The sequence below is a fragment of the Gudongella ferriphila genome (assembly GCF_046224405.1).
GTDB lineage: Bacteria > Bacillota > Clostridia > Tissierellales > Tissierellaceae > Gudongella.
Genome location: NZ_JBJXRK010000003.1, coordinates 57,672 through 115,342, shown reverse-complemented (window position 1 = coordinate 115,342; position 57,671 = coordinate 57,672). Strand labels below are relative to the sequence as shown.

Genomic DNA, 57,671 nt, shown 5'->3' with positions numbered 1-57,671 from the left:
ACACGGAATGTAAATTGTCCTTGGTCAAACCAGCATAAATTGACAACATTCCAGCACCATTGTAGGATGTTAGCGAGGATTCGATTGTATATACCAGTCCTCTATTCTCCCTTATTTCCTGGAACAGTCTGGAACTGATTGTTCCTCCCAGTATGTTGTTTACAATCATCATTGGGAAAATATCATCCGAATATGTGGATGGACCTTGAAATCCCATGGCAATATTAAGCTGTTCAATATCTTTATACAAGCCCATAATTGAACGCCCAGCATCAAAATCATAGGAAGGAATATTCTCATCTCCCTTGCTGTTTCTGTTAAAGGTACCAAGCTCTTTGTTGAGCAGTTCAATGACCTGCTCCTCAGAGAAGCTTCCGACAACTGAAACTACCATGTCCTCCGGTACATATTTTTTGATGAAATATGAATAGATTATATCTCTATTGAAGGTATTGACTGAGTCAGTTGTACCAAGTATTGGATAGGCAAGGCTAATATCCCGATAGGTTTGTTCTGTCAGCATTTCAAAAACCAAATCTTCGGGAAAATCTTTGTACATGTTAATTTCTTCTATTATAACTCCCTTTTCCTTTTGAATCTCATTTTCATTGAAAGTGGAGTTTGTTATCATATCTCCAAGTACATCTATGGCAATTGGTAGGTGTTCGTCTATGACCTTTCCATAAAAACAGGTATGTTCCTTACTTGTAAATGCATTTACCTGACCTCCGATGTCATCCATTGCCTCCGCTATCTCCCTAGCTGTTCTCCTTTTTGTACCCTTGAACAGCATATGCTCGATAAAATGGGATACTCCATTGTTTTCCTTGTCTTCGAAAAAAGATCCACTGTTTACAATAATCCCAATGGTTGCTGATTTCAAATAGGGAATTTGATGCATTATAACTTTTATTCCATTTTCTAACTTCTTTACTGTATACATTAATTCCTCCAAATGTCGATCTCAAATTCTATTTTATCAATTATTAACACATTTGTTAACAAAAATAAACATGAACCGATTTAAGGTTCATGTTCTGGTTCTATTTATCTTTGTTTTCAGTATCTTCTTCAGTTTTTGGTTCTTCCTTAAGAAGCACTTTTCTAGAAAGGTTAATCCTACCTTGTTTGTCAATCTCCATGACTTTAACCATTATCTCATCTCCGACAGAAACAACATCTTCTACCTTATTGACTCTTTCCTTTGCAAGTTGAGATATGTGAACAAGTCCTTCTTTGCCGGGTAGTACCTCTACAAAGGCTCCAAAATTCATTATCTTGGTAACCTTGCCTTTATAAATCTCTCCTGCTTCAACTTCCTTAATTATGGTTTCTATCATTTCGATAGCTCTTCTGCTTCCTTCTCCATCATTTGATACAATGGACACTTTTCCAGTATCATCAATATCAATCTTGACTCCAGTTTCATCGATAATTTTGTTTATTACCTTTCCACCTGGCCCAATAATCATTCTGATTTTGTCAGGATGCACCTGCAATGTCTGTATTCTTGGTGCATATGGTGACATTTCCTCTCTAGGTTGTGCTATTGTTTCTGCCATTCTTTCAAGGATATACAGTCGGGCAACTCTTGCTTTTTCAAGTGCTACTCTCATGATCTCCTCACTAATGCCAGAAATCTTGATGTCCATCTGGATAGCAGTGATTCCTTCACTAGTTCCTGCTACTTTGAAGTCCATATCTCCAAGGTGATCCTCTAGACCCTGAATGTCTGTCAATATTGCAACATTATCATTCTCCTTGATTAATCCCATGGCTATTCCAGCTACTGGAGCCTTTATCGGAACCCCTGCATCTAGAAGTGCCAGTGTGCTGCCGCAAACACTTGCCTGAGAAGTCGACCCATTGGAGCTGAGAACTTCAGAAACCAATCTCAAAGTGTAAGGGAACTCATCTTCCGAAGGAATGACAGGTTCAAGTGCTCTTTCTGCCAGCACCCCATGTCCGATTTCACGCCTTCCAGGTCCTCTCATAGGTCTGGTTTCACCAACTGAATAAGCTGGGAAGTTGTAATGATGCATGTATCTTTTGGATTCGTCATCACCAAGACCATCGATTATTTGAACATCACTTGAAGCACCCAATGTCGCAATTGTTAGAACCTGGGTCTGACCTCTATTAAACAAACCAGAACCGTGTACTCTAGGTAGAAGACCTACCTCTGAACTAATATCTCTTATTTCATCAAGCTCTCTATTATCAGGTCTTCTTGATTCTTCTGTTATTAGCTTTCTAACATTGCTTTTAATTATATTACCAATCACTTCTCTTATGTGCTTTTCACCTTCAGGGAAAGCCTCCAAAACCTCCTGGAGTATTTCATCCTTTGCCAATGATAATTTTTCTTCTCTCTCTACTTTATCTTCAGTATTAAGAGCTTGAGCAAGTTTTTCCTTGCCAACTTCTTCTACTTTTAATCGTATTTCATCATCTGGTAGGAATACCTGATACTCAACCTTCTCCTTACCTACTTCAGCTACGATACCGTCGATAAACTCACATAGCCTCTTTATCTCAGCATGACCTGTAAGTATTGCGTTAAGCATGGTTTCCTCTGATACAAACTTGGCGCCTGCTTCCACCATCATAATTGCATCCTTTGTTCCCGATACAACCAAATCCAATTCGGAAATCTCTCTTTGCTTGCTATCTGGGTTTATGATGATCTCTCCATCCACCAACCCTACGTTTACAGATGCTGTAGGCCCGTCGAATGGGATGTCTGATATTGACAATGCAATCGATGAACCAATCATAGCAGCAATTTCTGGGCTACTGTCCTGGTCTACTGACAGCACAGTTGCAACTACCTGCACCTCATTTCTGAAGCCATCAGGGAACAAGGGTCTTATTGGCCTATCAATCAATCTTGATGTCAAAATCGCCTTTTCACTAGGTCTACCTTCTCTTTTGATGAATCCACCTGGTATTTTTCCAACTGAATACAACTTCTCTTCATAATCACAGCTAAGCGGGAAGAAATCTAATCCTTCTTTTGGTTTCTTGGATTGAGTTGCTGTTACCACTGTCACGGTGTCTCCGTATTGTACCAAACAAGCTCCGCTAGCCTGTTCAGCCACTTTTCCAGTGGTTATAGTCAATTCTCTTCCTGCCAAGGTGTAGTGGAATCTTCTTTCCATAAATTACCTCCTTGTAAGTTCTTAATTTGTGTGTCGAAATATATAGTCTAATAAACTAATAGAGCGGGAAGTCCCGCTCTAATTAACCTCTGATGCCAAGCTTTTCAATTAAAGAACGATATCTTTCAATATCCTTATTCTGTAAATATCTTAGTAGATTTCTTCTCTGTCCAACCATTTTCAGCAGACCTCTTCTTGAGTGATGGTCTTTCTTGTGTGATTGCAAGTGTTCGTTTACAGAATTGATTCTGTGAGTAAGCAGTGCAACCTGTACTTCTGGTGATCCAGTATCACCTTCGTGCATTTTATACTCTTCCATAATCTTGTCTTTTTCTTCTCTTGTTAACATTTTTGCACCTCCAAATATTTTTTTGTACACCATCAGCTATGCAGGCGCCGAGGAACGACAAGCATTGCCAAAGGTAATCCTTAACATTTAAAGTTTAACATACTTTGCTATAAATGTAAATCGGATTTTTGTTTGATATACCTGATATCCTCATGCATTCTACTCTTGAGATCCTCCACTGAGTCAAATTTCTTTTCAGGTCTTATATATTCAAGGAAGAATATCTCGATTTCCTTTCCATAGATTTCATCATCAAAGCCAATAATGTGGTTTTCTATTTTAAGGTCTACCTCATCAAATGTTGGATTAACTCCAATATTCGTTGCACTGGGATAGGTTTTTCCATCTATAACGGTATATGTCATATATATACCTTTTTTCGGTATTACATACTTGTCCATTGGTCTTATGTTAGCAGTTGGGACACCGAGTTTTTTCCCCAAACCTTTGCCGTGAATAACCTCCCCAATTACACTAAAGGGTCTACCCAACAATCTATTGGCTTCGACAATTTCCCCATCTGTCAAATGATCTCTTACTCGAGTACTGCTTACCAGTATATCATCATGGTATACCGGTTGAATGATCTCAGTCTTTATTCCTAGTTCCTTGCTAAGTGAAATCAAAAGATCTACATCTCCCTGAGCCTTATATCCAAATTTATAGTCAGGTCCAACAGTGATTGCTCTACAGTTAAGCTTTCCATACAATATAGATCTCACAAACTCCTGTGGACTAAGTTTCATTATTTCATCATCAAACTTCATTGTGTAAAGCGTCTTAACTCCCAGCTTCTCTAGGAATCTATTTTTTTGAACATTACTATTGATTAGTCTGGGTCCATTTTTGAATACAAATGATTTTGTGTGGTTCTCAAATATCATCATTGATGGATGAAGATTAGACCTATTTGCGGTTTCTATCATTGATTTTATGAGCTTTTGATGACCTATGTGGACACCGTCAAAATTCCCCAATGCGAGAGATGTCTCGAACCTGGTTTCATCTGTATTGTTAATCCTTATAATTTCCATTTTCTCACCTGATCAATACTTTTTCCATTTTTAGTGTTTTTCTGTCATTTTCTTCAATGATATTTCCAATACCTATAAATTCATTTGAAACATATATTCTATGCAGCTTGTTTGTATCCACTTCTAATTTTTTGTTTAACTCAACCCTTACTCCATTGGTCAAGGGTTTGTAGTATCTATCATCTAGATTAACGCTATCCATAAAAAGTATGGCATTATCCATAGGCTGAATTATATTTACAAGAGCATCCTTATCCATTTCGTTAAGAGTATCCATGCCGTAGGAATCTTCTATCTTGAAATCTCCCACTCCAACCCTTAAAAGGTAGGACATGTGTCCATATGTTCCTAGGAGTTCTCCTATGTCATTGCATATTGTCCTAATGTAGGTCCCCTTTGAACACCTTGTATAGAAGGTTATCTTCCTGTTATCCTGATTGTGTAGAATCCTAATATCCTTGATATTTATTTTTCTTGGTTCTCTCTCCACTTCGATACCATTTCTGGCAAGGTCATATAATTTCCTACCCCCTATTTTCTTTGCAGAATACATAGGTGGGACCTGGTATATCTCTCCTCTGAACGATTCGAATACCTGTTTGATTTGAGTCTCACTCACAATTTCATCTGAAGAATTTATCACAGTACCTGTTCTATCCTGGGTATCGGATGAAGTCCCCAAAGTAAGCTCTGCAATATATTCCTTATCAACCCCAAGTAGATACTCAGATACTTTTGTCCCCTTACCCACACAAATTGGGAGAACACCTGTAGCCATTGGATCCAGGGTCCCAGTATGTCCTACCTTTTTTGTGCCAAGTAGTCTTCTGAAATATGCAACTGCGTCGTGAGAAGTCATACCAGCTGGTTTGAAAAAGTTAATTATTCCATTCATCAACTCACCCTGCTTATCTATAGATACTTGTTTATCTCTTCTATCAACCTTTTTTCAACATTGTCGATGGTATCCTCAACCGTGGCACCTGATGCCCTGCTGTGTCCTCCACCGTTGAAGCTGCTGCATACCTTATTGGCATCAACACTATTCTTTGTTCTCAAGCTTATTTTAACAACATTTTCATCAATTTCCTTCAAAAGACATGCTGCCTCCACTGAATCTGTATCCCTTATGAACTCAACGATGCCTTCTGTGTCATCCATAGATGTTCCAGTTTCATCAAGCATCTTCCCTGTGATTTTTACAAGACCGATCCTGTTGTCATTGTACAGCTCCATTTTTGATATTGCCTCTATGAATAGCTTTGTTCTTTTTAAGCTTCTTCTTTGATATAGCTTGGTATTTAATCCATAGGCATCAATACCGTAATCATACAGCTTTGCAACAGTTTCATGGGTTCTGCCATTAACACCCTGATAGGTAAATCTACCTGTATCGGTACTCATGGCTATATAGATCAAGGAAGCAATATCGATATTAATTGGCATTTCCATTTGGAGCAGCAATGCGAATAAAATCTCCCCGGTAGATGATAACTCTGGCATAACTATGTTAATATCCCCATACTCAGTATTGCTTATGTGATGGTCTATATTTACTACCTTCTTGGATTTATCAAGAAGAATTTTATTTTCACCCAGTCTATCCGGATCACTACTGTCTAAAACCATCAAAAGGTCTATCATTTGGATTTCATCATCCACAGCTTCCAACTTTTCGATTCCCGGTAGAAATCTGTAGTCTTCAGGTATTATGTCTGCCTTTACAAACAAAATACTTTTACCCGCTTTTTCAAGGGATAGCCCTGCAGCCAAGAGGGAGCCCAGGTTGTCTCCATCTGGATTCATGTGGGAGACAACGGCTATTGTTTCACTGGTCTCTATATCAGCTTTAAGGGCATCAAGATCACTCTTTCTTAGCATCAGAGTCCTCCTTTGAGTCTCTGTTAACTTCTTCAATAAGCTTCGACATATAGAGTGCCTGCTCTATGCTTTCATCCAGCATAAATATCGGCTCTGGAACATGTCTCAGATTGATTCTGTTTCCGATTTCCTTTCTAACAAAACCCTTGGCACTTTGAAGCCCTTCTATGGTGCTTTCCTTGTCCTCTTCACTTCCCAAAACAGATATATATATCTTGGCGAATCTAAGATCCTTGGTTACACTAACTTTATTTACACTGGGCATACCGCTTATTCTAGGATCCTTGATCTCATTTTGAATAAGATCGGAAACGACCTTTTTAACTTCCTCGGAAATTCGGTTTATTCTTTTTTCATTCATTTGTCACACCTCTAATCTTTTTTGACTTCCTTCAGGACATATGCCTCAAGATTGTCTCCCTCTTTAATGTCATTGAAGTTCTCAAGTCCCAAACCAGCCTCAAAACCAGTTAAAACCTCTTTGGCATCATCTTTGAATCTCTTCAGCGATGACACTGAACCATCAAAAATGACAACATCGTCCCTTAGCAGTCTGATATTCGCATTCCTGGTAATCTTGCCACTTACAACATATATTCCAGCGATGGTATTTCCATTGGGCAGCCTGAAGGTTGCTCTAACCTGAGCACGTCCAAGTATTTCCTCAACTATCTTTGGTGCATGCATCCCCTTTACAGCAGCTTGAATATCCTCTATGGCTTCATATATTATTCTGTAGGTTCTAATGTCAACATCTTCTTTTTTAGCAACTTCTATAGCATTAAGGTTTGGTCTGACATTAAACCCAATAACAATTGCATTTGAAGCTGATGCCAGCATAATATCACTTTCGGTAATTCCACCGACTCCACCGTGTATTAGATTGACCCTTACCTCTTCAGTGTCCAGCTTGTTCAGTGATTGGCTAAGTGCTTCTATTGATCCTCTAACGTCACCCTTGACGATTATATTAAGATCCTTGACCTCTCCAAGCTTAATTTTTTCAAACAAATCATCTAGTGAAACCTTTGATGATTGCTTCATCTGAGCCTCTCTTAACTGATTTTTTCTTGCATCTGCCAAGTTTCTTGCTGCTTTTTCATTTTCAACTGCAAACAGTAGGTCTCCTGCATTTGGAACTTCTGACAGTCCCAAAATCATAACTGGTATTGACGGAGTTGCCTTCTTAACATTCTTGCCCTTTTCATCCAGCATTGCTCTAATACGTCCACTAGCCAAACCTGAAACTACCATATCGCCAACATGTAACGTTCCCTTTTGAACAAGTACCGTTGCCAAAGGTCCTTTCCCCTTGTCTAGCTGTGCTTCAATAATTGTTCCTACAGCCCTTCTCTCAGGATTAGCTTTTAATTCCTGCATGTCGGCCACCAATAGTATCATTTCAAGCAAATCCTCTATTCCCGTCCTTTGGATTGCTGAAACTGGCACAATAATTGTATCTCCACCCCAATCCTCTGGGACCAGTCCATTGTCAGCAAGCTCCTGCTTCACTCTGTCAGGGTTTGCATCTGGTTTGTCAATTTTGTTGATTGCTACAATTATTGGAACGCCGGCTGCCTTCGCGTGAGCTATTGCTTCCACGGTCTGTGGCATTACTCCATCATCAGCTGCTACCACTAGGATCGCAACGTCTGTTACACTTGCACCTCTTGCTCTCATTGATGTAAATGCTTCATGTCCCGGTGTATCCAAAAATACTATTTTCTTGTTGTTTACATTGACTGCATATGCACCAATATGCTGAGTAATTCCACCAGCCTCTTTATCAGTTACATTTGTGTGCCTGATTGCATCCAATAATGATGTCTTACCATGGTCTACGTGTCCCATAACAGTTACAACTGGAGGTCTTGGCAGCATGTCCTCTGGTTCATCATCATAATCCAGTAAATCTTCCTCTGTTTGCTCAACTTCAGGCTCAAGAGCCTTTACTTCCACATTAAAATCATCTGCTACAATTGATGCAATTTCGCTGTCTATGGCTTGATTCTGATTAACCATAACGCCTAGACCAATTAGCTTTGTTATGATCTGCGAAGCATTAACCCCTATCATTTCAGCTAGGTCTTTTACAATTACTTCTGATTCAATTTCAATAGTCTTCTTTTCGATATTTTTTTCCTCTTTTTCTATTGGAGTCTCTTCAATTTTTTGTTGCTTTTTCTTTGGTTTTTTTACTTTAGGCTTTTCATCTTCATCTAAAAAATCAGCTTCATCTTCAATGTCAGTTTTATCTTCTGGCTTTTCCTCTGTCAATAGCTCCTTGATAAGCTGTGCTTCTTCATCTTCAATTGAACTCATATGACTGTTGATTTTTAATTCAAGTCCTTCAATTTTCTCCATCAAAGCTTTACTGGACATATTGAGTTCTTTTGCTAGTTCATAAATTCTTACTTTTGTCATACCTTGCACCTCCTGTTTGTTTAAGGTGATCCTTTATTTCTCTATGACGTTCTTTAATCTGGAGTATATCTCTTCAGTTATTTCTGTCTGTAAGGCTCTCTGAAACTTCTTATTTCTGTAAGCCTCCTCAAAGCATTCAATGGTAGGGCATATATATGCACCTCTTCCATTTGCCTTTCCCGTTAGATCAACACTTACCTCGTTTTCCTTATTCTTTACTACTCGTACCAATTCTTTCTTAGGCTTCATTTCATTACATGCAATGCACTTTCTCAGTGGAATTTTTCTTGCACTCATGGTATTCCTCCAATCTACTTTTCATCTGAGGATTCATCTGAAGCTTCACTTGTAACTGGATCAAGTCCTTCATCTGATGAGTTCTCATCTGAAGTTTGCTCAGAATAATTTGCACTACCATCCTCGAATGGTTCCACTTCATTTTCTTCATTGTTAGCGGCCACTTCATCCTTTATAGCTTGCTTTTCAATGAATTCCTTGTATTGTGTTTCTGATTTTATATCTATTTTCCAATTAGTAAGTTTTGCTGCCAATCTTGCATTTTGACCTTCTTTTCCTATGGCAAGGGACAATTGGTAATCAGGTACTATAACAATCGCTGATTTTTCCTTCTCGTTTGGAACAACCTTTACAACTTTTGAAGGACTCAAGCTATTTGCAATAAATTCCGCAGGCTCCTTGCTCCAGATTACTATGTCAATTTTCTCGCCATTCAATTCATCAACAATTGCCTTTACTCTGGCTCCCTTAAACCCTACACATGAACCTAATGCATCTACATCGGGATTCTTGGAAAATACCGCTATCTTGGTTCTTGACCCCGCCTCTCTTGAAACTGAGTAGATTTCAACGATCCCTTCAGCTATTTCTGGAACTTCCAGTTCAAATAACCTTTTAACTAGTCCAGTGTTAGCCCTAGAGAGAACTATTTGAGGTCCTTTGGTTGTCTTTTTAACCTCCAGTATCAGAAGCTTCTTCCTGTCTCCCTGATTATAATCCTCACCTGAAATCTGCTCAGACGGTGGCAATATTCCTTCTGTTTTGCCCAGATCGATGTACACATTGTTCTTGGCAATACGCTGAATCTGGCCAGTAATGATTTCGTTCTCTCGGTTGATGAACTCATCGAAAATTACATCTCTTTCAGCATCCTTTATCCTTTGGATTACGACCTGCTTTGCTGTTTGAGCTGCAATTCTACCAAAGTTTTTCGGTGTGATTTCAAGTTTAACCACATCTCCAACCTCGTAATTAGGATTAATTTCTTTCGCCTCCTCAAGAGGCATTTGTAGAAATTCATCTTCAATTGCATCATTTTCAACAACATCCTTAGTTGCGAAAACTTCAACTTTTCCAGTATCTCGGTCCATTTCCACAATTACATTCTGTGAAGAACCGAAATTTTTCTTATAACTGGATATCAGAGCTGACTCCAATGCGTCAAAAATGATATCCTTAGAAATGCCCTTCTCTCTTTCAATTTCCTCAAGAGCATTGATGAAATCAACATTCATCCGTATATTCCTCCTTAAAATTTAATGGTCAACCGAATCAAAGAAATTGTATCCCTCGGTATTTCAACCATTTTATCAACGGTCTCCAGCTCAACTGAATCTCCGTTATATGACTTTAAAATTCCTTCGAATTTCTTTACCCCGTCAACTGCCTTGTAGAGGCTGACTTCAACTTCCTTTTCCAGATTTCTCTCAAAGTCCCTGTCTGTTTTCAGGGGTCTGTCAAGTCCAGGGGATGATACCTCGAGATAATAAGCCTTCTGAAGCAAGTCCTTATCATCGAGTCTTTCGCTTAGCTTTTCGCTAACAATCTGACAATCATCAAGATTCACTCCACCAGGTTTATGGATATAGACCCGAAGGTAATAGTCTCCGCTTTCCTTTAAGTATTCCACATCAACCAGCTCATAGCCTAGCTCTGAAGTGACGTCTTCGCACAAATTTTCAATGCTTGTCATAAAACCTTTTTTACTCATCATACACCTCCATCTCAGACTCCCTGACACAAACGAAGAGTGGGAAAAACCCACTCTTGCCGGAAATCACTCTAATTGTCTTATTTATTATAACATATTGAGTTTATTAAATCAAATGCTAAATAAGCTAATTTGGTTGCTCTCAGGCAGAGAATCCAAACATCCATGACCTTTTAGAGCATCTATTACTGGTCTTGTTGCTTTTCCCCTTTTTACAAGATCCTCTATTGACATAAATGTCTTTATTTCCCTCTCCTCAGCAATTTTTCTTGCTGCATTCTCACCTACTCCATCCAGGGCCTTAAGAGGAGGCAAAATACCATTTTCATTTATGAGGAATTTATCGCTATCTGATTCATAAAGATCCACCCTGTCAAATCCATATCCTCTGGTGTACATTTCAAGTACAACTTCAAGTACGGTTATCTGATTCTTTTCTTTGGTGGTAGCCCCCATACCTTTTTGTTCCAGCTCATTAAGCTTTTGTCTGACTGCAGATTCACCCTTGAGTATCAAATCTGCATCAAAGTCAGAGGACTTGGTGGTAAAGTAGGTTGCATAAAAGGCTTGTGGATGGTGAACCTTGAAATATGCTATCCTGAAGCTCATTGTCACGTATGCTGCAGCGTGTGCCTTTGGGAACATGTACTTAATCTTATTGCAGGATTCGATATACCATTCAGGTAACCCAAGCTTTCTCATTGCTTCTTCCTCTTCGGGTTTTAGTCCTTTTCCCTTCCTTACCTTTTCCATGATAAAGAAGGATTGTTTTTTATCCATTCCAGCATTGATCAGCGACAGCATTATATCCTCACGTGTAGATATAACCTTAGCCAATGGGGCTATCTTATTCTTCACAAGCTCCTGAGCGTTATTGATCCATACATCAGTACCATGAGATAGTCCACTGATCCTGACCAGCTCTGAAAACGTAGTGGGTTTGGTTTCAATTAGCATCTGCCTTACAAATTTTGTCCCAAACTCAGGAATTCCCAATGTTCCAACCGGACAATTAATTGCATCCGGATCCACTCCGATTGACCTTGTGCTTGTAAACAGCTCCATTGTATCCTTGTCATCAAGGGGAATTGTTGTAGGGTCAATGCCTGTAATGTCCTCCAGCATTCTGATTATACTCGGAACATCATGACCAAGAATATCCAGTTTCAAAATTCTGCCGCTTATGGCGTGATAGTCAAAATGTGTGGTTATTACTCCAGACTTCTTGTCATCGGCAGGATATTGTATAGGTGAAAAGTCATGAATGTCCTTGTAATCCGGTACAATCATTACCCCCCCTGGATGCTGTCCTGAGGTTCTTTTTATCCCTGTGCAGCCTTTAAGCAATCTATTTATTTCAGCTTGACTAACAGTAATTTCCCTCTCCTCAAAATATTTTTTAACAAAACCATAGGCTGTCTTGTCGGCGATTGTGCCTATAGTTCCGGCTCTAAATACTTTTCCTTCCCCAAACAGCTCCTCTGTGTATTTGTGAGCTCTTGGCTGGTATTCTCCTGCGAAGTTAAGGTCAATATCTGGCTCCTTGTCGCCCTCAAAGCCCAAAAATACCTCGAAGGGTATGTCGTGCCCTTCCTTAATGTAGTTCTCGTTGCATTTTGGACATTGCTTATCCGGCAAATCATAGCCTGAAGCAATTGAGCCATCTGTGAAAAACTCGCTATTTTTACAGGCTGGACATACATAGTGAGGCGGAAGTGGATTTACCTCGGTTATTCCACTCATGGTAGCAGCAAAGGAAGACCCTACAGAACCCCTTGAACCTACCAGGTAACCATCCTCTATTGATTTCCACACCAGTTTTTGAGCAATTATATACATAACTGCATAACCATTCTTTATAATGGAATCCAGTTCTCTTTCCAGCCTCTTCTTTACCAGGTCAGGAAGCGGACTACCATAGGTTTCTACAGCCTGGTTTATGGTTATTTCCCTTAGTTCCTGATCAGAGCCTTCAATTTGTGGTGGGAAAGTGCCATCAGGAATTGGAATGCACCTATCAATTATGGAGTTAATCTTATTGGGATTTGTAACTACAACTTCCTTCGCAATATCCTCACCCATATAATCGAACTCCTTTAGCATCTGTTCAGTGGTTCTGAAGTATAGTGGGGGTTGATAGTCTGCATCCTGGAATTTTTGCCCGGACATAAGGATTCTTCTGTAAACTTCATCATCAGGGTCAAGAAAATGAACATCACCAGTCGCAACAACGGGTTTGTTTAAGCTTTTTCCCAATCTGTAAATCCTCATGTTAATGGATTTAAGTTCTTCCTTATTCTTCACAATCCCTTCTCTAACCATATAGTCATTGTTCCCCAGAGGCTGGATTTCAAGGTAATCATAAAACTTTGCAATATCTCTTATTTCCTGCTCGGGTTTATTCCTTATGATAGCTCTAAATAATTCCCCCGCTTCACAGGCGCTTCCTATTATCAAATCACTTCTGTTGCTTTCAATAAGTGATTTTGGCATTCTTGGTTTTCTATGGAAATAGTTTAGATGTGATTCAGAAATCAACCTGTAAAGGTCTTTAAGTCCAGATTGATTCTTTGCTAGGAGTATAACATGGTGCATATCTCCCTTTGTAGAATCGGCATTGCCTGTAAGTCCATTTAAGTCATCCAGGTTTTTGAGATCTCTACCACTTAGCAATTCCAGAACCTTCAAGAGTATGTTTCCTGTTGCCAAAGCATCATCGACGGCTCTGTGATGATTTTTTAGCTCAACCTTTAAATGCTTTGCAATAAGGTTAAGTTTGTGGCTCTTCATTGTTGGAAACATAGCTCTGGAAAGTTCAAGCGTGTCCAAAACAGGGTTCTTAAGATTGACACCAATGCTATCATACGCTTCCCGGATAAATCCCATATCAAATGATGCGTTGTGGGCAACCAAAACACTGTCTTCAATAAAGTCCAGAAATTCAGGCAGCACCTTTTCGATGGTAGGCTTATTCTTTACCATGTCATCAGTTATGCCTGTAAGTTTTGTTATAAGCTCAGGTATAGGCATATCGGGATTGATCAAGTGACTAAAGCTATCGACTATTTCACCATTTTGTATTTTTACAGCTCCGATTTCAGTAATTCTATCGTTCTTTGGAGATAGACCTGTTGTCTCCAAGTCAAATACTACAAAATCATCAATTGCCCTGCCCTCTACATTTCCAGTCACTATCTGCTTTTTATCATTTATCATATATGCTTCTACACCATAGATTATTTTAATTCCCTCACTCATCTCCATTGCATCAGGAAATGCTTGAACAACACCGTGGTCAGTAATGGCTATTGCCTCATGCCCCCACTCTTTGGCTCTTTTTATTAAATCCTTGGTATGTGACACACCATCCATGGAGCTCATTTGAGTATGCAAATGAAGCTCTACCCTCTTCTCATTGGCATTGTCCATTACTATTTCTTGTTCTTTTACCTGGATGGATTTAAGCATTATGGTCATTTCTTTAGCATAGGTGTCATATACAACATCACCACTTAAGACTACATAGACTCCCTCTCTGATATTTGAAATAAATTCTTCGGATTGATCTCCACTCAAGAAAACCTTGGACGAAATTGAATTTGTACCATCTGATAGATAGAAGATCACAAGCGTTCGATTATCCTTGATGGATTTCGTCTCAACCTGAAATATTTTCCCTTCAATTATGGCACTTCCCGTCTGCATATCTATATCGATTATACTGATTGGATCTCCCTTTATTTTCTTGCCAAAGGAATAGTCTTTTGTTCTTGATTTTTTATCTGATTTTTCTGTAGGTTTTTTTATCATCATTTCCTTCAGAATTTTTCGTTCTTCCATTTCAGTATTATAAAAGAACTCTTCATTTTGCTGGATGTCCATGTAATCCACATTCAATGGCTTACCTGAAGCCTTTTCAGTAATTTCGGTCAATTCATCCAGTAGCCCATTTCTCGTCACCGATCTATATGGTAGTTCACCTGGCAAGACCAGGTTTATGATTTCTCCCTCATTCAAAACAACATCCTCTAACCAAGATGAGCTAGAGGGTATTTGATTGCCTATTTTTCTCTTAATCAATTTCAGGAGCTGATCCTGGTCCAATGATGTTTTAATCTCAGTATACTCCACTTCAACCGATAATCCATGGAATTTATCATTGACCACTGATTTGATGGAGTTTTTATCCCTAGAGGTCACCCAATGTTTGTCCTCAATGACAATTGACAATTTCATAGACTTGTTATCAAGAACTACTGATCTGATTTCCAGATCTTCAATAAATGATGCAATCAGAGTTTCATCAGAGAACAATGATTTTATAGTTTTATTTTCTGCCATACCTTAACTCTCCTTAATCAACTCTCGATCTCCTCGATTTCCTTCATCAGTTCCTCAAGTAGCTTATCTTCAGGTACCTTCCTGACAATTACACCCTTTTTGAAAATAAGACCTTCTCCATTCCCACCAGCGATTCCTATATCAGCCTCTCTAGCCTCCCCAGGCCCATTTACTGCACAGCCCATCACTGCAACCTTAATAGGTTTTTTAATGTGCTCCAATCTTCTTTCAGCTTCCTGGGCAATTGTAATAAGGTCAATATGGGTACGGCTGCAGGTTGGACAAGATATGAATTCTATACCCTCATGCCTTAATCCGAGAGATTTTAGAATCTCCTTTCCGACCTTAACCTCGTCAACTGGATCACCTGTTAAGGACACTCTAATGGTGTCTCCTATTCCCATGGCCAGAAGTGCACCTATCCCAACTGATGACTTTATTGTGCCTCTCCAGGGCGTACCTGCTTCAGTTACACCGAGATGCAATGGATAATCACATTTTTCTGAGATCAAAGCATAGGAACCAATGGTCAGAGGTGCTGAGCTGGCTTTCAAGGATATTTTGATATCATGAAAATCCATATCTTCCAGTAGTCTGACTTGCTCCAATGCACTCTCAACCATTGAGTTTTCATTGACTCCATTGAATTTTTCAAGATACTCCCGTTTTATCGAGCCTGAGTTGACCCCAATTCTGATTGAAATATTTTCAGATTTACATGCATTCACAACTTCCTTGACACTTTGATGATTTCCGATGTTCCCTGGATTGATTCTTAATCCATCCACACCCTGTCTTATGGATTCAATGGCAAGTCTATAATCAAACTGAATGTCAGCGATTATTGGTATATCTATATGCTTTCTGATTTCCTTTATTGCCCTTGCATCTTCAAATGAGGAAACAGCTGACCTTACGATATCACAACCAGCCTCCTGAAGTTCCTGTATCTGTTTCAAGGTTTTCTTAACATCGGATGTAGGTGTGTTGGTCATAGATTGTACACTAATAGGTGCATCTCCACCTATATATACATCCCCAACCTTTATTTTTCTTGTTTTTTTTCTAGTAATCATATTATCCACCTTATATATTCATTTACTTTCATGTATATTTACCATCCTCAATACCTATTAGAAAAGGTCTATTCTAATAAGATCCTTATAGGTGACTATTAGCATAAGTGATATAAGGAATATAAATCCAATAAAATGAATAAATCCTTCCTTATCAGCGTCAATTGGTTTTCCACGTAATAGCTCTATCAGCAGAAAGACTATTTTGCTTCCATCAAGAGCAGGGATTGGCAGCAGATTGAAAAAGCCCAGGTTTATGCTGATAAACCCCAGGATGTAAAGAACACTTGTAAAGCCCATGCTTGCAGCATTCCCAATTTCGTTTATGACACCAACCGGCCCTGCCAAATCATTTGTTGAAACATTCCCTTGAAACAGCATTCCCAAGAACTGAAACATAAGTTTTAGAAAATACCATGTTTCTTGAAATCCTGATTTGATTGCCGTAAAAAACCCGGTTTCATATGTCGGGACTATACCAATCACAACTCTACCGTCATCAAGAGTGGGTTTGACATCAAGGTTTAACAGTTCCCCGTCTCTTTCCACCTGAACCAATATGAAGGCCTCTGGTTGCTGTTTGTTTATTGTGGTTACGATGTCATCCCAATTGTTTATTGTTGTGCCTTCAATCTGAATGATCCTGTCTCCTTGAAGTATTCCATATTCCTGTGCCGGACTGCCTTCAATAACCTCATCAATTGTTGTTGAAGGGGTACCCACATTGAAAGCAACCAATGACAAGACAACTATTGCTAGAGCAAAATTCATTATTGCACCAGCTGAAATTACAGCAATTCTTGACCAAACAGATACATTATTGAAGCTTCTAGGATCGTTTGAGGATTCATCTTCACCCTCCATCTTTACATAACCACCGATGGGTAAAGCCCTCAATGTATATTGCGTTTCGCCTTTCCTCTTCTGAATAAGCTTAGGACCCATTCCTATAGCAAATTCATTGACCTTTATTCCAACTATCTTCGCTACTGTAAAATGGCCGGCCTCATGAACTAGGACAACCAGTAAAAACACAAATATTGCAGCTAAAGCTGTTATCATTTATTTCACCTCTGTTTTTCTACATAAAAAAGTAATACGCATAATAATAAACTATTGGTGCTGTAAATATTATACTGTCAAACCTATCCATCATACCGCCATGTCCTGGCATAATCTTTCCATAATCCTTTATACCTGCTGCCCTCTTTATTCTGGATGCAGTAAGGTCACCTAACTGTGAAATTATAGACCCTGCTAGTGCAAGTATTGCTACACTCCACAGGGGCGTAATTTCAGCAAAGATGGAATATATTATGGTTACGATAATACTTCCAATTATCCCGCCTACTGCCCCTTCAACTGATTTTTTTGGACTGATTTCAGGACACAATTTTTTCTTTCCAAACTTACTACCAACAATATATGCAAAGGTATCTGTACCAAAAGCTATCAAGAAAACCAACCAGAGATAAATACTTCCATCTAGGTATAAAATATGGAAGAGTAGGAAAGGGATGTACATTACTCCAGTTATAGTTATCGCTGAGTCCTTTATGTCCTTTTCCTTAATTATAACGGTTGCGGCCAAGGATGCAATCAGTATTATTGAAAATATAAAATCAAAGGAAATAAAGCCAAAGTAGTTCCTTAGAAACAATAACACTGTGCCTGAATATCCAATCATTTCAAATGGATTGACTCCCATTTTCCTAACTGCATTATAGAATTCTCTTAATGCTATTAAAGATAAAATCAAGATTGATAAGCTTAAATAGGTTCCTCCCAGGAGGAGAACCCCTACCAACAATACAAGCCCAAAAATTCCTGATATTAATCTCACTCCCAGGTCTCCCACTTAAATACCCCCAAATCTCCTATTTCTTTTCTGATAATCAACAATGGCTCTATATAGATGATTCGCGTTGAAGTCTGGCCACAACACATCAGAAAACCAGAACTCAGAATATGCTGCCTGATAAATTAAGAAATTACTTAATCTTAGCTCTCCACTGGGTCTGATTATTAGGTCAGGGTCTGGTTGACCCTTTGTGTACAGGTACTCAGATATTGTTTTCTCATCTATTCCATCTATATTAATATTACCCTTATTTACATCAGTTAAAATATCTATGACTGCCTTGGTTATCTCTTGTCTCCCACCATAATTAAGAGCAATATTAAGTGTCATTCCCGAGTTGTCTGACGTAAGCTCTACTGCACGATGAACCTCTCTTAAAGGTACTTCAGGCAACTTGGATATGTCACCCAATATCTTGATCTTTACATTGTTTTCATGCAGTCTTTGTAGTTCTTTTCTCACAAATACAACCAATAGGTTCATCAGTGCCTCTACTTCAATGCTTGGTCTTTTCCAATTCTCTGTAGAAAAAGCGTAGAGGGTTAGGTTGTTAATCTCAATTTCATTGCAGGCTTCAACTATTTGAACTACCTTTTTCATTCCCTCTTGATGACCTAAATGCCTAGGTAGCCCCCTCTGTTTTGCCCATCTACCATTTCCATCCATTATAATCCCAATGTGAACCGGTAAATTTTCAGTATCAATTTCACTTAAGATTTTGCTGATATTTTCAGTCATGTCTTCCTCCATCAACAAAAACCCCTTCTTCCAGAAGGGGTTCAATTATATTTCCATCAATTCTTCTTCTTTTTTTGCAGTTATCTCGTCTATCATAGCTATATGCTTGTCTGTGATTTCCTGCATGTGTTCCTCTGCCTGTTTTCTATCGTCCTCAGTCAATTCCTTGTCCTTCTCCATTTTCTTTATCTTGTCAATGGCATCTCTTCTGGTATTTCTGATAGCTACTTTGGCATTTTCGCTATTTTTCTTTACTACCTTTATGAGGTCTTTTCTTCTCTCTTCAGTTAGCTGTGGAATTATAAGTCTTATTAATTTCCCATCGTTTGAAGGGTTTAATCCCAAGTCAGATTTTATGATTTCCTTCTCAATCACAGGTATAAGGTTTGCATCCCAAGGCTGTATTACAAGCAATCTAGGTTCAGGAGCAGATACACTACCAACTTGCTTCAAAGGTGTCATCTGACCGTAGTAATCAACGCTAATTCTGTCAAGCAGTGCAGGGTTTGCTCGACCAGCTCTTATGGCTGCAAGCTCCTCCTTATAGACGGATATGGTTTTGTCCATCTTCGATGCTGCTTCCTTGTGTACATCTAATTCCATAACTACTCCTCCTTTACGTGGGTTCCAATTTTTTTACCAAGTACAACATTTACAATGTTATCTGGATCATCAATTCCAAATACGATCAATGGAATTCTGTTATCCATACATAAAGATGTTGCTGTGGAGTCCATTATTCCAAGACCTAATTTTAGTATATCAATATATTTTAAAGTGTCAAACTTTTTTGCCTCACAGTTAAACTTTGGATCTGAGTCATAAACACCATCTACGCCTTTTTTTGCAAGAAGGATGACTTCAGCTTCAATCTCGGCTGCCCTTAATGCAGCTGTGGTATCAGTTGAAAAATATGGATTGCCTGTCCCGGCGCCAAAAATAACAACCCTACCCTTTTCCAGATGTCTGATAGCTCTTCTTCTAATATAGGGCTCTGCAACCTGCCTCATTTCAATGGCAGACTGAACTCGAGTTACAACATCCATGTTTTCCAATGAATCCTGCAAGGCCAGAGCATTCATCATTGTTCCCAGCATACCCATATAATCAGAGGTTGCCCTGTCCATATCCTCTGTGGAGCGTCCTCTCCAGAAGTTACCACCACCTACTACAATTGCAACTTCAACGCCAAAATCGTTTAATTTTTTTATCTGTTCAGCTATGCTACTGACTGTTTCCACATCAATACCAGTGCCCTTGCCACCTGCAAGTGCTTCACCGCTTAGCTTCAATATGACCCTTTTAAATATGGATTCCATGGCTACACTCCTCAGAAAAGTATAAATACTAAACACTATCTCCTGAATTCTGATTCTGGAGATATTCCTACCCGAACTTGTTAAAAGGAGAACAACCAGTGTTCTCCTTTATTAACTACATGTTCATTTGCTTTGCAACTTCCTCAGCAAAGTTTTCTTCTTTCTTTTCAAGACCTTCTCCAACTTCATATCTAACGAATCTTCTAATAACTATGTTTTCACCAATTTTTGAAATTTTGGATGCAAGCAAATCCTTCACCTTGATGCTTGGGTCCTTTATAAATCCTTGATCAAGAAGACAGATTTGCTCGAAGAATTTTTCCATTCTACCTTCAACTATCTTCTCAGCAACGTGAGCTGGTTTGCCTTCGTTAACAACCTTGTTCATTTGTATTTCTCGCTCATGTGCAATTTCTTCCTCTGAAAGTTCTTCTCTTGATACAACCTTTGGATTAGCTGCAGCTACCTGCATAGCCATGTCCTTAACAAATTCCTTGAACTCATCATTTTTTGCAACAAAGTCAGTTTCAGAGTTGACTTCAATAAGAACTCCAATTCTTCCACCGTGGATGTATGCTTCAACAAGTCCTTCCGATGCAACCCTTCCGGATTTTTTCGAAGCAGAAGCAAGACCTTTTTCCCTAAGGTAGTCTATTGCCTTTTCAATATCACCATCTGTTTTTTCAAGAGCTTTTTTGCAATCCAGCATTCCGGCTGCTGTTTTTTCTCTTAGTTCTTTTACTAAAGAAGCACTAATAGCCATAATATACCTCCTATATCATTAAAATGGTAAGGAATACAGAAATGTCTGCAATCCTTACCTTCTTCTTACTCTTCTGTAGCTTCTGCTTTTTCCTCAGAATCGTTCTGCTCTCCCTGCTTTGCTTCGATAACAGCATTGGCCATTGTCTCAGTCAACAGTTTTACAGCTCTTATTGCATCATCATTACCAGGAATGATGAAATCAATCTCATCTGGATCGCAGTTTGTGTCTACTATACCTATAACAGGAATTCCAAGAATATGAGCTTCCTGTACCGCAATTTTCTCTTTTCTTGGGTCTACAACAAAAAGGACATCTGGTATCCTGGTCATTGTTTTTATACCGCCTAGGAATTTCTCAAGTCTTTCAGCCTCATGTCTCAACTTGATAACTTCTTTTTTTGGAAGGACTTCAAATGTACCATCCTCTTCCATTTTTTCAAGCTGATGCAATCTGTCGATTCTCTTTCTGATTGTCTTGTAGTTTGTTAGCATACCACCCAACCATCTCTGGTTAACATAGTGCATGCCACATCTTTTCGCCTCATTCTCGATTGCTTCCTGAGCCTGTTTCTTCGTTCCTACAAAAAGAGCTTCCCCGCCATTTTCAACAACTTCCTTCATTACGTTGTATGCGTCGTCAATTTTCTTGACAGTCTTTTGTAGGTCAATAATGTATATCCCGTTTCTTTCCGTAAAGATATACTGTGCCATCTTTGGATTCCATCTTCTAGTTTGGTGACCAAAGTGCACACCTGCTTCCAATAAACTTTTCATTGATACTACTGACATACTTTCACCTCCATGTTATTTTCCTCCATCTGCATCCTCTATCTCGGGACTCATATGAGCACAACCCTAAATATCAGCAGATGTGTGTAATCACCATAGTATTATACCACAGTACATTTGTCATTACAACGGCTTTTTAATCTTTTTGTTCCTTATCCATAAATATGACACCCCATATTGGAGTGTCATTAATTTATTTCTTTTTCAGTTCATCAACAAGCTTTTCGTTGAGAATCTTAATGTGAGTCCCCTTCATTCCAAGAGATCTTGACTCGATTACACCTGCGCTCTCGAATTTTCTTAAGGCGTTAACGATAACCGACCTGGTTATACCTACCCTGTCTGCAATCTTACTCGCTACAAGCAAGCCTTCCATACCATCCAATTCGTTGAATATATGCTCCATTGCTTCCTTCTCTGAATATGAGAGGGTACCTATTGCCATTTGTACAATGGATTTCTTTCTTGCATCCTCTTCAATTTCTTCAGTTGTTGCTCTAAGGATTTCCATTCCCACTACAGTTGCACTGTATTCGCAAAGGATCAGATCTTCAACAGTGAATTCTTTTCCAAATCTTGCAACTACAAGGGTACCCAATCTATTACCACCTGAATTAATTGGAACGACGGTGGATATCTTGTCCGGATAATTGCATTCAGAAACATTGTCAAAAACACAGTCTGTAACTTCCTTGATGTTTTCACTTGTTTCTATAACCTTTAACAGTTCTTCGTTGTATTTCTTTGGGAATCTTCTTTCTTTTACTACCTCAGAATTGATTATGTCACACTCAAATCCATCTGATAATGCGTAGCCCAGTACTCTTCCCTTCCTGCTTGCAATGTACACATTTGCCTCAAGGATATCAGAAAGTATTTTACTGAGATCAGTGAATGAAACAGGCTGCGAACCGTAGCTTTGCAATGTCTTATTAAGTCTTCTGGTTTTTTTTAACAAACTCTCCATTTTTTCCTCCTACTAAATTATTTATTCTTAGAACAATTCAGAATATTCGCCATTTATATATAAGATACTACATCCGAGGAAAAATGTACAGTTGTTTTTTTAATTTTTTTAAATATTTTTACTATAACCACAACTTGAATCTACACATTTAACCGTTGTTCTACTCTTCAATCGTTTTATAACCATTGGCCCTTTACATTCAGGACACTTTTCCTTCACCGGCTCATCCCAGGAAACAAAATCGCAGTCCGGGTAATTGTTACAGCCATAGAACACTCTTCCCTTTTTGGATCTTTTTCTTACAACGTCTCCGCCACATTTTGGGCAGGGAACATCTATCTTGTCAACGATAGGCTTTGTATTCCTACATTCGGGGTATCCTGGACATGCAAGGAATTTACCGAAACGTCCATGTTTAACCACCATGTTTCTTCCACACTTTTCACATACCACATCGCTGACTTCATCTTCAATTTCAATTTTATCTATTTCCTCTTCAGCAATTTTGAGTTCCTTTTGGAAATCCTCATAGAATTCCCTTACAACCTCTTTCCAATATATGCTTCCTGAAGCAATGTCATCAAGTTCATTTTCAAGATTAGCCGTGAATTTTTCATTAACAACATGTGTGAAGTACTCTGTAAGGAGTTCATTCACAAGCAATCCCAACTCAGTAGGGTAAAAGGATTTCTTTTCCAGAACAACATATCCTCTTGAGAGTATAGTTGATATGGTTGGAGAATAGGTGCTAGGTCTTCCAATTCCCATTTCCTCCATCAGTTTTATTAGTGAGGCTTCAGTAAACCTTGCCGGTGGTTGAGTAAAGTTCTGCTTAGGTTCCAGCTTATCCAGTTCCAGTATATCTCCCTTTTTCATAGATGGAAGCGTCATGTCTGATGTTTCCTCATCCGTTGTGGAATATATCTTTAAAAACCCTGGAAATGTAAGTTGTGAACCATTTGAACGGAATACATACTTTCCATTCATGATTTTTACATTTAAAGTATTATAAAGGGCTTCTTTCATTTGAGAACCCATAAACCTACTCCAGATCATCTTGTATAGTTTGTATTGGTCCTTATTCAGATAATCCTTAATGTCTTCTGGTGAATGGTCAATGTATGTCGGCCTAATTCCTTCATGGGCATCCTGGGTTTCCTTCTTGGACTTATTGCTATAGCTCCTTCCACCGTTGCTGTAGTCTTTGCCAAATTTACTTTCAATGTATGACCTGGCGAAGGACATTGCCTCGTTTGAGACTCGGGTGGAGTCAGTTCTCATATATGTTATCAGTCCTGTTATCCCGCCTTTTTTCAGATCAATACCTTCATACAGCTGCTGAGCGACCATCATGGTTTTCTTGGTGGAAAAGCCGAGTTTCTTTGATGCATCCTGCTGCATTGTGCTGGTTGTATAGGGTGGATAGGGATTTCTTTTTCTCTTGCCCTTCTTGACCTCATTTACTATAAAGTCATTATTCTTAAGTTCCTTGAGGATGACATCTGATTCAGACTTATTGTTAATCTGTAGTTTTTCATCTTTTCCATTCTTTTCAATGCCATGAAAGTTTGATTCAAACTGTTGCTCATCCTTATTCACAAGAGCTTTTATAGTCCAGTATTCAACAGGAATGAACTCATCTATCTCAGATTCTCTATCACAGATTAGCTTTACAGCAACTGATTGCACTCTTCCTGCACTTAGGCCCTTCTTTATCTTTTTCCATAGCAATGGGCTTATTTTGTAACCCACCAGCCTGTCCAGAATTCTTCTGGCCTGCTGAGCATCCACAAGACTCTTATCCAAATTTCTTGGACTCTTGATGGCCTGCTTAATTCTTTCCTTTGTGATTTCATTAAATTCTACCCTGTATTTATCATTTTCATCTAGACCAAGAATGTATGCGAGATGCCAGGATATGGCCTCTCCCTCTCGATCAGGGTCTGTTGCCAAGAAGACCTTTTCAGCCTTCTTGGCCTCTTTTTTTAATTCCTTTATAAGAGGACCCTTACCTCTTATATTTATATAATCAGGTTCGAAGTCCTTCTCAATTTCAACTCCAAGACGGCTCTTTGGAAGATCTCTCACATGCCCAACAGAAGCAACTACCTTGTAATTTCTCCCTAAGATTTTACTTATTGTTTTCGCCTTTGCCGGGGACTCAACTATTACCAAATATTTCGACAATGATTACACCTCCGAAGCAAACCGGACATTATACGATTGCAAATATCCTACTGCTCATTTCCTTTATTATACCTTTCAACTCCAAAATAGTAAGAGTACTTATAACTGTCTGTATATCCAAGCCTGACTTTAGCACTATTATATCGCTGTGTACCGGTCCTTCCTTTAGGAAGGCTAGTACCCGTCTTTCAGTGTCGCTTAAATCAGCTTCATTTAACCTATCCATATCATTTGATCTTTTAAGTAGTTGCAGTTCCCTTACCTCTTCCAGTATATCATCCATGTCAAGTAGCGGTTTTGCACCATCACGAATGAGCATATTGGTTCCTTGGCTGTAAATACTGTTTATATTCCCTGGTATGGCAAAGACATCCTTTCCCTGAGCAAGCGCATGGTGCGCAGTAATCAATGATCCTGACCTCTGTTGTGCCTCCACCACTATGACTCCCAAACTTAATCCTGATATTATCCTGTTTCTCATGGGAAAGTGAAAATTGTAAGGTTGGGCACCTGGAGGAAATTCGCTTATCAATGCACCGTTATCTACGGCTTCCTTATATAATCCCCAATTTGATTTAGGGTATACTTTGTCCAGTCCGTTTCCTAGGATTCCAATAGTCCTTCCTCCATTCTCAACTGCAGTCCTGTGGGCGATTGAATCAATGCCAGCCGCCATTCCACTAATAATGGTCACTCCCATATTTGCAAGTTCTCTAGCAAATCTTTCCGCTGCCCACTTCCCATAATTTGTGGCTTTTCTGGAGCCCACGATTCCCATTGCAATATGGTCTTGCGGAATCATACTGCCCTTCCTATATATTACAAATGGTTTATCCGGAATCTTTAGAAGGTCTTGGGGGTAATCCTTGTCAAAGATTGTGATTACATCCATTTCCAGACCATTAAGCTTTTCGTAGTATCTATCCATACTTGATTTGAAATCAGATTTTGTAATTTTTTCCAGAGCACCACTGCTAAAGATTCCCAACTTCTCCAAATCACTGTGGCCAAGCTCATGAATTTCCCTTAAATCCCCCAGATAAGATTTCAACTTGTCAATTGAATCATTATAAATTCCAAGACTATTAAGCCATATAACTGTATTCCTTTCCTGGCTCATACATTACCCCCAATATTTTTTATCTAGGCTTCTATATTGGATTGCCTCCAAAAGATGCTTATCGTCAATATTGTCTGCTCCATCAAGATCAGCCAAGGTCCTTGCGACCTTTAGGATCTTGTTGTAGGTTCTTCCACTGAATCTTAGCTTATCGAAAGCACTTTTCATTATTTTCTCGCTGGAAGGTGTAAGCTTGCAGAATTTTTTTATTTCCTTATTTCCCATTTGTGAATTTGTGTATATATTCAATCCTGAAAATCTTTCCAGTTGAACATCCCTTGCCTCTGAAACTGATTTTCTCATCTCATCTGAAGATCTTGACTGAATGTCCGTATTAAGTTCTTCATATTTAACAGGTAAAACCTCTATATGAAGGTCAATTCTATCAAGCAACGGATGACTGATCTTTCCAAGATATCTGTCAATATGGTTTTGATTACAAGTACACTCATGTAGTGGGTCTCCAAAATATCCACATGGACATGGATTCATGCTTGCAACAAACATAAAATCTGACGGATATGAAAGAGACGCATTGGCTCTTGATATATGAACAAATCCATCTTCTAGTGGTTGTCTTAGAACCTCCAAAACACTTTTCTGAAACTCAGGTAACTCGTCAAAAAACAAGACACCATTGTGAGCCAAGGATACCTCTCCAGGCTTTGGGATTCTTCCCCCACCTATTATGGAAACACCAGATGATGAATGGTGTGGAGCTCTGAATGGTCGTTCCTTGATTAGCCTGCTCTTGCCCAACAAACCTGAAATACTGTATATCTTCGTAACTTCAATGGATTCCTCAAATGAGAGGTGGGGTAGAATTCCAGGTATTCTTCTTGCCGCCATGGTCTTCCCAGATCCAGGTGGCCCTATGATTAGAAGATTATGCGCTCCTGCAGCAGATACCTCCATTGCCCGTTTCAATCCATCCTGCCCTTTTATATCTGAAAAGTCATATAGTGACTCCTCAAAACTCTCTTTCCCTTCTGTGCTTGCTATGTATGGACTTATTTGTATATTTCCATTTAGGTGTTCTATTAAATCGACAAGATTCTTTACAGGAATAACTTCCACATCCTCAATTATTCCACATTCCTCCCTATTGTCAAAGGGTATGATGCATCTTCTAACTCCAAGATCTCTTAAGGAAATTATCATTGCCAAGGCTCCATCTATGGGATTCACTGTTCCATCCAATGATAGCTCCCCTAGAAATGCCATCTTCTCAGGATTGAATTCCTCGATTAAACCGTCTGCAATCAGGATCCCTGCAGCAATTGCCATGTCCATCTGAGAACCATCCTTCTTTAGGTTGGCTGGTGCCAGATTCACAGTGATCCTACTTAAAGGAAACTCAAAGCCACTATTTCTTATTGCAGTTCTGACCCTCTCCTTGGACTCCTTTATGGCTGCATCAGGAAGACCAACTATCGTAAACATTGGCATACCTCTTGAAAGGTCTACCTCAACCTCGACAATATGTCCATCCAGTCCTTGCAATACGCAAGTCTTGACTTTAGAATACATAAAACCTCTCCCTTGCAATTTTATGTTTCCCTGAAATTCCCATTTCTTTTCAGGAATGAATAAATCCAGTTTTACAATGAAAAAGCGTTTTCAAAATGGTTTATAGTTTTCTTCTCCATGGGATATACTTCAATAACATCAAACCTTACCTGAACATCATACAGCTTGTTTTTCTGCAGGTACATCAGACAAGTATTTGCTATTTTCTTTTGTTTTCTGGAGTTAACGGATTCGTAGGCGTACCCATAATCAGTTCCCATTCTGGTTTTGACCTCAATAAAGGCAAGTATATCCTTATCATATGCAATAATATCAACTTCACCGATTTTGTTGCGGTAATTTGTTTCAAGAACGCTATAGCCCTTGTTGTTGAGATAGTCAAGAGCTAACTGTTCTCCTAATCTTCCTGTTTTTATGTGTGATTTCATATTTATCCTCTCAGAATGTTCTTTAAAAATGTCATTCTATGTCTGTTGGTTGGACCAAGTTCAACCAGTGCATCCCTGTGGTTCTTGGTTCCATAGCCCTTGTTCTTGGCGAGATCATAGCCTGGGTGTACCATATCCCATTCCTGACACATCCTATCCCTATACACCTTAGCAAGTATGGATGCAGCTGAAATTCCATGAACCAGATTATCTCCATCAATAACCGCTTTCTGAGGAATGTTTGTATCAACATCCTCTGCATCCACAAGGACATAGGAGGGAGTGATTCTATTCCCATCTCGATCCCTTAAATTATTCAATGCAAGCTTCATAGCCAATCTTGTAGCCTGCCTAATATTGATTTTGTCTATCACTTCGGGACCAACCACTCCAAAACCATAAGCGACGGACTCACTTTTTATAATTTCAAAAAGGTTCTCTCTCTTCTTCTCACTTAGCTTCTTGGAATCCTTTACTCCATCGATGGTAAACCCAGCTGGAAGTATTACAGCACCTGCAACTACATCACCGTAGAGACAACCTCTGCCCACTTCATCGATGCATGCAACTAGCTTGTGCCCTTCAAAAAAAAGTTTCTGCTCAATCTCGAACAAATCATTCACCTCTCTTAGGGTACTCAAGAGTAATTTTACCCATCATTCCCCTTCTAAACTCATCGAGAATAATTCTACTTACCTTTTCATAATCAAAGTTGCCACCCTTTAACAGACAGCCTCTTTTGGTAGCGATTGCCTCCATCACCGATAGAGGTTCATTTTCACTGCCCATCTCAATCCTGTATCTTTCAACAAGTGCCTGTGGCTTGACGATCATTAGCTTTTCAATGAGCTTTAGCGCCAAGGTTTCTGTATCAAGTATTTCATCCTTGATTGCTCCAGTAAAGGCAAGATTTATTCCCACCTGCTCCTCTTCGAACTTTGGCCAAAGGATTCCTGGTGTATCCAGAAGTTCTATCCCACCTTTGGTCTTAATCCACTGATTTGTTTTTGTTATGCCAGGTCTATTTCCTGTTTTTGCACTCTTTCTACCTGCCAAGCTGTTTATAAGGGTTGACTTTCCAACATTGGGTATCCCAAGGATCATAGCTCTAATTGGCTGATTTATGATTCCTCTCTTAGCATTGTTTACCCTCTTTTCATCCATTACTCTTCTGGCTTCTACAACCAGATCATCCACTCCCTTGCCTGACAAAGAGTTTATAAGAATGGAAGAGATACCTAAGCTCCTGTAGTGCTCCTGCCACTGTCTATTTCCATTTGTATCGGCCAGGTCTGATTTGTTCAGAAGTACTATCCTTGGCTTGTTTCCAACAACGGAATCAATAACTGGATTTTGGCTACTGTAAGGTATTCTTGCATCTAGAAGCTCAAAGACAATATCAATCATTTTAAGGTTCTTCTGTATTGATTCTCTTGTTTTTTTCATGTGCCCTGGATACCAGTTAATGTTCATGCTCATTCTAACACCCACTTAAATAAAAATTGGGACTGAAACAGTCCCATTAATAAAATCTTTTCTCTTTAACTTTAGCAGACTTACCTTGTCTCTCTCTTAGGTAGTACAACTTAGCTCTTCTTACCTTACCTTTTCTGGTAACAACCAGTTTTTCAATTCTTGGTGAGTGGATTGGGAAAGTTCTTTCTACTCCTACTCCATATGAAAGTCTTCTAACAGTAAAAGTTTCTCTTGCTCCTCCACCTTGAACCTTTATTACAGTACCTTCGAAAATCTGAATTCTTTCTCTTGTACCTTCAACTACTCTGTAGTGAACCTGTACTGTGTCTCCAACGTTAAACTCAGGGAGATCATTTCTCAATTGTTCATCTTCAAGCATTTTAATTATATCCATTTTGCATCCTCCCTTCTACCTAGACGTTCATGCCCTGCAAGCAGAGGACCGTCCTTACTTATACCCTAGGTATTATAGCATACCGGTACATTCAATTCAACTATCTTTTCCCAATTAGCTTCAACAATGAATCCATTAGATCCAGCTGTTCCTCGGGGTTTTTCATTCTCATCAGCATGTCAGGCCTTTTCATGAAAGTAGTGCGAAGTGCACTTACCTGTCTCCACATGTTAATTTTAGAGTGATCTCCACTCAAAAGGACATCTGGTACCTTATTACCCATAAACACTCTTGGCCTTGTGTATTGAGGATACTCCAGTAGTCCCTCGTAATGAGATTCTATCTCGTATGATTCCTCAGATGATAAAACACCTGGCATTAGTCTGCTGATTGTATCAATCAACACCATGGCAGGCAGCTCTCCACCAGTTAAAACATAATCTCCAATTGAAATCTCATCATCAACATAATTCTCTATGATTCTATTGTCTACACCTTCATAATGCCCGGCCAGAAGAATGAGATGATCTTCGCCGGACAGTTCCTTTACCAATGATTGTGTTAGGATCCTACCTTGAGGTGAAAGGTATATTACCCGTGAATTATCTTTTTTGCAATTTTGTATGGCAGAGTAGATTGGTTCAGGCTTCATAACCATTCCCTTGCCTCCACCATAGGGATAATCATCCACCCTCTTATGCTTGTCTGTGGAAAAGTCCCTGATATTTACAGCATTAATTACTATTGCTTCGGAATCAATTGCTCTTCCTACTATGCTATAGTCTCTTAACATGTTAAATATTTCAGGAAAAAGGGTCAACACATCGATTTTCATTCAATCATTCCTTCGATAGGATCAATAATTATTTTTTTGTCTAAAACATCCACAGAAGCTATAAAAGCTTCAACAGCTGGAATTAGGTATTCCTTGCCGTTTTCTGCAGTTACTACATAAACGTCATTTGCCGAGTTCTGGATTACATCTGTTAGACTACCTATAAAAGACTCTGATAAATCATAGACTCTACAGCCAATAAGATCTGAAATGAAGTAGTGGTTTTCAGGCAATTTGATTTTGTCTTCTTCGTCCACATATATATACTCATCCTTAAAGGCCAAAACCTTGTTAATATCATCATGATCTTGAAACCTCAGCAATATCATTCCCTTGTGAAGCTTCACACCACTTATCTGTAGCTTTGTCTTCTCTTCACCTAAATAAGCCTTTTTCAGTTCAAAAAACCTGTCGGTTGAGTCCGTCAGTGGGAACACCTTAAGGTCTCCCTTAATTCCATGTGTTCCCGTAATTTTCCCAATTATTGTGTACTCCATCCTTACACCCGCCAATATTTAAATTATTGAATGATTTCAACAACCACTCTCTTGTTATCCTTGATAGCAGCCGCTTTTACCACTGTTCTAATGGCCTTTGCTATTCTTCCCTGCTTACCAATGATTTTTCCCATATCATCAGGTGCAACTTTCAATTCTATGATAATTGATTGGGATCCTTCCACTTCGTTCACACTGACTTCGTCAGGATTATCTACAAGTGCCTTTGCAATAAATTCTACTAATTCACCCATCATCTGCACCTCCGAAATTATTCAGCAGTTTCTTCTTCAGCAGTTACTTCTTCAGCAGTTTCGTACAAACCACTGTTCTTAAATAGTCTTTCAACTGTTTCAGTTGGTTTTGCACCATTCTTAAGCCACTTAGCAGCCTTCTCATTGTCTATCTTTACTGTTTTTGGTTCAGTAAGAGGATTGTAGTATCCCAGCTCCTCAATGAATCTACCATCTCTTGGTGCTCTTGAGTCAGCTACAACAATTCTATAGAAAGGAGTCTTTTTTGCACCCATTCTTCTTAGTCTTATTTTTACAGCCATTAATTTCACCTCCCATTGCAAGTTAGTATCTATTTAGAAAAAGGGGAAACCCATCTTCCCTTTTTTCTTCGATGGTTTGCTCATGTCAGAAAACTTCTTCATCATTTTTTTTGTTTCCTTAAACTGTTTTAAAAGTTTATTGACATCTTGTACATTTGTACCGCTTCCTGTTGCAATTCTCTTTCTTCTGCTACTATCAATAATATCTGGATTGTCTCTTTCTTTTTTTGTCATTGACTTGATTATTGCCTCTATCCTTGCAAGTTCTCTGTTGTCAACATTCAAACCCTTCAAAGCTTTTGAGTTCATACCAGGTATCATTCCTAGAATCTCATCCAAGGGACCCATATTTTTCATCTGCTCAAGCTGATCTAGAAAATCATCAAATGTGAACTGTGCAGTTCTCATTTTCTTTTCCAATTCCATAGCTTTCTTTTCGTCGATGTTTGATTGGGCTTTCTCAATTAGACTTAGCACATCACCCATTCCAAGAATTCTTGATGACATCCTGTCAGGATGAAATGGCTCCAATTGGTCCAGCTTTTCACCCATACCCACAAATTTTATGGGTTTGTCTGTAACAGCCCTAATGGATAGAGCCGCACCACCTCTTGCATCACCATCCAGCTTGGTGAGCACAACTCCTGTAATGCTTAATTGGTCGTTGAATGACTGCGCTACATTTACAGCGTCCTGACCTGTCATTGCATCCAATACCAACAGTATATCATCAGGATTTGTCACTTCTTTGATCTCAGTTATTTCCTGCATCAGATTCTCATCAATGTGAAGTCTACCTGCAGTATCTATAATAATTACGTCATTTCCATTTTTCTTGCCATGCTCCATAGCTGCCTTTGCTATGTCCACAGGATTGTGCTTGTCACCCATTGAAAAAACGGGCACCCCTACCTTCTCACCGACTACTTCAAGCTGCTTTATGGCTGCCGGCCGATAAATGTCACAAGCTACAAGCAGAGGTCTCTTGTTTTGCTTCTTCAGGTTGTTTGCAAGTTTTCCAGATGTTGTGGTCTTACCTGCACCCTGTAAACCACACATCAATATTACTGTAGGTGGTGTGGAGGCCATGTTTAGCTTTACTTCCTTGTCCCCCATTAAAGCAGTCAGTTCATCATTTACTATCTTTATTACCTGCTGTCCAGGAGTCAGACTTTCAAGAACTTCAGCACCTAAGGCTCTTTCCTTGATTTTTTTTATAAAATCCTTTACAACCTTAAAGTTTACATCAGCTTCCAACAATGCCAATCTGACTTCACGAAGCGCTGCATCCAGATCTTTCTCACTTATCTTACCCTTGCCTTTGAGCTTTCCCAAAGCATTCTGAAGTTTTTCCGATAAACTTTCAAATACCAAAATGAAACCTCCTATATCTATAATAAAATGTCAGAAATCAGGCTTTCAATCAACTTAGCCTTTTTGACTATTTCATCATCAGATGACTTTTCCCCAATTTTACAAATTTCTCGTGCTAGATTCCTTGATTCACGTATAGCTTCCTGACTCTCATAAAATTTATCTACAAGTCCAAGCTTCTCCTCATACTTTAGAAGCTTATCTTCAGCCCGCTTAAGAGTATCAAATACACCTTGTCTGCTTATTTGAAGAACTTCTCCAATTTCAGAAAGGGTCAGGTCATTAGAGTAATACAACTCAATCACCTGATATTGTTTAGGACTTAAGAGCTTTCCATAGAAGTCAAATAATATTCCAATTCTAACCAACTTCTCCATTTTATCACCAACTAAATATACTGTCAAGCATTATCCTTGACAGTATAATGATATTTTATTTAACCTTTTTTGTCAACACTTATTCGAAAATAGCATCAATGAAACTATCTGTATCAAATGGCTGGAGATCTTCTACCTTTTCTCCAACTCCAATAATCTTAATGGGTAGCTTAAGTTCGGTTTGCAGTGCAATTGCTACCCCTCCTTTTGCAGTTCCATCAAGCTTGGTTAATGCTACACCAGTAATATTTGCTACCTCCTTGAAGACCTTGGCTTGATTGATTGCGTTTTGGCCAGTAGTGGCATCAAGAACAAGTAGAACTTCCTTTGTCGCTTCACCATACTCCCTTTCCACTATTCTAAATATCTTGTTCAGCTCATTCATAAGATTTGATTTATTGTGAAGCCTTCCTGCTGTGTCACATATCAAGATATCAGCTTTTCTTGCTTTTGCAGCCTGGATACCATCGAATATTACAGCCGCAGGATCTGAACCTTCAGTATGTGAAATGATTTCTGCTCCCGCTCTGTTGCTCCATTCCTCCAGTTGTTCTATTGCTGCTGCTCTGAATGTATCACCAGCCGCAATGAGCACCTTTTCCCCATTCTCCTTGAATCCATATGCAAGCTTGCCAATGGTGGTTGTCTTACCGACTCCATTGACCCCTACCACCAACAGAACTGATGGATGTGGCAGGAGATTCAACTCATTTGAAGGTACTGATTCCATCATAAGCTTCTTAATTTCATCCTTCAAAAGTCCTTTGACTTCCTTGGGATCACTTACTCTTTCCTCTCTGACTCTCTCCCTCAACCTGTCAATTATCATCATGGTAGGATTTACACCTACATCAGCAGATACAAGTACATCCTCCAGGTCATCAAAGAGTTCATCGTCAACTCCTTTGTATCCACTTATGATATCCTCTATTTTGTTGCTCATGTCCTTTCTTGTTTTTGAAAGCCCATTCTTCAATCTCTCAAGGATACCTCCCGATACAGAACCGGAATCTTCATCTTCTATCTGATGGGTTGAAACAGCTTCATCCTCAACAGTCTCACAACTATCTCCTTCATCTTCTAAATCAATTCCATTATCAGTATTTAGAGACTCCAGTGTCTGATTGTATTCCTCCTGTTTCTTCTTATCTTTTTTAAACCAGTTAAACATACATATTGCCTCCTAGCTTGCTATTTCGTCGTAGTCCTTCAGCTTCAATGAAATCATTCTGCTGACGCCTTCCTCTTCCATTGTAACCCCATACAATACATCAGCAATCTCCATGGTGGTTTTCCTATGTGTTATTAGCACAAACTGAGTATTATCCTCAAGACTGTTAAGATACGAGGTGTACCTGCTTATATTTGCCTCATCAAGGGCTGCGTCAATTTCATCCAGTATGCAGAAAGGTGATGGTCTTGTTTTCAGTATGGCGAAAAGAAGCGCAACGGCAGTAAGAGATTTCTCTCCACCAGATAGAAGCGTAAGGCTTTGGAGCTTCTTTCCTGGTGGTTGTGCCATTATTTCAATTCCTGCAGTAAGAATGTCATCACCATCTTCAATCTCCAATCTGGCTTTCCCACCTTTGAAGAGTACTGAAAATGTTTCACTGAATCTTTCATTGATTTCCTGGAAAGATTTTCTAAACTGCACCCTCATCTTTTTCTCCATATCCTTTACAACGGATTCTATGTCCTCTTTTGCACCATTGAGGTCAATTACCTGCTTATTCAAAAAGTCGTATCTCTCAAGAACATTTTCATATTCTTCTATGGAGCTGATATTTACATTTCCCAACTCCTTTATTCCTTGCTTCAGTTCGGAAATGGTTTTCTTGGTTGTCCTGATATCCTCAATCTCTGAGTATAGTTTTTCAGCCTCAGCAAGAGTAATTTCATAGTCATTTTCAAGTTTTTCAAGTATGTTTTCAATCTGCAATTGAGCCTTGGCCTGATCTACCTCCAATTTATTCAATTCTCTTTCTACTGTGGTCTGTCTTTTGGTCAATTCTCTTAACCGATCCTGCAGCTGATAGAATTCCTTCATTTGGGTTTCCTTTTCCCGAACTTTATCCTTTAATACTCCCGATTCCTCTTCTTCCGAGGTTGACTGCCTTTGAATGTATTCAGCCAATTCAATCTTCTCCAGGGTATTTTCTGATATTTCTCTTTGAAGTCTGTTCAATTCTGCTTCCTTGATTCTTACGGATTCCTTGGTTTCAGAAATAGACAACTCACTTTCCTGAATTCTCTCCTTAAAATTCCCCAGAGACTTTTCTAAAGCATTAAGCTTAATTCTAGTTTCAGTTATATCATTATCCAATATGACTTTGGTTTTTTTGCTCTCATCAAATGTTTTTTGAAGTTCTGAAATTTCAACTTCCAGCTTGTCGTGACTGTTCTTTAGATTTGTATGATCTTTATTTAGCTCTTTTTTCCTTAACTCAAGCTCATTTAGCTCATCCTTCAGACCTAGAATTTCAATTTTCTTCGATTCCATCGACTGGATTTGAATTTCATATTGATAATCCATGTTGTCAATTTCCTTTTCAAGAGCTGTCATTCTTGTCTTTATGCTACCCATATCTTCAGTTAGTTTTTCATTGGTGACCAATTGTTGTTCTAAATCCAGTTCTATCTCTTGTATTGAAGATTTTTTTATATCAATATGATTCTTAAGTTTCTTAATTTTACCTCCCAGCTCAGCCAGAGTATGCTTTCTGTTCAAAATGCTGATGGACTGGTTTTTCGCACTACCACCAGTCAAGCTCCCTCCCGGGTTTATGATCTCACCATCTACTGTAACAATCCTGGACTTAAATCCAGATTTTTTAGAGTAATTGATTGCATCTTCCAGTGAGTGGGCTATTATTGTCCTTCCCAGAAGATTCATGAAAACCTTGTTGTACTTTGAGTCGTTCTTAAGAATGCTTGAAGCAGCACCAACCAGTCCAAACTCTTTTCTATCTCCATCAGGAATACTAATTTCCCATCCCGTGACCGTATTAAGCGGCAAAAATGTAGCTCTACCTTTCTTCTCAGATTTTAGATAACTAATCATTCTTTTAGCACTATCATCATCTGTAACAACAATATTCTGAATGGATGAACCTAAAGCTACCTCTATCGCCTTCATGTATTTTTTGTCAACCGTAAACAAATCCGCCACGGTGCCAATAAATCCATCTCCTAGCTCACTGTTTGTGTTGATGGCTTTAATCAATGATTTAACACTGTTATAATACCCTTCGTACTCCTTTTCCATATTCTTGTATAGTTTTTGTGATGAAGCAGAAGTATCCAATTCCTTCTGGATTTCCTGCAGCTTTGATTGTTCAAATGACAAGCTAGTTCTCAACCTGCCTATCTCATCCACTATATCTCCAGTTTTTTCTTCGAGAATCCCTCTAGATTCAATTAACTTGTCAAGTTCCTCCGCTTTAAGGTCAAGTTCTATTTTTAGCTTTTTGCATTTATTGCTTATTGAGTTTTCATCCTCAGTAAGGATTTCAAGCCTTCCTTTTATGCTATCTTCAAACGAGAGAATTGTGTTGCTCTCACTTTTCTTGTCGGATAATGAGGTATATAAGGACATCAACTGATTTTTTCTACTATTAATATCTTTTTCTAGGCTGAGCATTCTGATATCAAGTTCTTTCTTTTGAAGAAACTTTTCATCCAGGTGCTCTTTTAGCAGCCTCACCTCATTGCTTAATCTATCTATCTCAATAGCAGATGAATCCATCCTAGTGTCACCCACTTGAAGAAATTCATTACCTTTCTCAATTTCTTCATTCAGCCGTAAAACCTCTTTGTTTAGATGGATCTCCCTTTCCTCCAATATTTTAACCCTATTTTTCGACCTCTCAAACTCCTGAATACTTTCCATCTTAAGAGTTCTTTTTTCTTCAATAACCCTCTCCAAATCCTCAATTCTAGACTTTAGCGTTGAATAACTTTCTTCAACCTGAAGACTATCAGCTTCAATGATCGATTTTTCATTCTCCAATGCAGCTTTTTTCTCTTCCGCATCTGCAAGCTTGGTCTTCAGTCGATCAACTTCATACACGGAAAGGCTTGAATCAAGTCTTCGAAGTTGCCCATAGAGCTTTTGAAATTCCTTAGCCTTTTCTGCTTCCAATTGAAGATTTTCTTTCTGGTTCTTTATTTCATGAAGTAAATCGCCTATTCTAGTGAGATTGGACTGAGTTCTGTCAAGCTTTCTCAAAGCTTCCTGCTTTTTGGATTTATATTTTACAATTCCCGCTGCTTCTTCAAATATATTCCGTCTATCTTCCGGTTTATTGGACAGTATTTCATCGATTTTCCCCTGCCCTATTATAGAATATCCTTCCTTTCCTACACCAGTATCCATAAAAAGTTCTCGAATATCCTTCAGTCTACATGAATTCTTGTTTATGTAATATTCGCTCTCCCCTGAACGGAACATCCTTCTAGTTACTGCTACCTCTCTATAGTCTATTGGTATCCTTCCGGATGAATTGTCAAAAATTATCGTTACCTCTGAGTACCCTAGAGCTTTTCTTTTTTCAGTTCCGGAAAAAATAATGTCCTCCATTCGGGTTCCTCTTAGATTCTTTACACTTTGCTCACCCAGGACCCATCTTATTGCATCGGCAATATTGCTCTTGCCACTTCCGTTTGGACCGACAATAGCAGTTACCCTGTCATTAAAGACTACTTCCGTCTTTTCTGCAAAAGATTTGAAACCCTGAATTTCAACTTTTTTTAGATACATTGAATACACTCCATTCCAGTCCATAGGGACCACCCGTATAAAGACCCACTTGGGAGCCTTTATATAGGGTTATTATTAACGTATAATTTAATTTCCTCATCTAGGTCAATAACTCTTTCCTCGTTATCAATGACTATTTTAACTTTGTTATCCTTTTTTATGGAAGGGATTATTTTAACCTTTTTAAATCCGTAGTCATCAATAAGCCTTTCCCTATTTCTACCATGCTGGCCTGCAATTATTGACGTCTTAGTATTGGAACATTGGAAAACGAGAACCTTTCCCTTTGTTTCAATTCTGTTTCTAGTCACATACTCATTAAAAAGCAATCTAAATACATACTCCTCAACCAGTTGTCTAAAGGAAGGATGGAATGGCCCTGCAACAACGTCCTTTCCCATTTGTATGTTTTCAGTAGGTTGTAGTCCAACCCTGATCACAGGAATATTCCGGGAGGTAAAAGCCATTAAAATCATTGCAGATGTTTCAACAGCCTCATCTAGGCTCAATGGTGTATAACTTCCTTCATTCATTTGGTCTTCTAGCGCTGTGTTTTTAATTACAAGGGTCGGATATATCCTAATCATATCTGGATTCATTTCCAGTATGCTTTTTGCAGTATCCAGACTCTTTTTACGACTGTCACCTGGTAGTCCAAGCATAATCTGATGTCCAAGCTTAAATCCCCATTTTCTGATGAGTCTAGTTGATTCATAGACATCCATATCACTATGCCCTCTCTCACTCATCTTCAATACTTCATTATCAAGAGATTGAACCCCTAACTCAATTGTGTCCACCTTAAAATCCTTTAGAAGCCCAAGAATATCATCATCTATGGCATCAGGTCTGGTGGACAATCTAATGTTATGAATTTTCTCTTCTTTCTTGTATTCGTAGGGTACCTTAAGTAACTCCATTTGAATTTCCTTCTTTATGGCAGTAAAGCTACCACCATAAAAAGCAACCTCAATAAATGAGTCCTTCTTGAAAGTCGCCAAATGTTCATCTATTATTCTCCTAACTTCTTCAACTGTAACATCAGTAGATAGTCCCGTAATTTTCCTTTGATTACAGAAAACGCAATCATGTGGGCATCCAAAATGCGGGACAAATATAGGAATAATGTAATGTCTAGTCATAATCTTCACCCATAAGAATAAGTGCTTCCTTTGCAGCCATTTGTTCCGCTTCTTTCTTGTTCCTGCCAATTCCCGAACCAATTACATCTCCACCCACTGAAACATCTATATGGAACAGCTTGTTGTGGTCTGGTCCTTCTTCCTTGACTACTGTATAAACAAGCTTCTCCCGTGTTATTTTCTGGAGTTTTTCCTGTAGTCCTGTCTTGTAGTCTATAAAAAGCGATCCCTTTGCAACAGCCTTAACAATTATAGTCTCAAAGTTCTTTAGCAGGAACTCCCTAACGGTTTCGTAATTGCTATCCATAAAAATTGCCCCTGTAATCGCTTCACTGGCATCGGCAAGTATGGAGTCCCCATCTCTTCCACCAGTACTCTCTTCTCCCTTGCCCAAAAGTAGAAAGTTTCCCAGGTTAATTCTTCTTGCTGCAAGGGCAAGAGATGGCTCAGAAACAACCTTGGCTCTTATCTTTGTAAGCTCTCCTTCAGGATAAAACGGATATTTCATAAAAAGATACTCACTGACAACCAATCCCAATACTGTATCACCTAAAAACTCAAGCCTCTGGTTGCTTTTACTGGCATGCATACCATGCTCGTTCGCATAGGAACTATGTGTCAAAGCCGTATCAAGCAATTCGATATCCTCAAAGCGATACTTTAGATTTTCTTGTATTTCATCAAGCTTCTCTCTATCCGAATATCCATTCATTGTTTCACCCCCAGGCTTATTCCAATTTACCCTTTATGTAGTTTTTGGCATCGCCTACTGTTTTTATCAATTCCACATCATCGTCCTCAACTTCCAGTCCGAACTCATCTTCAAGCGCCATTACCAGCTCCACAAGATCAAGTGAATCAGCGTTCAGGTCATCCCTAAAAGATGTTTCCATGTTTATATCCTTTTCAGGAACGTTGAACTGTGTTGTAATAATGTTTATTATCTTCTGTGTGATCATATTAATCCTCCATTTTTATGTTTAATATCTAATAGTAAGTTACTACTTAACTGTACCGTGATAACCTTGTACATCTTATTCAAGAAAAACTTCCTTTCCTCATCATTATATGCTTTTCTTATTCTCTATTTTACCTATGACGTCGCTTTCAATAAAGGTCTTCAATTGACCGATACCATTCTTGAACGCATAATAATCTGAACTTCCATGAGCCTTCACCACTGGTTTAACTGTACCAAGCAAGGGTGCTCCTCCGTATTCTCTGTAATCTAGACGTTTTTTCATCCTCTTAAGCTGCGGTTTAAGAAGAAGTGCCCCAAGCTTTGATCTGGTATCAGCCATGAATGATTCCTTCAGGATTGAAAATATTGATGAAGCCATACCTTCGGTCAGCTTAAGAACTACATTGCCTACAAAACCATCGCAGACCATCACATCAGCTGCTCCATATGGCAGGTCTCTGCCCTCTATATTCCCAATAAAGTTAATATTTGAACCCTTCAAAGCCATGAATGTATCCTTGGCAAGCTGATTTCCTTTAGTTTCTTCAGCTCCGACATTTACTAACCCTACCCTAGGTTCCTTAACTCCCATTACTTCTTCCATGTAAATGGATCCCATCATGGCAAATTGTTCAAGATACTCTGGTTTTGTATCCATGTTTGCCCCTGCATCGACCAATAGTGACGCCCCTCTAAGTGTTGGGTAAAGTACAGTCAATGCTGCACGATCGATGCCCTGAATTCTCTTGACTACAAAAATCCCACCTGCCAGCAGCGCACCTGTATTCCCTGCAGATATGAAGCCATCGCCTTCTCCATCTGCAAGTGCCTGCATGCCTTTGACCATTGAACTGTTTTTCTTTCTTCTTATGGCCAGTGTTGGATTATCATCGTTGGTAATAATTTCAGGTGCATCCAAAATCTGAATTTTTTCTGCTGGGTACGAATGCTTCTCCAACTCCTCCTTGATAACATCCTCTCCGCCAGCGATTAGGATGTCTATACCATATTCATTGACTGCTTCAACTGCTCCCTTTACAATGGCTTCGGGTGCATTGTCCCCACCCATTCCATCTACAATAATTCTCATACCTATCCCTCATTTATAGTTATTGGCTGTATCCCTGATAAATTCAAGTATACCTATTATATCCATTTTAGCACATAAAAAAAAGATAGTGAAGCTAATCACTATCTTTCTTGTTTACTCGACTACAATTACTTCCCTGCTCTTGTAATAGCCACAGCTTCTGCAAACTCTATGTGGTTGTTTAGGCTCATGACATTGCGGACATTCAACAACTGTGGTTTTATTAAGTCTATAGGAAGACGCTCTTCTTTTGTCTCTTCTGGCTTTAGAAGTTTTCCTTTTTGGTACTGCCATTTAAAACACCTCCTTAATCATTTAGAGAAAGTTCCCTTAACTTTTCGAATCGCAAATCACCAGTTTCAACTGTGCAGTCACATGGTCCCTCATTAAGGTTTTTCCCACATTTTTGACACAAACCTTTGCAATCCTCGCTGCATAAAAATTTCATCGGTAGGGAACTGGCTATTTGATTCCAGATGTAATCATCGAGATTTACATACATGTCCCTGTAGTAAACTACCTCATCAGATTCCTCATCTTCAATGTTGTTCCCTGATTCTTCTTCCATCAATTTTCCTGAAGCCTTGAAACTTATTTCATTGCTGCTCTCAGCAAGACATCTGTCACAAGGTGCCTGGTAAAGGTATCTACCTTTAGTTTCTATGAGTATTTCGCCATCCACCCTATAGAGGTTCCCCTCTATATGTATAGGGTCTTCAATTGACGAAACATCTTCATTTGGAAACACTTCCTTGGACAGGTCAAATGAAAAACTCATAACTTGCTTTCCACTATCAAGAAAATCTGATAAATCAATTTTCATAGTTGTCACCTCTTAGACTAACACTACTATTATATATATGAGTGACATCTTTGTCAACTACTATCTTTCGTTGACCAAACCCAAGGTATCTCTAGCTATCATTAGTTCTTCATTGGTTGGAATAACCATGATAGTAGCGCTTGTTAGGTCCTTGTTAAGTACTGCTTCCTTACCCCTAACTCCATTGTTCAGCTCATCATCAATTCTTATGTTTAGGCATTCAAGTCCTTCACATACCATTCTTCTTATGACATCTGAATTTTCACCAATTCCAGCTGTGAAAACAAGTACGTCAATTCTGCACATTTGAGCTGCATATGCTGCAATGTATTTCTTTACTCTGTTGGTAAATACCTTCAAAGCAAGCTCAGCTCTCTCATTGCCTTCTTCAGCTGCAATCTCAAGATCTCTAAAGTCACTGCTCAATCCTGATATCCCTAGTACACCTGATTTTTTGTTCAGCATGTTGTTAACTTCATCAAATGACATGCCCTCCTTGTCCATCAGGAATGGAATTATTGCAGGGTCTATATCACCTGATCTTGTTCCCATTGCAAGACCTTCAAGTGGTGTGAAGCCCATGCTCGTGTCTACAGATTTTCCACCTTCAATTGCCGTTACACTGGATCCATTGCCTAGGTGACATGTTACTATGTTCAGGTCCTTGATATCCTTGTTCATAAGCTCTGCAGCCCTAATGGAAACATACTTGTGAGAGGTTCCATGGAATCCATATCTTCTGATCTTGTATTTTTCATAGTACTCATAAGGTATTGGATAAATGTAGTTATCTGCAGGTATGGTTTGATGGAAAGCTGTATCAAACACTCCCACCATAGGTGTATTGGGCATCAATTCCTTACATGCTTCAATTCCCATGATGTTTGGCGGATTATGCAATGGAGCCAGCTCAATATTTCTGTTAAGAGCATCCATAACTGCCTCGTCGATGATAACTGAGCTTGCGAAATCTTCCCCACCGTGTACAACTCTGTGACCTACTGCTCCTATTTCGTCCATGGATTCAATTGCTCCATGATCCTTGTCAACGATAACCTGAAGCACTAGTTCGATTGCTTTTTTATGGTCTTTCATAGGTTCCTCAATTACTACTCTTTCTTTACCAGTGGTATCGTGTTTAATTTTCGAGCCCTCTATTCCTATCCTTTCAACAAGACCCTTTGCCATTACCTTCTCTCCCTGCATATCAATCAGCTGATATTTCAGAGAAGAACTACCACAGTTCATTACTAAAATTTTCATTTACAGACCTCCTAACAATATTTCTAACTCAATAGTATTATATTTGTGTTAAAAAATCAACAGAAGAAACCAAAACAGGCTCAAACAAATCTTTGATCACTGAATAATTGCATTTTCCATTTCTATATAAAAGCTGACCAGTGAAATTTTATTTGTTTATGTTTAGATGTAGTGTTATTATTTTTAGTAATGAACCACATATTATTAAATTATAAACACAGAGTCAAACAAACATGAAAGCAAGAGGTGACCAAGGTTATGAAGGTAGCTGGTTTAATAACTGAATACAATCCTTTCCACAACGGACATAGATTACACATAGAAAAAACTAGAGAGCTAACTGGAGCGTCTCATCTGGTTGCTGTTATGAGTGGATCTTTCGTTCAAAGAGGCGAACCCGCAATCGTTGACAAATGGACACGTGCTGAAATGGCAATAGAAAATGGTGTTGACCTTGTTGTTGAGTTGCCTTTTTCCTATGCTGTACAGACTGCTGAGCTCTTTGCCTCAGGTGCCACCAGAATCCTTGAATCAATGGGGATTGTTGACTATCTGGTCTTTGGCAGTGAATCAGGCAATGTAAATCAGCTAAATGATATTGCAATGATATTGGATGAAGAGCCATCACTTTTTAAGTACTATCTAAGAGAGCATCTAAATAGAGGCAATTCCTTCTCCGTATCAAGATCTCTGGCCCTAGAGGATTATATGGAATCCAACGAGATTAGAATACCCAATGCAGCTGAAATACTCAAGGAGTCAAATAATATTCTTGGAATTGAGTATCTGAAATCCTTGAGAAGATTAAACTCATCCATTATACCCTTGACTTTCCAGAGACAAGGAGATGATTACAAGGACCGGGAAATCAGGAGCAGCATAGCTTCAGCAACTGCAATAAGGCAATCAATAAAGACAAGGGGTGTTGAATCAGTTGCAGGTCTACTTCCTGAAGCATCCTACCAAGCTATTCTAAATTTCATCCAGAGGTATGGATGTGTAAATGGATTGGAGAACTATTCGCATGCAATCAATTATCTCCTATGTGTATTGAAACCCGAGATAATCGCAGAATATTTTGATGTTGAAATAGGACTTGAGAACAGAATTAAGAATCTATCGGAAAATACTTCGGATGTTTTTGAGCTGATTGAATTGATTTCAACTAAGCGTTATACGGAAACCAGAATACAAAGGCTTCTAATTCATTTGCTTGCAAATTTAGACAAAAAGAATATCCTTGAATCGTATTCCTTAGATCCTGGATACTTAAGGATACTAGGAAGCAACCATAAAGGTTTTCAGATAATTAATTCCATTAAGGATAACTCAAATCTTGAGATACTAAATAAACTAACTGATTCAATTCCAAAACTCCTTCCCGTGCACAGAAAAATGCTCCAGATGGATATCCTCGCCACGGATTTGTACTTTTTTGGCTTGAATCTAAATAAGCCTTTAAAAAATATGGATTTCAAAATCAGTCCATATATAGTCAAATAAAGAACCCACCGTTTATAGGAGGGTTCTTTTTCTATTCCTTACTTCTCAATTCTTTCCTATTGTCATTGAGCAACTGAATCAATTCCTTAAAATTTTCTTGCGCCTCATAAAGTAGCTCATCAGCATATTCAAGAGCACCGTTCCTTATCTCCTCAGAACTCAATTCAGCTCTCTTGAGTATTTCCTCTGCCCTTTGGTTAGCCTGCTTGATAACCTCTTCTCTATCTATTAGCTCTTCAAGCCTATTCTCAGCCTCACTAATCATGGCATTTGATGTTTTTTGAGCTTCATCAATTATCCTTTGTCTTTCTTCCTTGATCCATGCAGCCTGTTTTATTTCATCTGGAAGCTTGATTCTAATTTCCTTAATAATATCAAGCAATTCGTCTTTATCTATCATAACCTTTCCAGTAAGTGGTACTCCTGTTCCTGCTTCAACAATATCCTCAACCTCATCAATCAAGTTCAATAAATCCATTAACGAGCCCCCCTTTTGAATTTTTCTCTTAATGCCTCTTCCACAACCTTTGGTACAAAGCATGATATCTCACCATTAAAGGATGCTATTTCCTTTACAAGTGAAGAGCTTAAAAATGAAACTCCCGTTGATGAAACCATGAATAGTGTCTCAAGATCAGGATAGGTTTTTCTATTGATAAGTGCCAACTGCATTTCGTATTCAAAGTCTGAAACTGCCCTAAGCCCTCTAATTATTGTACTGCAACCCTTCTTCCTGGAGTAATCTGTCAGCAGACCGGAAAATGAATCTATTTCAATGTTTTTTAGATCTTTTGTGGATTCCTTCAGCAAATGTATTCGTTCTTCAACTGTAAATACGCTGTTTTTTTTAGTATTTTTCAGTACAGAAATTATTACCTGGTCAAACCTTTCAGAGCATCTTTGAATAATGTCAAGATGGCCGTTTGTAACCGGATCAAAGCTGCCTGGATAAATCACTCTCATACTGTCACTCCCTTATTTCTGTAGTAGGTCATTTCCTTGCTTCCATAGTTTCTGTTGTCAAACATCTCAATATCTCCATAGTTTTTGCTCAACAACATGGACTTGTCATGTTCCACAATTATCATTCCATCATGTGATAGTATGCCTCCATCAGCAATTAGCTGAAGTATCTTATGAAACAACTCCACTTCTGCATACGGTGGGTCAATGTAAATGTAGTCAAACACCATTTGGTCTAGTTTAAATTGCTTTATTACACCTCTTGCATCTCCCTTTATCACCTCGGAGCAATCCATCAGTTTGGTGTGCTCCAGGTTCTTTTTAATGGCTCTGATGCTATCAGTATTCCTATCTACAAAGTACACTTTTTTTGAACCCCTGCTTAAAAATTCTATCCCTATCCCTCCGCTGCCGGCGAATAAGTCCAATACCATTGACTCTTTTTTTAGCGGGGACAAAATGTTAAACAGTGATTCCTTGACCCTGTCCTCTGTAGGCCTTACAGAGTTACCTTTGGGAGCTATTAACTTATGACCCTTTCTGCTTCCCGATATTACTCGCACTACTAATCACCTACTTTTGGTAACATTTTATCACAGATTTTACCATATTAAAACCTAATTGAATATAATTTCATCCGATCCATTGTAAAATAAACCATTGATACTTTCTCTTATTTCCTTGTACTCTTCACCCATATCCCAGTCCTCTTCTGAGATAATATTGATTGCTTCATTCTGAGCAGCCTTCAATATTTCAATATCCCTGATAAGATTTGCAATCCTAAGCTCCGGAATGCCATGCTGTCTTGTACCGAAAAATTCTCCTGGACCTCTCAATTCCAAATCCTTTTCAGATATTTTGAAACCATCATTGGTCGATTGCATAATTCTCATTCGCTCCCGGCTTAATTTTGAGTAGCTATTGTTCACCAGTATACAATGTGACTGGTATGCACCTCTTCCCACTCTACCCCTGAGCTGGTGAAGCTGGGCAAGCCCAAATCTCTCTGCATTCATAATCAACATAATGCTGGCATTGGGAACATTTACACCTACCTCTATTACAGTTGTTGAAATTATGACATCGATATTACCGTTCTTAAACTCCATCATGATGGAATCCTTATTCTTTTGACTCATCCTTCCATGTAATAAAGAAACCCTCTGTTGATTAAAAACTCCGTCTTTTAATTTTTCAAATAACTCTTCTGCGGAAACAGCATTTAATTTTTCGGACTCCTCGATTAATGGACATACTATATACGCTTGTCTTCCCTCTTTTATCTGGGAGATTATGAAATTATATATTCTGCTCTCCATTGAACTATCAACTGCATAGGTTTTTATTTGCTGTCTACCAGGAGGCAGCTCGTCTATAATGGATATGTCCAGATCCCCATACAGAATCAAGGCCAAGGTTCTGGGAATTGGAGTGGCGGTCATTACGATGACATCCGGAGACAATCCCTTGTCTGATAGTGAAAGTCTTTGTCTGACACCAAAACGGTGCTGTTCATCAGTTATTGCTAAACCTAAGTTTTTAAAAGTTACATCTGATTGAATCAGTGCGTGTGTTCCTACTATAACATCTATTTCTCCTTCTTTAAGTCCTTGAAGAACCATGTCCTTTTCCTTTTTAGACTGATTCCCGGAAATGAATCCAACATTTATATCATGGCCCCTGAAGGCATCCACCAAGGTTTCATAGTGTTGAGTGGCCAGAATTTCCGTGGGTGCCATCATAGTTGCCTGGTAACCGTTTAGTACAGCATTATACATGGCAACTATTCCAACTATGGTTTTCCCTGAACCAACATCTCCTTGAACAAGTCTATTCATTTGATTGTCTTTGCCCATATCATTCAAAATTTCCTCCAATACTCTGTTTTGAGCACCTGTGAGGTTGAAATTGAGGTTATCTATAAAGACATCTATAAGGCTATGCTTTGGCATAATAATGCTAGATTCGCTTTGTGAACTATCTTTCTTAAGCCTTAACAACCCCAGCTGCAGAATCAGCAGTTCTTCAAAGGCAAGCTGGTTTCTTGCTTTGACCATAGATTTCGGAGACTTTGGGAAATGCAGCTGCAAAATTGCATCCCTTTTATGAGTGAACCCATATTTAGAAGATATATTTTCAGGGAGAATATCTCTTATGCTCCCCAAATAATTATCAAGAACGAATCTTACGATCTTGATCATATCCTTGTTTGTTATTCCTTCTGTCAGACCATAGACTGGAGTAATAACTTGATCGTGATTTTTATCATCCCATGGCTTAAGCTCTGGATTCTGAATTTGTAATCCGTAGGAATCCTTCTTCAATTTTCCATATACCAAATACTCCCTGCCAGGTATGAGCTTGTCACGGAGATATTCCTGATTAAACCAAATTAGGTGAGCTTCACTGGAGCTATCCTTAATATGAACCTTTAGGATTGTAAGTCCTTTTCTTGGTCTGGTGACTATTGGTCGAGCGCTCACTGTAACCTTGTAAAGACCTTTTTCGTTGATGGTACCGCTGGCAAGCAAAGATATCTTTCTTTTATCTTCATAATCCTTTGGCAGATAATATAGAACATCCTCGACGGTTTCCAATCCAATCCGCTTAAGCCTGTATGCTTTCTTTGGCCCCACTCCCTTTATGTATTGCACTGAAGTGCTTAAAACAGACACATCTTCACCTCCACTGGTTTTCTTAATCATCTATCCCATGATAAACTGATGGACTCTTTTTTGCTTTTCTTTCCTCCAGTATTTGGGATTCCATAATTCCGCGAGAACATCAATGTTGATTTCGCGCTAAAAAATAAGCCCTGCCAGAAGGCAGGGTTATTCAATGGCAAATAAATAATAGTAAAGTGGTTGCCCACCAAATACTACCTCGATATCCAGGTCACTGAATTTTTCTTCAAGCATTTCAGCTAGCTCTTTAGCCTGCTCCTGGGTTGTATCACTTCCATACAGAATGGTAATTATCGAGGAATCCTCATCAACCAGTTTTTCAACAAGCTGTTGGGATACCTTGTTTATGTCGCTGCCAGCAGCAAGTATATCCTTGTCTGAAAGACCTATGATATCATTTTTCTTTATGGAAGTACCATTGAAATCAGTATCCCTTACTGCAAAAGTCACCTGGCCAGTCTTTACCTCTTCAATTGCTGTGATCATATTTTCAATATTTGATTCAATCTCGGCATCCTCGTCGAGAACAAGCAATGCAGCTATACCTTGTGGAATTGATTTTGTCGGTACTACACTAATGCTACGATCACTTAAATGTTTAGTTTGCTCTGCTGCTAGGATTATATTGCTGTTGTTGGGAAGTATTATCACATGCTCCCCATTTGTGCTTTCCACTGCGGAGAGTATATCCTCAGTGCTTGGGTTCATTGTCTGACCGCCGGATACTATTGTATCAACATTCATATCCCTGAATAGTTCATCTATCCCTTCACCCATTGATATTGCAATGATTGAATACTTCTTAACTTCTTGGTCAACCGCCTTATGGCTTGTTTCATTTATTCTGGAAAGCTCATCCTTTAAGAGAACCTCTTCATGCTGATACCTCATATTGTCAATCTTAATGTCACTGAGTTCACCTAGCTTCAATGCCTTTTCAAGAACATCACCAGGATTGTTGGTGTGGATATGAACTTTTATAAGGCCTTCTCCGCCAACAACCAGCAAGGAATCTCCATTCGAGGATATTTGTTCCCTAAACTCCTCAACATCTCCATAACTGGTGTTTATCATAAATTCGGTACAATAGCCAAACTCAATATCATCAGTATCAATGTGTTCCCTTTTCCTTGCCTTGACCTCAACCTCCATTACCTGGGAATTTTCAGATGCTACCAGGGACCTTTTTTCATCAGAAATCGCTTCAAGTGCACCTTCAATTAGATATAGGAGCCCTTTGCCACCAGCATCAACTACACCAGCCTGCTTAAGTACAGGTAGCATTTCAGGTGTCTTTCTTAATATTTCGTTTCCATGTTCTAGAACCTCTTCAAGAAAACTCACCATATCATCGCTATTTTTACAAATTGACATAGCTTTCTCTCCACATTCTCTCGCAACGGTCAATATTGTACCTTCTGTTGGCTTCATTACTGCCTTGTATGCAGTATCTGCTGCCTTCTTCAACCCCTGTGCAAATGTTGGTATGTCGATTTCTTCCTTTTCATCAAGGCCAGATGCAAATCCTCTGAATAGCTGCGACAGTATTACACCAGAATTTCCCCTAGCTCCCATAAGTGAGCCCTGGCTTGCTGCCTGTGCTACCTTGTATGCATTGTTCTCACCTACATCAAGTCCCTGTTTTAAAGCAGATTTCATTGTCAAAAGCATATTTGTTCCTGTGTCTCCATCAGGTACAGGGAATACATTAAGTGAATTTACTTCATCCTTGTTTGTTTCAAGTTTAATTGCTGCACTTTCCAAAATTACCTTTAACTTATATCCATCAATTGTTTTAGTATTCATCATTGGCCTCCTAATTACTTGTCGACTCGGATTCCTTGGACAAAGACATTAACCTTGTCTACCTTCAATCCGGTGAAGTTCTCTATATTGAATTTAACTCTGTCAATTATATTCTTGCAAACCACAGAGATTTTCACTCCAAACTCCAATATAACGTACATATCTATTGTAATAAGGTTGTCCTTGATATATACTTTAATTCCCTTAGTCAGTGAATCTGATTTCAATAATTCAAAGAAACCATCTTTTGCATCCTTGGAGGCCATTCCAACAATTCCATAGCTTTCCATTGCTGATATTCCAGCAAGAGATGCAAACACGTTATCATTTATATTTAGATTTCCAAATTCAGACTTCGTTTTGACTGGCATAACTATTCCTCCCCGTGTTTTACTCTTATCCATATTATTTTACATGATTAAGGATGATTGTTCAACTAAAACAACAATATTTCATAATATTATGTTGCAATTCTATAATATCTTGTGTTAAAATATAATATGTTGCAGAGAATGAATATTAAAAACATTATACCTGTCAGGAATTAAGGAGGTGTTTTCATGTCTAAGAAATGTGAAATTTGCGGAAAAAGTAAGGTATTTGGAAATAAGGTGACCTTCTCAAATAAAAAGAGTTCAAGAACATGGGCTCCAAATATAAGAAGAGTAAAGGCAGTAGTAAATGGATCAGTCAAGAGAATCAACGTATGTACAAGATGCTTGAGATCTGGTTATGTTCAAAGAGCCATTTAATCCATACTTACAAGAGTAAAAAGCTTATTATGATTATCTCATAATAAGCTTTTTTGTTGTGCAAATTAATCTCTGGACTTGATAAGAAACCCTTCCCCGTTGTGAACGGTAATCCTTCCTACATCCTCTTCGATATAATTGCTTATCCCCAAGCTTGAACCGTACTGGATCAGTTCTTTCTCTAATGGATAATGAAATCCTTCTAATGTTACTGTTATACCTTCAGGACCCACTGGGAGTATTGAATAGTAATAACCCATCTCCTTAATCAGCTGCTTTTCTCCACAAAGATATGAAATTTCATTGTTATTGTCAATTATTTTAATTCTTATACCCATTTTGTGGAATGCTCTAAGCAGGTATATATTTGATATTGAATGATCCATTCTACTGCCAATCGCTCCAATAATTACTATTTCAAAGCAGCCCTTTTCAACCAGGAAGTCAATTGCAAGCTCTGTGTCAGTCTTGTCTTTTTCAACAGGGAATTCAATTACCTGGATCGATTGGCTAAGGTCTTCAAACAGGCTCTTGTCAAAAATGGAATCAAAGTCGCCTATCAAGAAATCAACTTTGCACATATCTTCTTTCAAATTGTATATTCCACTGTCAGCCGCAACAATAACATCTGCATCCTTGCAAAGTTCAAGCAAGAGTTCGCTCTTCAAGCCAGTACCGCCTGCCGCTATCAATCCCTTCATATAATCATCCTTACCTGATAAATTTCTGTATCGGCTTCCACACAACTATCATTACTATCATTGATATTATCAATTCTGGTACAAGGTAAGTGGCATTATATACGATGGAGTAGATCCATGGATTTTGATCCCCAGCGTACTCAGCAAAGAACACTACCCCGGACAATACATGGAATACTAGTCTTCCCAGTATCGCTAACGACACTCCCAGCAATACTGAACCATAGCCTGACTTGCCTTTTTTCTTTGTAAGCACATACGCGATTCCAGCTAGGCCCAATGAACCAAATGCAAATGGATAATCGAAAAGCAGCTGCAATGGGTGCACGAAATACGGTTTAAGTATGAAATCCAGCAATCCATAGGTTGCTCCAACTGCCAAACCAGGGCCAAGACCCCACCTTATTGCAAAAATCATGATTGGTATCATACTTCCAGCAGTAACACTTCCACCGTTAGGAGCCTGATAGATCCTAATATAGCTCAAGAGAGCAGACAAGGCGATCATCATTCCACCTTCGGTCAACATCAATACCTTACTTCTTTTTTCTTCCATATTATATTAAACCTCCTTAATTGGTTTGAATATAACAGCATAAGATGGTACAAAAAAACCCATTGCTATGAGGCAATGAGTATAATTTCTATACACACTTCCCTCCGCTAGAATTACCTAGTTCAGGTCTTAAGGGTCGAGATCAGATCTCTCTCAGCTAAAGCTCCCCCAGTGCTGTAAATATTCTCTTGTTGATTATATAATACCATATTAACATATAATTCTCAATAATCATACATATTTTCTGATAATTTTAGTCAATAATTTTTTTAAAAGCTCCAATTCTTTGTTCCACATCCTGAGCATTGAATATTCCTGAACCAACTACTATTAAATCAGCTCCCGCATCAATTATCTCTCTTGCATTATCAAGTTTTATCCCTCCATCTACCTCAAGGATAATATCATTTCCTGACCTTAAAATAAGATTTCTAAGTTTTTTGATCTTCTCGGTCATTGCAGGTATGTAACTTTGTCCACCAAATCCTGGATTAACTGACATTATAAGAATAAGGTCAACATCATCCATAATGTGTTCCAACACATTCAATGGTGTAGAAGGATTAAGTGAAACCCCCGCTTTGACCCCTCTTTCCCTAATTGACTGAAGGGTTCTGTGCAGATGAATTGATGCATCAGGATGAACGGTAATTATATCTGAACCTGCATCTGCAAAATCATCAATAAATCTTTCTGGCCTATCAACCATTAGATGAACATCAAATGGTAATTTTGTAGTTCCACGAATCTTCTTTATTACTGGTGCTCCAAAGGTTATATTTGGAACATAAATACCATCCATAACATCCAGATGTACATAGTCTGCTCCACTATTATCAATTAGTGCTATTTCCTCTCCTAGCTTTGAAAAATCTGCAGAAAGCAATGAAGGTGCCAATTTCGCCATACTAATATCTCCTCTTTCTGTTTTTAATTTCTTCAATCATCATTAAATAATTTTTGTACCTTTCGCGACTTATAATGTTTGATTCAACAGCATCTTTAACAGCACATCCAGGCTCGTTCACATGGATACAGCTGGAGAACTTGCATTGATCATTATACTTTTCTATGTCCTTGAAATAGAATCTAAGTTGAGTTTCATCTTCAATAAAATCCAGATTAAGGGAGCTGAATCCAGGACTATCCAACACATAGGCATTATTGTTTAGCTTCAACAACTCCACATGCCTAGTTGTATGCTTTCCTCTTGATGTCTTAAGGCTTATTTTGCCTATTTCCAAGTCGTAATTTGAATTGATTGAGTTCAGCAAAGAAGACTTCCCAACACCAGATGGTCCGGCAAATACACTTATGTGATCCTCCATGAAGTTCTTTAGCTTCGCAAGCCCCTCCTGTTCCTTAACACTTGTCAGTACAGTGTTGTATCCTGCCCCAGTGTAAATAGACTCCATTTGTTTGGCTCCATCCCGGTCGAGCTCGCATTTGTTGATGCATACCAACACTTCCAGCTCCTGTTCTTCGGCCATTACAAGCATCCTGTCAAGGAGCCAGGTGTTAAGTTCAGGGTTCTTGATGCTAGAGACAACTACAGCCTGTGTTACATTGGCAACTGGTGGTCTGAGTAAAACGGATTCCCTTTCAAATATCTCTTCGATATATCCATTCCCATCTTCTTCACTTATTCTAATTCTTACCCTGTCACCAACAAGCGGTGTTATGTTAGTTTCCCTGAATATGCCTCTGGCCCTACATTGTACAACTTCAGTCTCAGTCTGAACATAATAGAATCCGCCAATGCCTTTTATGATAGTCCCTTCATTCATAATCAACCCTCTTTTACTCTAGTAAATTGATATATCCCATCATAATAAATCTCAAATTGCGCTCCTGGCAATCCCTCTACAGTAACTTGGAATGCACCGTCACTAGCCTTATGAGTTGCAGAATATACCATGGTGGGGTCTCCACCCTGTTTTCTAAAGATGGTTACCTCTGTATCATCTCTATCAGTAAACGGAGTCAATGTAAACGTGAAACTACTTTCTTCCCCTACCTGGGGCTGTTCATCGTCCGTATCCTGTGGCTCCTCTACAGGTGCTGGTTCAGGAGATGGTCCTGATGAAACATACAGGTCTACAGCTGTTTTGGTTTCAAGAGTCGTACCGGCATCATAGGATTGCCATGTTACCTCATTTGCAGGTACATCATTGTTTGGTTCATAGGTTACTTCTCCAACTACGAGATCCATTGCAACAATATCATTCATTGCTTTACTTATTTGAGTCCCAATCAACTGTATCATAATTACTTCACTTACTTCCTCACCCTTGCTTACCATCAGGTCAATTCTAGTGTTTGGTTCCACATCTGTAAATGACTCTATACTTTGTTCCATGACAACATCCAATGGTACGGTATCAGAAAAAGCATACTCAACATTCATCCTTAATCCAGCTTCCTTGAGTATGGCCTCTGCTTCAGTCAGTGTTCTGTTCACCAAAAGAGGAACTGATACCAAATCAGAGCCTAAGCTAACAGTAACTGAAACCGGATACCCTGGTCTTATCCTAACTCCTTCATCTACATTCTGTGAGATGATCCTACCTGCCTCATATTCAGAGTTTAGCACACTATCCACAACATTTAGCTGGAAACCTTCTTCTTGTGCAATTATTAACGCTTCCTCCTGTGTCATACCAATCAAAGAAGGCATCATAATATCATTATTCGCTGAAATGTTATCTCTTAATCTCATGTAACCAGCAAAAATACCTGTAGCCAATATAAAGGCTGCTAGAATAGCTGCTATAACTACAAATGCCTTATTCTTGTCATTCTTCTTTTTCCTGTTTCTGCTCACTCTCTGTCCCCTTGAAGAATCTGTATCTGGACCAACAGCTGGTATGACCCTAGTCATATCACTGGTCTCTTCCATTGACTTATTTTCTGGTACAGTCCTGGTTTCTATATATGCTCTTAGGTCTCTCAATAATTCATCAACATTTTGGTATCTGTCACTTTGTCTTTTCATTACACATTTCATTATTATGTCATTTACTTCTTTGGGTATATCTGTTGAAGCATCCGCAGGTGGAACAATTTCCTCTTGAACATGCTTCAATGCCACACCAATAGGAGTATCACCATTAAAAGGGACTTTCCCTGTCATCATTTCATACATTACAATACCTAGCGAGTAAATGTCTGATTTTTCGTCTGTATATCCTCCTCTTGCCTGTTCGGGTGAAAAATAGTGGACTGATCCCAAAACGCTTGAAGTTGTTGTGATTGTGGAGGAAGTAACAGCTCTTGCAATTCCAAAGTCAGTTACCTTAACTCTGTTATCTTCAGTAATCATTATATTATGTGGTTTGATATCTCTGTGAATTATATGATTCTTATGTGCATTTGAAAGTGCTTCCGCTATTTGTGAGGCATAATATAACGCCTGATCTATCTTTAACTTGTCATTATCCACTATAACTTCTTTCAGAGTTTTACCCTTGATATATTCCATTACTATATAGTGGACTCTCTTATCGCCCTGTTCTTCTGACCCTACATCATATATGTTCAGAATATTGGGGTGAGAAAGACTTGCCGCAGCCTGAGATTCCCTTCTGAACTTCCTTATGAAATCTTCATCATTTGTAAATTCTTCCTTTAAAATCTTAATGGCTACAAACCTATCAAGCAAATGACATTTAGCCTTATACACATAAGCCATGCCTCCGCTTCCAATTTGTTCAATTATCTCATATCTATTTCCAAGCATTTTACCTATCATCATCTTCACCTCAGTTAAAATCTAATTCCCAAAACAGTAATATTGTCGCTGCCACCTTTTAACTTTGCTCCTTCAATTGCCTTTTCGCAAGCCTTTTGTATGTCGGTTTCATCTATGAATAAATCCTTCAGCTCTTCCTCGGCAACCATATTTGTAAGTCCATCGCTACATAATATCACAATATCGTCTTTTTTGATATCCAAAGTTAAAACATCAACTTCAATATCACTGCTAGTTCCAACAGCTCTAGTAATAACATTCTTTTGGGGATGTGATTTTGCCTCTCTCTTCGAAATCTTTCCCTCCACAAGTAGCTGTTGAACCAATGAATGATCCTGTGTCATCTGTGATATTTCATTCGAAGTTATCAAGTAGGCTCTACTATCTCCTACATGCCCAACCACAATCTTATCATCAAACACATATAGCATTGTCAAAGTTGTTCCCATTCCCTTGCAGCCTTCAATCTCCTTAGCATGATTATATATATGCCTATTTGCATATTCCACACTCTTCACTATTGATTTTTTTATGGTTCTTACATTAGTCAGGTCCGTGCTATTCTCCGCCATCCATTCCCTAATCTTGTCAATGGCCATAACACTGGCAATTTCACCAGCATTGTGTCCACCCATACCATCTGCTACCATAAATAAAGGCAGTGCAGTATTTACAGGTATGTAGTAACTATCCTGGTTGATTGATCTTACCAATCCTATATCACTGGATGCTCCAAACTTCACGATATCACCTCGTTATTATTTTTCCTCCAGTACGCTTCGTCTGAGCTGACCACATGACGCACTGATATCTGAACCCATTTCTCGTCTAATGGTGGTTGCAACTCCTAGCTTCTTTAGCATTGACTGGAATTTTAGAACATGATTTTTGTCTGGCCTTCCTTCATTGTACTCCCTTATTGGATTTAAAGGTATAAGATTCACGTGAGCCAACATACCATTCAGTAACCTGGCTATTTCCTTTGCTTCCTCTTCACCATCATTTGTTCCCTTTATCAGGGTATACTCAAAAGTAATTCTTCTGTTTGTCGTATCTGAATAGTGTCTTAAAGCTTCCATCAAATCTTTTAAACAGTATTTTTTTGCTATTGGCATTATTTCTGCTCTCTTTTCGTCAAATGGAGAGTGAAGAGAGATGGAAAGTGTTATTGGAATATTTTCTTGGGCAAGTTTATAAATTCCAGGAATAATTCCACAGGTAGATAAGGTTATACTCCTTAAACTAATATTTCTGCCTAATTTACTATTGATTATATCAAAAAAGTCCACTACATTTTCATAATTGTCCAAAGGCTCACCACTACCCATTAAAACAACATTGGATATTCTTACGCCAAGGTCTTTCTCGGCCTCATATATCTGATTTGCCATTTCAGCAGCAGTAAGATTCCGGACAAGACCATCCTT

At 38.7% G+C, this 57,671-nt stretch carries 58 protein-coding genes and 1 riboswitch (2 of these 59 cut by a window edge); of the genes, 2 read left to right on the top strand and 56 right to left on the bottom strand.

Annotation, left to right across the window (positions count from 1 at the left end; all coding sequences use genetic code 11):
* The 43 genes from ACKVDP_RS03855 to ACKVDP_RS03645 form a co-directional block, all read right to left on the bottom strand.
* A protein-coding gene (locus ACKVDP_RS03855; protein ID WP_409227486.1) for a M16 family metallopeptidase crosses the window boundary here: on the bottom strand, positions 1–943 show its 5' portion. The gene continues 332 nt to the left of window position 1, outside the view; only the first 943 of its 1,275 coding nucleotides appear in the window; its start codon is at positions 941–943; its stop codon lies off the left edge, out of view.
* 100 nt (positions 944–1,043) lie between these two features.
* Positions 1,044–3,161: a polyribonucleotide nucleotidyltransferase gene (locus ACKVDP_RS03850; RefSeq protein WP_409227485.1), complete on the bottom strand. Its 2,118-nt coding sequence runs from the start codon at positions 3,159–3,161 to the stop codon at positions 1,044–1,046.
* A gap of 82 nt (positions 3,162–3,243) precedes the next feature.
* Complete coding sequence (rpsO, locus tag ACKVDP_RS03845) at positions 3,244–3,510, bottom strand: 30S ribosomal protein S15 (protein WP_409227484.1); 267 nt, start codon at positions 3,508–3,510, stop codon at positions 3,244–3,246.
* Positions 3,511–3,617: 107 nt separating this feature from the next.
* Positions 3,618–4,544, bottom strand: coding sequence for a bifunctional riboflavin kinase/FAD synthetase (locus tag ACKVDP_RS03840; protein WP_409227483.1), 927 nt, complete (start codon positions 4,542–4,544; stop codon positions 3,618–3,620).
* Between the two features lie 4 nt (positions 4,545–4,548).
* Positions 4,549–5,439: a tRNA pseudouridine(55) synthase TruB gene (gene truB / locus ACKVDP_RS03835; protein WP_409227482.1), complete on the bottom strand. Its 891-nt coding sequence runs from the start codon at positions 5,437–5,439 to the stop codon at positions 4,549–4,551.
* Between the two features lie 17 nt (positions 5,440–5,456).
* A complete protein-coding gene (locus tag ACKVDP_RS03830) occupies positions 5,457–6,425 on the bottom strand; it encodes a DHH family phosphoesterase (protein ID WP_409227481.1) in 969 nt (322 codons plus the stop codon).
* The gene (rbfA, locus tag ACKVDP_RS03825) at positions 6,409–6,786 is read right to left on the bottom strand and encodes a 30S ribosome-binding factor RbfA (RefSeq protein ID WP_409227480.1); all 378 of its coding nucleotides are present in this window, start codon (positions 6,784–6,786) and stop codon (positions 6,409–6,411) included. Before rbfA ends, ACKVDP_RS03830 begins: the two co-directional genes overlap by 17 nt.
* Positions 6,787–6,797: 11 nt before the next feature.
* Positions 6,798–8,849, bottom strand: a complete 2,052-nt coding sequence (gene infB, locus ACKVDP_RS03820) for a translation initiation factor IF-2 (protein WP_409227479.1) — start codon at positions 8,847–8,849, stop codon at positions 6,798–6,800.
* A 33-nt stretch (positions 8,850–8,882) separates the two neighbouring features.
* A complete protein-coding gene (gene rnpM / locus ACKVDP_RS03815) occupies positions 8,883–9,146 on the bottom strand; it encodes an RNase P modulator RnpM (RefSeq protein WP_409227478.1) in 264 nt (87 codons plus the stop codon).
* A gap of 14 nt (positions 9,147–9,160) precedes the next feature.
* Complete coding sequence (nusA, locus tag ACKVDP_RS03810; RefSeq protein WP_409227477.1) at positions 9,161–10,381, bottom strand: transcription termination factor NusA; 1,221 nt, start codon at positions 10,379–10,381, stop codon at positions 9,161–9,163.
* Positions 10,382–10,395: 14 nt separating this feature from the next.
* A complete protein-coding gene (gene rimP, locus ACKVDP_RS03805; protein WP_409227476.1) occupies positions 10,396–10,857 on the bottom strand; it encodes a ribosome maturation factor RimP in 462 nt (153 codons plus the stop codon).
* 111 nt (positions 10,858–10,968) lie between these two features.
* The gene (locus ACKVDP_RS03800) at positions 10,969–15,198 is read right to left on the bottom strand and encodes a PolC-type DNA polymerase III (protein WP_409227475.1); all 4,230 of its coding nucleotides are present in this window, start codon (positions 15,196–15,198) and stop codon (positions 10,969–10,971) included.
* 17 nt (positions 15,199–15,215) lie between these two features.
* Positions 15,216–16,274 (bottom strand): flavodoxin-dependent (E)-4-hydroxy-3-methylbut-2-enyl-diphosphate synthase, encoded by a 1,059-nt coding sequence (gene ispG / locus ACKVDP_RS03795; protein ID WP_409227474.1) that lies wholly within the window; start codon positions 16,272–16,274, stop codon positions 15,216–15,218.
* Positions 16,275–16,331: 57 nt separating this feature from the next.
* Positions 16,332–17,336, bottom strand: a complete 1,005-nt coding sequence (rseP, locus tag ACKVDP_RS03790; protein WP_409227473.1) for an RIP metalloprotease RseP — start codon at positions 17,334–17,336, stop codon at positions 16,332–16,334.
* A gap of 19 nt (positions 17,337–17,355) precedes the next feature.
* Positions 17,356–18,132: a phosphatidate cytidylyltransferase gene (locus tag ACKVDP_RS03785; protein ID WP_409227472.1), complete on the bottom strand. Its 777-nt coding sequence runs from the start codon at positions 18,130–18,132 to the stop codon at positions 17,356–17,358.
* Positions 18,133–18,885, bottom strand: coding sequence for an isoprenyl transferase (locus ACKVDP_RS03780; RefSeq protein ID WP_409227471.1), 753 nt, complete (start codon positions 18,883–18,885; stop codon positions 18,133–18,135).
* 33 nt (positions 18,886–18,918) lie between these two features.
* Positions 18,919–19,476, bottom strand: a complete 558-nt coding sequence (frr, locus tag ACKVDP_RS03775) for a ribosome recycling factor (RefSeq protein ID WP_409227470.1) — start codon at positions 19,474–19,476, stop codon at positions 18,919–18,921.
* Between the two features lie 2 nt (positions 19,477–19,478).
* Positions 19,479–20,192, bottom strand: coding sequence for a UMP kinase (pyrH, locus tag ACKVDP_RS03770; RefSeq protein WP_409227469.1), 714 nt, complete (start codon positions 20,190–20,192; stop codon positions 19,479–19,481).
* Positions 20,193–20,307: 115 nt separating this feature from the next.
* Positions 20,308–20,955: a translation elongation factor Ts gene (tsf, locus tag ACKVDP_RS03765; RefSeq protein ID WP_409227468.1), complete on the bottom strand. Its 648-nt coding sequence runs from the start codon at positions 20,953–20,955 to the stop codon at positions 20,308–20,310.
* A gap of 65 nt (positions 20,956–21,020) precedes the next feature.
* Positions 21,021–21,746 (bottom strand): 30S ribosomal protein S2, encoded by a 726-nt coding sequence (gene rpsB / locus ACKVDP_RS03760; RefSeq protein WP_409227467.1) that lies wholly within the window; start codon positions 21,744–21,746, stop codon positions 21,021–21,023.
* A gap of 193 nt (positions 21,747–21,939) precedes the next feature.
* Entirely contained in the window at positions 21,940–22,713 is a 774-nt protein-coding gene (codY, locus tag ACKVDP_RS03755) for a GTP-sensing pleiotropic transcriptional regulator CodY (protein WP_409227466.1), read from the bottom strand.
* 108 nt (positions 22,714–22,821) lie between these two features.
* Positions 22,822–24,900, bottom strand: coding sequence for a type I DNA topoisomerase (topA, locus tag ACKVDP_RS03750; protein WP_409227465.1), 2,079 nt, complete (start codon positions 24,898–24,900; stop codon positions 22,822–22,824).
* A gap of 28 nt (positions 24,901–24,928) precedes the next feature.
* On the bottom strand, positions 24,929–26,020 hold the full coding sequence (gene dprA / locus ACKVDP_RS03745; protein WP_409227464.1) for a DNA-processing protein DprA: 1,092 nt from the start codon (positions 26,018–26,020) through the stop codon (positions 24,929–24,931).
* Positions 26,021–26,023: 3 nt separating this feature from the next.
* The gene (locus tag ACKVDP_RS03740; RefSeq protein WP_409227463.1) at positions 26,024–27,550 is read right to left on the bottom strand and encodes a YifB family Mg chelatase-like AAA ATPase; all 1,527 of its coding nucleotides are present in this window, start codon (positions 27,548–27,550) and stop codon (positions 26,024–26,026) included.
* Positions 27,551–27,621: 71 nt separating this feature from the next.
* Positions 27,622–27,978, bottom strand: a complete 357-nt coding sequence (locus ACKVDP_RS03735; RefSeq protein ID WP_409227462.1) for a YraN family protein — start codon at positions 27,976–27,978, stop codon at positions 27,622–27,624.
* A gap of 2 nt (positions 27,979–27,980) precedes the next feature.
* Positions 27,981–28,592, bottom strand: a complete 612-nt coding sequence (locus ACKVDP_RS03730) for a ribonuclease HII (RefSeq protein ID WP_409227461.1) — start codon at positions 28,590–28,592, stop codon at positions 27,981–27,983.
* A gap of 1 nt (position 28,593) precedes the next feature.
* A complete protein-coding gene (gene ylqF / locus ACKVDP_RS03725; protein WP_409227559.1) occupies positions 28,594–29,451 on the bottom strand; it encodes a ribosome biogenesis GTPase YlqF in 858 nt (285 codons plus the stop codon).
* A 49-nt stretch (positions 29,452–29,500) separates the two neighbouring features.
* Positions 29,501–29,848, bottom strand: a complete 348-nt coding sequence (gene rplS, locus ACKVDP_RS03720; protein WP_409227460.1) for a 50S ribosomal protein L19 — start codon at positions 29,846–29,848, stop codon at positions 29,501–29,503.
* Positions 29,849–29,948: 100 nt separating this feature from the next.
* Positions 29,949–30,683 carry a tRNA (guanosine(37)-N1)-methyltransferase TrmD gene (gene trmD, locus ACKVDP_RS03715; protein ID WP_409227459.1) on the bottom strand — a complete coding sequence of 245 codons (735 nt, stop codon included), beginning with the start codon at positions 30,681–30,683 and terminating at the stop codon, positions 29,949–29,951.
* A complete protein-coding gene (rimM, locus tag ACKVDP_RS03710) occupies positions 30,680–31,180 on the bottom strand; it encodes a ribosome maturation factor RimM (protein ID WP_409227458.1) in 501 nt (166 codons plus the stop codon). The genes trmD and rimM overlap by 4 nt, the downstream gene beginning before the upstream one ends.
* 23 nt (positions 31,181–31,203) lie before the next feature.
* Positions 31,204–31,434 carry a KH domain-containing protein gene (locus ACKVDP_RS03705; protein WP_409227457.1) on the bottom strand — a complete coding sequence of 77 codons (231 nt, stop codon included), beginning with the start codon at positions 31,432–31,434 and terminating at the stop codon, positions 31,204–31,206.
* A gap of 17 nt (positions 31,435–31,451) precedes the next feature.
* Complete coding sequence (gene rpsP / locus ACKVDP_RS03700; RefSeq protein ID WP_409227456.1) at positions 31,452–31,736, bottom strand: 30S ribosomal protein S16; 285 nt, start codon at positions 31,734–31,736, stop codon at positions 31,452–31,454.
* A gap of 33 nt (positions 31,737–31,769) precedes the next feature.
* Positions 31,770–33,110 (bottom strand): signal recognition particle protein, encoded by a 1,341-nt coding sequence (ffh, locus tag ACKVDP_RS03695; protein ID WP_409227455.1) that lies wholly within the window; start codon positions 33,108–33,110, stop codon positions 31,770–31,772.
* A gap of 17 nt (positions 33,111–33,127) precedes the next feature.
* Entirely contained in the window at positions 33,128–33,487 is a 360-nt protein-coding gene (ylxM, locus tag ACKVDP_RS03690; protein ID WP_409227454.1) for a YlxM family DNA-binding protein, read from the bottom strand.
* A gap of 79 nt (positions 33,488–33,566) precedes the next feature.
* Positions 33,567–34,658: a signal recognition particle-docking protein FtsY gene (ftsY, locus tag ACKVDP_RS03685; protein ID WP_409227453.1), complete on the bottom strand. Its 1,092-nt coding sequence runs from the start codon at positions 34,656–34,658 to the stop codon at positions 33,567–33,569.
* A 12-nt stretch (positions 34,659–34,670) separates the two neighbouring features.
* On the bottom strand, positions 34,671–38,246 hold the full coding sequence (gene smc, locus ACKVDP_RS03680; RefSeq protein ID WP_409227452.1) for a chromosome segregation protein SMC: 3,576 nt from the start codon (positions 38,244–38,246) through the stop codon (positions 34,671–34,673).
* A 59-nt stretch (positions 38,247–38,305) separates the two neighbouring features.
* On the bottom strand, positions 38,306–39,457 hold the full coding sequence (locus ACKVDP_RS03675) for an elongator complex protein 3 (RefSeq protein ID WP_409227451.1): 1,152 nt from the start codon (positions 39,455–39,457) through the stop codon (positions 38,306–38,308).
* Positions 39,381–40,100, bottom strand: a complete 720-nt coding sequence (rnc, locus tag ACKVDP_RS03670; protein ID WP_409227450.1) for a ribonuclease III — start codon at positions 40,098–40,100, stop codon at positions 39,381–39,383. The genes ACKVDP_RS03675 and rnc overlap by 77 nt, the downstream gene beginning before the upstream one ends.
* A gap of 16 nt (positions 40,101–40,116) precedes the next feature.
* Positions 40,117–40,347, bottom strand: coding sequence for an acyl carrier protein (gene acpP, locus ACKVDP_RS03665; protein WP_409227449.1), 231 nt, complete (start codon positions 40,345–40,347; stop codon positions 40,117–40,119).
* A gap of 105 nt (positions 40,348–40,452) precedes the next feature.
* A complete protein-coding gene (gene plsX, locus ACKVDP_RS03660) occupies positions 40,453–41,439 on the bottom strand; it encodes a phosphate acyltransferase PlsX (RefSeq protein WP_409227448.1) in 987 nt (328 codons plus the stop codon).
* Between the two features lie 114 nt (positions 41,440–41,553).
* Positions 41,554–41,733, bottom strand: coding sequence for a 50S ribosomal protein L32 (gene rpmF / locus ACKVDP_RS03655; RefSeq protein ID WP_409227447.1), 180 nt, complete (start codon positions 41,731–41,733; stop codon positions 41,554–41,556).
* 13 nt (positions 41,734–41,746) lie between these two features.
* Positions 41,747–42,262 (bottom strand): YceD family protein, encoded by a 516-nt coding sequence (locus tag ACKVDP_RS03650; protein WP_409227446.1) that lies wholly within the window; start codon positions 42,260–42,262, stop codon positions 41,747–41,749.
* A gap of 60 nt (positions 42,263–42,322) precedes the next feature.
* Positions 42,323–43,525: an acetate kinase gene (locus ACKVDP_RS03645; protein WP_409227445.1), complete on the bottom strand. Its 1,203-nt coding sequence runs from the start codon at positions 43,523–43,525 to the stop codon at positions 42,323–42,325.
* A gap of 258 nt (positions 43,526–43,783) precedes the next feature.
* On the opposite strand from ACKVDP_RS03645, the gene ACKVDP_RS03640 reads away from it, so the two are divergent.
* Positions 43,784–45,028, top strand: a complete 1,245-nt coding sequence (locus ACKVDP_RS03640; RefSeq protein ID WP_409227444.1) for a nucleotidyltransferase — start codon at positions 43,784–43,786, stop codon at positions 45,026–45,028.
* A 31-nt stretch (positions 45,029–45,059) separates the two neighbouring features.
* Here the strand turns inward: ACKVDP_RS03640 and ACKVDP_RS03635 are convergent, their stop codons facing one another.
* The 6 genes from ACKVDP_RS03635 to ACKVDP_RS03610 all read right to left on the bottom strand — a co-directional run bounded on the left by ACKVDP_RS03635 (position 45,060) and on the right by ACKVDP_RS03610 (position 50,855).
* Complete coding sequence (locus tag ACKVDP_RS03635; RefSeq protein ID WP_409227443.1) at positions 45,060–45,506, bottom strand: ATPase; 447 nt, start codon at positions 45,504–45,506, stop codon at positions 45,060–45,062.
* Positions 45,506–45,991, bottom strand: a complete 486-nt coding sequence (gene coaD, locus ACKVDP_RS03630; RefSeq protein ID WP_409227442.1) for a pantetheine-phosphate adenylyltransferase — start codon at positions 45,989–45,991, stop codon at positions 45,506–45,508. Before coaD ends, ACKVDP_RS03635 begins: the two co-directional genes overlap by 1 nt.
* Positions 45,988–46,554, bottom strand: a complete 567-nt coding sequence (gene rsmD, locus ACKVDP_RS03625) for a 16S rRNA (guanine(966)-N(2))-methyltransferase RsmD (protein WP_409227441.1) — start codon at positions 46,552–46,554, stop codon at positions 45,988–45,990. Before rsmD ends, coaD begins: the two co-directional genes overlap by 4 nt.
* Before the next feature lie 54 nt (positions 46,555–46,608).
* Positions 46,609–48,669 (bottom strand): ATP-dependent DNA helicase RecG, encoded by a 2,061-nt coding sequence (gene recG / locus ACKVDP_RS03620; protein WP_409227440.1) that lies wholly within the window; start codon positions 48,667–48,669, stop codon positions 46,609–46,611.
* Positions 48,670–48,825: 156 nt separating this feature from the next.
* On the bottom strand, positions 48,826–50,484 hold the full coding sequence (locus ACKVDP_RS03615; protein ID WP_409227439.1) for a DAK2 domain-containing protein: 1,659 nt from the start codon (positions 50,482–50,484) through the stop codon (positions 48,826–48,828).
* A gap of 14 nt (positions 50,485–50,498) precedes the next feature.
* Positions 50,499–50,855, bottom strand: a complete 357-nt coding sequence (locus ACKVDP_RS03610; protein ID WP_409227438.1) for an Asp23/Gls24 family envelope stress response protein — start codon at positions 50,853–50,855, stop codon at positions 50,499–50,501.
* Positions 50,856–51,044: 189 nt separating this feature from the next.
* On the opposite strand from ACKVDP_RS03610, the gene rpmB reads away from it, so the two are divergent.
* The gene (rpmB, locus tag ACKVDP_RS03605) at positions 51,045–51,236 is read left to right on the top strand and encodes a 50S ribosomal protein L28 (RefSeq protein ID WP_409227437.1); all 192 of its coding nucleotides are present in this window, start codon (positions 51,045–51,047) and stop codon (positions 51,234–51,236) included.
* A gap of 65 nt (positions 51,237–51,301) precedes the next feature.
* Here rpmB and ACKVDP_RS03600 read toward each other — a convergent pair whose 3' ends face one another.
* The 7 genes from ACKVDP_RS03600 to rlmN form a co-directional block, all read right to left on the bottom strand.
* Positions 51,302–51,937, bottom strand: a complete 636-nt coding sequence (locus ACKVDP_RS03600; RefSeq protein ID WP_409227436.1) for a thiamine diphosphokinase — start codon at positions 51,935–51,937, stop codon at positions 51,302–51,304.
* Between the two features lie 10 nt (positions 51,938–51,947).
* Positions 51,948–52,493 (bottom strand): energy-coupled thiamine transporter ThiT, encoded by a 546-nt coding sequence (thiT, locus tag ACKVDP_RS03595; RefSeq protein ID WP_409227435.1) that lies wholly within the window; start codon positions 52,491–52,493, stop codon positions 51,948–51,950.
* Positions 52,494–52,575: 82 nt separating this feature from the next.
* Positions 52,576–52,673, bottom strand: a riboswitch (TPP riboswitch).
* Positions 52,674–52,746: 73 nt separating this feature from the next.
* Positions 52,747–53,436, bottom strand: coding sequence for a ribulose-phosphate 3-epimerase (gene rpe, locus ACKVDP_RS03590; RefSeq protein ID WP_409227434.1), 690 nt, complete (start codon positions 53,434–53,436; stop codon positions 52,747–52,749).
* Entirely contained in the window at positions 53,402–54,280 is an 879-nt protein-coding gene (gene rsgA / locus ACKVDP_RS03585) for a ribosome small subunit-dependent GTPase A (protein WP_409227433.1), read from the bottom strand. The genes rpe and rsgA overlap by 35 nt, the downstream gene beginning before the upstream one ends.
* Positions 54,281–54,282: 2 nt before the next feature.
* Positions 54,283–56,247 (bottom strand): Stk1 family PASTA domain-containing Ser/Thr kinase, encoded by a 1,965-nt coding sequence (gene pknB, locus ACKVDP_RS03580; protein ID WP_409227432.1) that lies wholly within the window; start codon positions 56,245–56,247, stop codon positions 54,283–54,285.
* Between the two features lie 11 nt (positions 56,248–56,258).
* On the bottom strand, positions 56,259–56,987 hold the full coding sequence (locus ACKVDP_RS03575; RefSeq protein ID WP_409227431.1) for a Stp1/IreP family PP2C-type Ser/Thr phosphatase: 729 nt from the start codon (positions 56,985–56,987) through the stop codon (positions 56,259–56,261).
* Between the two features lie 15 nt (positions 56,988–57,002).
* Positions 57,003–57,671, bottom strand: partial view of a 23S rRNA (adenine(2503)-C(2))-methyltransferase RlmN gene (gene rlmN / locus ACKVDP_RS03570; RefSeq protein WP_409227430.1) — the 3' portion only. 360 nt of this gene lie beyond the right edge of the window; 669 of the gene's 1,029 nt are visible here — the last part of the coding sequence; its start codon lies beyond the right edge, outside the window — the gene reads right to left on this strand; its stop codon occupies positions 57,003–57,005.

What these genes read in the sequence shown, in the direction of transcription:
- tsf (WP_409227468.1), bottom strand. Translation starts at nt 20,955, where the DNA reads ATGGCTATTAGTGCTTCTTTAGTAAAAGAACTAAGAGAAAAAACAGCA.
- rseP (WP_409227473.1), bottom strand. Translation starts at nt 17,336, where the DNA reads ATGATAACAGCTTTAGCTGCAATATTTGTGTTTTTACTGGTTGTCCTA.
- ACKVDP_RS03645 (WP_409227445.1), bottom strand. Translation starts at nt 43,525, where the DNA reads ATGAAAATTTTAGTAATGAACTGTGGTAGTTCTTCTCTGAAATATCAG.
- nusA (WP_409227477.1), bottom strand. Translation starts at nt 10,381, where the DNA reads ATGAATGTTGATTTCATCAATGCTCTTGAGGAAATTGAAAGAGAGAAG.
- rbfA (WP_409227480.1), bottom strand. Translation starts at nt 6,786, where the DNA reads ATGAATGAAAAAAGAATAAACCGAATTTCCGAGGAAGTTAAAAAGGTC.
- rpmB (WP_409227437.1), top strand. Translation starts at nt 51,045, where the DNA reads ATGTCTAAGAAATGTGAAATTTGCGGAAAAAGTAAGGTATTTGGAAAT.
- rnc (WP_409227450.1), bottom strand. Translation starts at nt 40,100, where the DNA reads ATGAATGGATATTCGGATAGAGAGAAGCTTGATGAAATACAAGAAAAT.
- infB (WP_409227479.1), bottom strand. Translation starts at nt 8,849, where the DNA reads ATGACAAAAGTAAGAATTTATGAACTAGCAAAAGAACTCAATATGTCC.
- ACKVDP_RS03780 (WP_409227471.1), bottom strand. Translation starts at nt 18,885, where the DNA reads ATGGAGGAAGACATGACTGAAAATATCAGCAAAATCTTAAGTGAAATT.
- rpsP (WP_409227456.1), bottom strand. Translation starts at nt 31,736, where the DNA reads ATGGCTGTAAAAATAAGACTAAGAAGAATGGGTGCAAAAAAGACTCCT.
- ACKVDP_RS03735 (WP_409227462.1), bottom strand. Translation starts at nt 27,978, where the DNA reads ATGAAATCACACATAAAAACAGGAAGATTAGGAGAACAGTTAGCTCTT.
- truB (WP_409227482.1), bottom strand. Translation starts at nt 5,439, where the DNA reads ATGAATGGAATAATTAACTTTTTCAAACCAGCTGGTATGACTTCTCAC.
- rpsO (WP_409227484.1), bottom strand. Translation starts at nt 3,510, where the DNA reads ATGTTAACAAGAGAAGAAAAAGACAAGATTATGGAAGAGTATAAAATG.
- ACKVDP_RS03615 (WP_409227439.1), bottom strand. Translation starts at nt 50,484, where the DNA reads ATGAATACTAAAACAATTGATGGATATAAGTTAAAGGTAATTTTGGAA.
- ACKVDP_RS03610 (WP_409227438.1), bottom strand. Translation starts at nt 50,855, where the DNA reads ATGCCAGTCAAAACGAAGTCTGAATTTGGAAATCTAAATATAAATGAT.
- rsgA (WP_409227433.1), bottom strand. Translation starts at nt 54,280, where the DNA reads ATGAATGAAGGGACTATCATAAAAGGCATTGGCGGATTCTATTATGTT.
- rimP (WP_409227476.1), bottom strand. Translation starts at nt 10,857, where the DNA reads ATGAGTAAAAAAGGTTTTATGACAAGCATTGAAAATTTGTGCGAAGAC.
- ACKVDP_RS03640 (WP_409227444.1), top strand. Translation starts at nt 43,784, where the DNA reads ATGAAGGTAGCTGGTTTAATAACTGAATACAATCCTTTCCACAACGGA.
- rplS (WP_409227460.1), bottom strand. Translation starts at nt 29,848, where the DNA reads ATGGATATAATTAAAATGCTTGAAGATGAACAATTGAGAAATGATCTC.
- ispG (WP_409227474.1), bottom strand. Translation starts at nt 16,274, where the DNA reads ATGATTACTAGAAAAAAAACAAGAAAAATAAAGGTTGGGGATGTATAT.
- rimM (WP_409227458.1), bottom strand. Translation starts at nt 31,180, where the DNA reads ATGGAGTACACAATAATTGGGAAAATTACGGGAACACATGGAATTAAG.
- ACKVDP_RS03830 (WP_409227481.1), bottom strand. Translation starts at nt 6,425, where the DNA reads ATGCTAAGAAAGAGTGATCTTGATGCCCTTAAAGCTGATATAGAGACC.
- ACKVDP_RS03635 (WP_409227443.1), bottom strand. Translation starts at nt 45,506, where the DNA reads ATGGATTTATTGAACTTGATTGATGAGGTTGAGGATATTGTTGAAGCA.
- ACKVDP_RS03650 (WP_409227446.1), bottom strand. Translation starts at nt 42,262, where the DNA reads ATGAAAATTGATTTATCAGATTTTCTTGATAGTGGAAAGCAAGTTATG.
- ACKVDP_RS03600 (WP_409227436.1), bottom strand. Translation starts at nt 51,937, where the DNA reads ATGAAGGGATTGATAGCGGCAGGCGGTACTGGCTTGAAGAGCGAACTC.
- pyrH (WP_409227469.1), bottom strand. Translation starts at nt 20,192, where the DNA reads ATGGAATCCATATTTAAAAGGGTCATATTGAAGCTAAGCGGTGAAGCA.
- frr (WP_409227470.1), bottom strand. Translation starts at nt 19,476, where the DNA reads ATGGAATTAGATGTACACAAGGAAGCAGCATCGAAGATGGACAAAACC.
- ylxM (WP_409227454.1), bottom strand. Translation starts at nt 33,487, where the DNA reads ATGGAGAAGTTGGTTAGAATTGGAATATTATTTGACTTCTATGGAAAG.
- rpsB (WP_409227467.1), bottom strand. Translation starts at nt 21,746, where the DNA reads ATGTCAGTAGTATCAATGAAAAGTTTATTGGAAGCAGGTGTGCACTTT.
- smc (WP_409227452.1), bottom strand. Translation starts at nt 38,246, where the DNA reads ATGTATCTAAAAAAAGTTGAAATTCAGGGTTTCAAATCTTTTGCAGAA.
- ACKVDP_RS03740 (WP_409227463.1), bottom strand. Translation starts at nt 27,550, where the DNA reads ATGTATTCTAAAGTCAAGACTTGCGTATTGCAAGGACTGGATGGACAT.
- ACKVDP_RS03705 (WP_409227457.1), bottom strand. Translation starts at nt 31,434, where the DNA reads ATGGGTGAATTAGTAGAATTTATTGCAAAGGCACTTGTAGATAATCCT.
- codY (WP_409227466.1), bottom strand. Translation starts at nt 22,713, where the DNA reads ATGGAGAGTTTGTTAAAAAAAACCAGAAGACTTAATAAGACATTGCAA.
- ACKVDP_RS03840 (WP_409227483.1), bottom strand. Translation starts at nt 4,544, where the DNA reads ATGGAAATTATAAGGATTAACAATACAGATGAAACCAGGTTCGAGACA.
- rpmF (WP_409227447.1), bottom strand. Translation starts at nt 41,733, where the DNA reads ATGGCAGTACCAAAAAGGAAAACTTCTAAAGCCAGAAGAGACAAAAGA.
- rnpM (WP_409227478.1), bottom strand. Translation starts at nt 9,146, where the DNA reads ATGAGTGCAAGAAAAATTCCACTGAGAAAGTGCATTGCATGTAATGAA.
- dprA (WP_409227464.1), bottom strand. Translation starts at nt 26,020, where the DNA reads ATGAGCCAGGAAAGGAATACAGTTATATGGCTTAATAGTCTTGGAATT.
- ylqF (WP_409227559.1), bottom strand. Translation starts at nt 29,451, where the DNA reads ATGAACATTAACTGGTATCCAGGGCACATGAAAAAAACAAGAGAATCA.
- thiT (WP_409227435.1), bottom strand. Translation starts at nt 52,493, where the DNA reads ATGGAAGAAAAAAGAAGTAAGGTATTGATGTTGACCGAAGGTGGAATG.
- pknB (WP_409227432.1), bottom strand. Translation starts at nt 56,247, where the DNA reads ATGATGATAGGTAAAATGCTTGGAAATAGATATGAGATAATTGAACAA.
- plsX (WP_409227448.1), bottom strand. Translation starts at nt 41,439, where the DNA reads ATGAGAATTATTGTAGATGGAATGGGTGGGGACAATGCACCCGAAGCC.
- ftsY (WP_409227453.1), bottom strand. Translation starts at nt 34,658, where the DNA reads ATGTTTAACTGGTTTAAAAAAGATAAGAAGAAACAGGAGGAATACAAT.
- ACKVDP_RS03850 (WP_409227485.1), bottom strand. Translation starts at nt 3,161, where the DNA reads ATGGAAAGAAGATTCCACTACACCTTGGCAGGAAGAGAATTGACTATA.
- acpP (WP_409227449.1), bottom strand. Translation starts at nt 40,347, where the DNA reads ATGATCACACAGAAGATAATAAACATTATTACAACACAGTTCAACGTT.
- ACKVDP_RS03800 (WP_409227475.1), bottom strand. Translation starts at nt 15,198, where the DNA reads ATGGCAGAAAATAAAACTATAAAATCATTGTTCTCTGATGAAACTCTG.
- trmD (WP_409227459.1), bottom strand. Translation starts at nt 30,683, where the DNA reads ATGAAAATCGATGTGTTGACCCTTTTTCCTGAAATATTTAACATGTTA.
- coaD (WP_409227442.1), bottom strand. Translation starts at nt 45,991, where the DNA reads ATGAGAGTGATTTATCCAGGCAGCTTTGATCCGGTTACAAACGGCCAT.